The 57,671-nt window shown below is 61.3% G+C and carries 48 protein-coding genes and 1 tRNA gene (1 of these 49 running past the window's edge); 22 read left to right on the top strand and 27 right to left on the bottom strand.

Going from position 1 to position 57,671, the window contains the following annotated elements; genetic code table 11:
* Positions 1 to 98: 98 nt before the first annotated feature.
* The 6 genes from FHW92_RS08585 to FHW92_RS08560 are packed head-to-tail and all read right to left on the bottom strand — an operon-like array spanning position 99 to position 5,774.
* Complete coding sequence (locus tag FHW92_RS08585) at positions 99 to 341, bottom strand: hypothetical protein (protein WP_168602157.1); 243 nt, start codon at positions 339 to 341, stop codon at positions 99 to 101.
* 35 nt (positions 342 to 376) lie between these two features.
* Entirely contained in the window at positions 377 to 937 is a 561-nt protein-coding gene (locus tag FHW92_RS08580; protein ID WP_168602817.1) for a nitroreductase, read from the bottom strand.
* Between the two features lie 4 nt (positions 938 to 941).
* Positions 942 to 3,329 carry a phosphoenolpyruvate synthase gene (gene ppsA / locus FHW92_RS08575; protein WP_246870006.1) on the bottom strand — a complete coding sequence of 796 codons (2,388 nt, stop codon included), beginning with the start codon at positions 3,327 to 3,329 and terminating at the stop codon, positions 942 to 944.
* Positions 3,326 to 4,018, bottom strand: coding sequence for a phosphoribosyltransferase family protein (locus tag FHW92_RS08570; protein ID WP_168602816.1), 693 nt, complete (start codon positions 4,016 to 4,018; stop codon positions 3,326 to 3,328). Before FHW92_RS08570 ends, ppsA begins: the two co-directional genes overlap by 4 nt.
* Positions 4,015 to 4,656, bottom strand: coding sequence for an alpha/beta hydrolase (locus FHW92_RS08565; protein ID WP_168602815.1), 642 nt, complete (start codon positions 4,654 to 4,656; stop codon positions 4,015 to 4,017). Before FHW92_RS08565 ends, FHW92_RS08570 begins: the two co-directional genes overlap by 4 nt.
* Positions 4,653 to 5,774: an erythromycin esterase family protein gene (locus tag FHW92_RS08560; protein WP_246870005.1), complete on the bottom strand. Its 1,122-nt coding sequence runs from the start codon at positions 5,772 to 5,774 to the stop codon at positions 4,653 to 4,655. The genes FHW92_RS08565 and FHW92_RS08560 overlap by 4 nt, the downstream gene beginning before the upstream one ends.
* On the opposite strand from FHW92_RS08560, the gene FHW92_RS25695 reads away from it, so the two are divergent.
* From FHW92_RS25695 to FHW92_RS08545, 4 genes are all read left to right on the top strand, one after another.
* Positions 5,760 to 6,008, top strand: a complete 249-nt coding sequence (locus FHW92_RS25695) for a hypothetical protein (protein ID WP_246870004.1) — start codon at positions 5,760 to 5,762, stop codon at positions 6,006 to 6,008. The genes FHW92_RS08560 and FHW92_RS25695 overlap by 15 nt on opposite strands.
* 171 nt (positions 6,009 to 6,179) lie before the next feature.
* Positions 6,180 to 6,626, top strand: a complete 447-nt coding sequence (locus tag FHW92_RS08555; RefSeq protein WP_168602813.1) for a hypothetical protein — start codon at positions 6,180 to 6,182, stop codon at positions 6,624 to 6,626.
* A 154-nt stretch (positions 6,627 to 6,780) separates the two neighbouring features.
* A complete protein-coding gene (locus tag FHW92_RS08550; RefSeq protein WP_210428401.1) occupies positions 6,781 to 7,182 on the top strand; it encodes a CBS domain-containing protein in 402 nt (133 codons plus the stop codon).
* 388 nt (positions 7,183 to 7,570) lie between these two features.
* Positions 7,571 to 8,023, top strand: a complete 453-nt coding sequence (locus tag FHW92_RS08545) for a host attachment family protein (RefSeq protein ID WP_168602811.1) — start codon at positions 7,571 to 7,573, stop codon at positions 8,021 to 8,023.
* A gap of 380 nt (positions 8,024 to 8,403) precedes the next feature.
* Here FHW92_RS08545 and FHW92_RS08540 read toward each other — a convergent pair whose 3' ends face one another.
* From FHW92_RS08540 to FHW92_RS08510, 7 genes are all read right to left on the bottom strand, one after another.
* Positions 8,404 to 9,060 (bottom strand): helix-turn-helix domain-containing protein, encoded by a 657-nt coding sequence (locus FHW92_RS08540; RefSeq protein ID WP_168602810.1) that lies wholly within the window; start codon positions 9,058 to 9,060, stop codon positions 8,404 to 8,406.
* A gap of 160 nt (positions 9,061 to 9,220) precedes the next feature.
* Positions 9,221 to 9,880, bottom strand: coding sequence for a response regulator (locus FHW92_RS08535; RefSeq protein WP_168602809.1), 660 nt, complete (start codon positions 9,878 to 9,880; stop codon positions 9,221 to 9,223).
* Positions 9,873 to 11,792, bottom strand: a complete 1,920-nt coding sequence (locus FHW92_RS08530; RefSeq protein ID WP_168602808.1) for a PAS domain S-box protein — start codon at positions 11,790 to 11,792, stop codon at positions 9,873 to 9,875. The genes FHW92_RS08535 and FHW92_RS08530 overlap by 8 nt, the downstream gene beginning before the upstream one ends.
* A 244-nt stretch (positions 11,793 to 12,036) precedes the next feature.
* Positions 12,037 to 20,244 (bottom strand): glucoamylase family protein, encoded by an 8,208-nt coding sequence (locus FHW92_RS08525; RefSeq protein ID WP_168602807.1) that lies wholly within the window; start codon positions 20,242 to 20,244, stop codon positions 12,037 to 12,039.
* Between the two features lie 143 nt (positions 20,245 to 20,387).
* Positions 20,388 to 21,143: a universal stress protein gene (locus FHW92_RS08520; protein WP_168602806.1), complete on the bottom strand. Its 756-nt coding sequence runs from the start codon at positions 21,141 to 21,143 to the stop codon at positions 20,388 to 20,390.
* Between the two features lie 48 nt (positions 21,144 to 21,191).
* Entirely contained in the window at positions 21,192 to 21,467 is a 276-nt protein-coding gene (locus FHW92_RS08515; protein ID WP_168602805.1) for a hypothetical protein, read from the bottom strand.
* 247 nt (positions 21,468 to 21,714) lie between these two features.
* On the bottom strand, positions 21,715 to 22,209 hold the full coding sequence (locus FHW92_RS08510; RefSeq protein ID WP_168602804.1) for an Hsp20/alpha crystallin family protein: 495 nt from the start codon (positions 22,207 to 22,209) through the stop codon (positions 21,715 to 21,717).
* Positions 22,210 to 22,379: 170 nt separating this feature from the next.
* On the opposite strand from FHW92_RS08510, the gene FHW92_RS08505 reads away from it, so the two are divergent.
* Entirely contained in the window at positions 22,380 to 23,375 is a 996-nt protein-coding gene (locus FHW92_RS08505) for a zinc-dependent alcohol dehydrogenase family protein (RefSeq protein ID WP_349237657.1), read from the top strand.
* A 79-nt stretch (positions 23,376 to 23,454) separates the two neighbouring features.
* Complete coding sequence (locus FHW92_RS08500; protein WP_168602803.1) at positions 23,455 to 24,261, top strand: universal stress protein; 807 nt, start codon at positions 23,455 to 23,457, stop codon at positions 24,259 to 24,261.
* A gap of 183 nt (positions 24,262 to 24,444) precedes the next feature.
* Here the strand turns inward: FHW92_RS08500 and FHW92_RS08495 are convergent, their stop codons facing one another.
* Positions 24,445 to 25,095 carry a BON domain-containing protein gene (locus FHW92_RS08495; protein ID WP_168602802.1) on the bottom strand — a complete coding sequence of 217 codons (651 nt, stop codon included), beginning with the start codon at positions 25,093 to 25,095 and terminating at the stop codon, positions 24,445 to 24,447.
* A 378-nt stretch (positions 25,096 to 25,473) separates the two neighbouring features.
* Entirely contained in the window at positions 25,474 to 26,610 is a 1,137-nt protein-coding gene (locus FHW92_RS08490) for a serine hydrolase domain-containing protein (protein WP_168602801.1), read from the bottom strand.
* 73 nt (positions 26,611 to 26,683) lie between these two features.
* Here FHW92_RS08490 and FHW92_RS08485 point away from each other — a divergent pair, with 73 nt between their 5' ends.
* Positions 26,684 to 27,169 carry a MarR family transcriptional regulator gene (locus FHW92_RS08485; RefSeq protein WP_168602800.1) on the top strand — a complete coding sequence of 162 codons (486 nt, stop codon included), beginning with the start codon at positions 26,684 to 26,686 and terminating at the stop codon, positions 27,167 to 27,169.
* A 128-nt stretch (positions 27,170 to 27,297) separates the two neighbouring features.
* On the opposite strand, the gene FHW92_RS26040 is transcribed toward FHW92_RS08485, so the two are convergent.
* The 3 genes from FHW92_RS26040 to FHW92_RS08475 form a co-directional block, all read right to left on the bottom strand.
* Positions 27,298 to 27,429 carry a hypothetical protein gene (locus FHW92_RS26040; RefSeq protein ID WP_282599700.1) on the bottom strand — a complete coding sequence of 44 codons (132 nt, stop codon included), beginning with the start codon at positions 27,427 to 27,429 and terminating at the stop codon, positions 27,298 to 27,300.
* Positions 27,430 to 27,549: 120 nt separating this feature from the next.
* On the bottom strand, positions 27,550 to 27,759 hold the full coding sequence (locus FHW92_RS08480) for a hypothetical protein (protein WP_310013322.1): 210 nt from the start codon (positions 27,757 to 27,759) through the stop codon (positions 27,550 to 27,552).
* 8 nt (positions 27,760 to 27,767) lie between these two features.
* Entirely contained in the window at positions 27,768 to 27,953 is a 186-nt protein-coding gene (locus FHW92_RS08475; RefSeq protein WP_168602798.1) for a hypothetical protein, read from the bottom strand.
* Positions 27,954 to 28,273: 320 nt separating this feature from the next.
* Between FHW92_RS08475 and FHW92_RS08470 the strand changes: the two genes are divergently transcribed.
* A complete protein-coding gene (locus FHW92_RS08470; protein WP_168602797.1) occupies positions 28,274 to 28,642 on the top strand; it encodes a YegP family protein in 369 nt (122 codons plus the stop codon).
* Between the two features lie 316 nt (positions 28,643 to 28,958).
* Here FHW92_RS08470 and FHW92_RS08465 read toward each other — a convergent pair whose 3' ends face one another.
* Both FHW92_RS08465 and FHW92_RS08460 read right to left on the bottom strand, forming a co-directional pair.
* Complete coding sequence (locus FHW92_RS08465; protein WP_168602796.1) at positions 28,959 to 30,641, bottom strand: alpha/beta fold hydrolase; 1,683 nt, start codon at positions 30,639 to 30,641, stop codon at positions 28,959 to 28,961.
* Entirely contained in the window at positions 30,641 to 32,815 is a 2,175-nt protein-coding gene (locus FHW92_RS08460) for a TonB-dependent receptor (RefSeq protein ID WP_168602795.1), read from the bottom strand. The genes FHW92_RS08465 and FHW92_RS08460 overlap by 1 nt, the downstream gene beginning before the upstream one ends.
* A gap of 188 nt (positions 32,816 to 33,003) precedes the next feature.
* On the opposite strand from FHW92_RS08460, the gene FHW92_RS08455 reads away from it, so the two are divergent.
* The gene (locus FHW92_RS08455; RefSeq protein WP_168602794.1) at positions 33,004 to 34,191 is read left to right on the top strand and encodes a hypothetical protein; all 1,188 of its coding nucleotides are present in this window, start codon (positions 33,004 to 33,006) and stop codon (positions 34,189 to 34,191) included.
* A 139-nt stretch (positions 34,192 to 34,330) separates the two neighbouring features.
* Here FHW92_RS08455 and FHW92_RS08450 read toward each other — a convergent pair whose 3' ends face one another.
* On the bottom strand, positions 34,331 to 35,269 hold the full coding sequence (locus tag FHW92_RS08450) for a LysR family transcriptional regulator (protein ID WP_168602793.1): 939 nt from the start codon (positions 35,267 to 35,269) through the stop codon (positions 34,331 to 34,333).
* A gap of 149 nt (positions 35,270 to 35,418) precedes the next feature.
* Here FHW92_RS08450 and FHW92_RS08445 point away from each other — a divergent pair, with 149 nt between their 5' ends.
* Genes FHW92_RS08445 through FHW92_RS08420 form a run of 6 tightly spaced genes read left to right on the top strand, consistent with a single transcriptional unit; the run spans position 35,419 to position 42,130 of the window.
* Positions 35,419 to 37,629 (top strand): TonB-dependent receptor, encoded by a 2,211-nt coding sequence (locus tag FHW92_RS08445; protein ID WP_168602792.1) that lies wholly within the window; start codon positions 35,419 to 35,421, stop codon positions 37,627 to 37,629.
* An 11-nt stretch (positions 37,630 to 37,640) separates the two neighbouring features.
* The gene (locus FHW92_RS08440; RefSeq protein ID WP_168602791.1) at positions 37,641 to 38,558 is read left to right on the top strand and encodes a DUF6282 family protein; all 918 of its coding nucleotides are present in this window, start codon (positions 37,641 to 37,643) and stop codon (positions 38,556 to 38,558) included.
* Complete coding sequence (locus tag FHW92_RS08435) at positions 38,558 to 39,301, top strand: aldolase/citrate lyase family protein (protein WP_168602790.1); 744 nt, start codon at positions 38,558 to 38,560, stop codon at positions 39,299 to 39,301. Before FHW92_RS08440 ends, FHW92_RS08435 begins: the two co-directional genes overlap by 1 nt.
* Entirely contained in the window at positions 39,298 to 40,134 is an 837-nt protein-coding gene (locus FHW92_RS08430) for a hypothetical protein (protein ID WP_168602789.1), read from the top strand. The genes FHW92_RS08435 and FHW92_RS08430 overlap by 4 nt, the downstream gene beginning before the upstream one ends.
* Positions 40,131 to 41,450: an MFS transporter gene (locus FHW92_RS08425; RefSeq protein WP_168602788.1), complete on the top strand. Its 1,320-nt coding sequence runs from the start codon at positions 40,131 to 40,133 to the stop codon at positions 41,448 to 41,450. Before FHW92_RS08430 ends, FHW92_RS08425 begins: the two co-directional genes overlap by 4 nt.
* A gap of 11 nt (positions 41,451 to 41,461) precedes the next feature.
* Positions 41,462 to 42,130: an NAD(P)H-dependent oxidoreductase gene (locus FHW92_RS08420; RefSeq protein WP_168602787.1), complete on the top strand. Its 669-nt coding sequence runs from the start codon at positions 41,462 to 41,464 to the stop codon at positions 42,128 to 42,130.
* Between the two features lie 21 nt (positions 42,131 to 42,151).
* Here the strand turns inward: FHW92_RS08420 and FHW92_RS08415 are convergent, their stop codons facing one another.
* Positions 42,152 to 42,904: an aspartate/glutamate racemase family protein gene (locus FHW92_RS08415; RefSeq protein ID WP_168602786.1), complete on the bottom strand. Its 753-nt coding sequence runs from the start codon at positions 42,902 to 42,904 to the stop codon at positions 42,152 to 42,154.
* Positions 42,867 to 43,793 carry a helix-turn-helix domain-containing GNAT family N-acetyltransferase gene (locus FHW92_RS08410; protein WP_168602785.1) on the bottom strand — a complete coding sequence of 309 codons (927 nt, stop codon included), beginning with the start codon at positions 43,791 to 43,793 and terminating at the stop codon, positions 42,867 to 42,869. Before FHW92_RS08410 ends, FHW92_RS08415 begins: the two co-directional genes overlap by 38 nt.
* 274 nt (positions 43,794 to 44,067) lie before the next feature.
* On the opposite strand from FHW92_RS08410, the gene FHW92_RS08405 reads away from it, so the two are divergent.
* Genes FHW92_RS08405 through eat form a run of 3 tightly spaced genes read left to right on the top strand, consistent with a single transcriptional unit; the run spans position 44,068 to position 47,632 of the window.
* Positions 44,068 to 45,462 (top strand): ethanolamine ammonia-lyase subunit EutB, encoded by a 1,395-nt coding sequence (locus FHW92_RS08405; protein WP_168602784.1) that lies wholly within the window; start codon positions 44,068 to 44,070, stop codon positions 45,460 to 45,462.
* On the top strand, positions 45,459 to 46,268 hold the full coding sequence (gene eutC / locus FHW92_RS08400; protein ID WP_168602783.1) for an ethanolamine ammonia-lyase subunit EutC: 810 nt from the start codon (positions 45,459 to 45,461) through the stop codon (positions 46,266 to 46,268). The genes FHW92_RS08405 and eutC overlap by 4 nt, the downstream gene beginning before the upstream one ends.
* Positions 46,265 to 47,632: an ethanolamine permease gene (eat, locus tag FHW92_RS08395; protein WP_168602782.1), complete on the top strand. Its 1,368-nt coding sequence runs from the start codon at positions 46,265 to 46,267 to the stop codon at positions 47,630 to 47,632. Before eutC ends, eat begins: the two co-directional genes overlap by 4 nt.
* A 4-nt stretch (positions 47,633 to 47,636) precedes the next feature.
* Here the strand turns inward: eat and FHW92_RS08390 are convergent, their stop codons facing one another.
* Both FHW92_RS08390 and FHW92_RS08385 read right to left on the bottom strand, forming a co-directional pair.
* Positions 47,637 to 49,883, bottom strand: a complete 2,247-nt coding sequence (locus tag FHW92_RS08390; protein ID WP_168602781.1) for an EAL domain-containing protein — start codon at positions 49,881 to 49,883, stop codon at positions 47,637 to 47,639.
* 180 nt (positions 49,884 to 50,063) lie between these two features.
* Positions 50,064 to 50,972: a GGDEF domain-containing protein gene (locus FHW92_RS08385; protein ID WP_246870003.1), complete on the bottom strand. Its 909-nt coding sequence runs from the start codon at positions 50,970 to 50,972 to the stop codon at positions 50,064 to 50,066.
* Positions 50,973 to 51,440: 468 nt separating this feature from the next.
* Between FHW92_RS08385 and FHW92_RS08380 the strand changes: the two genes are divergently transcribed.
* Positions 51,441 to 52,952, top strand: coding sequence for an acetyl-CoA hydrolase/transferase family protein (locus tag FHW92_RS08380; protein ID WP_168602779.1), 1,512 nt, complete (start codon positions 51,441 to 51,443; stop codon positions 52,950 to 52,952).
* A 253-nt stretch (positions 52,953 to 53,205) separates the two neighbouring features.
* Here FHW92_RS08380 and FHW92_RS08375 read toward each other — a convergent pair whose 3' ends face one another.
* Complete coding sequence (locus FHW92_RS08375) at positions 53,206 to 53,673, bottom strand: Lrp/AsnC family transcriptional regulator (RefSeq protein ID WP_168602778.1); 468 nt, start codon at positions 53,671 to 53,673, stop codon at positions 53,206 to 53,208.
* 309 nt (positions 53,674 to 53,982) lie between these two features.
* Between FHW92_RS08375 and FHW92_RS08370 the strand changes: the two genes are divergently transcribed.
* From FHW92_RS08370 to FHW92_RS08360, 3 genes are all read left to right on the top strand, one after another.
* Complete coding sequence (locus FHW92_RS08370; RefSeq protein ID WP_168602777.1) at positions 53,983 to 55,704, top strand: HAMP domain-containing histidine kinase; 1,722 nt, start codon at positions 53,983 to 53,985, stop codon at positions 55,702 to 55,704.
* A 104-nt stretch (positions 55,705 to 55,808) separates the two neighbouring features.
* Entirely contained in the window at positions 55,809 to 56,735 is a 927-nt protein-coding gene (locus FHW92_RS08365) for a polysaccharide deacetylase family protein (protein ID WP_349237656.1), read from the top strand.
* A 66-nt stretch (positions 56,736 to 56,801) separates the two neighbouring features.
* Positions 56,802 to 56,877, top strand: a tRNA-Ile gene (locus tag FHW92_RS08360).
* Positions 56,878 to 56,941: 64 nt separating this feature from the next.
* On the opposite strand, the gene FHW92_RS08355 is transcribed toward FHW92_RS08360, so the two are convergent.
* Positions 56,942 to 57,671, bottom strand: the 3' portion of a protein-coding gene (locus FHW92_RS08355) for a tyrosine-type recombinase/integrase (RefSeq protein WP_168602775.1). 251 nt of this gene lie beyond the right edge of the window; 730 of the gene's 981 nt are visible here — the last part of the coding sequence; its start codon lies beyond the right edge, outside the window; its stop codon occupies positions 56,942 to 56,944.

Here is a 57,671-nt window from a genome sequence, read left to right as displayed (position 1 = left end):
AAGCACAGCTTTGGTCCCATAAGAACTCGGGCCGTAGTCCTCGCCCGCCTCAGCCTCGTCCCAAGTCCGCATCTGTTCGAACCACAGGTCGAGACAGTTTATGACGGCCTGCCGCTCATGAAGGCCGCCAGTTTTGCCACAGTTTGCCGAGCGCTGTTGTTCAGGAAATCGACCATCGACAGGTTTTCACGATCGGGAAAATCTTCGTCGGGCATATCGGGAAGAATTTCAGGAGGCTCAAAAAAGGGATCCTCCGCTGGCGTGGGGACAACCGGTGCCTCCGGCGGCACTTGCGGAGGGATAACCTCGGGCAATGGAAAAAATTCGGGTTGAGTTGCCATGACTCATTCTCCGGGAATCTTGCGTAACGGGTGGCTCAGTCGCGCCAAAGCAGCTCGGGCTTTTGACGCGGCGGGGCAGGCTCACCCCCGCTTGGACGACCGACAATGATGGGGGCCACCGGCCGCCAAGTGGCTGGCAGCCCCAATGCCGCCCTGCCCTCATCCGTTTCAAGCCAGCTCTGGGCAAAGCCGATCCAGCATGTACCCAATCCTTTGCCATAGGCCGCCAACATCAAATTCTGCGCGGCCAATATGCAGTCGATCTGTGACCACGGACTGTCTTTTGTCGAACAGATCAGGATCAGCGCCGGGGCATGATAGAATATATGGAAATCGGGGTTCTCAAGCATTTCCTCGAAACGATGCAGCGCCAGACCGGGCGAAGGATTACGCAGCATCAGCGCTTTTGCCTCATCGGCTATGCGGTCAAGCAAGGCCGGATTGCGCAGAATGCAAAATCCCCAGGGCTGACCGTCCATCGCGCTGGGCGCCTGAATGGCGGCATCGATCACCGCCTCCAGCACCGCCGGGTCAATGGCTTCATGAGTGTAGGCCCGCGTTGCGCGGCGGCCGTAAATGGCTTGTTCCAGATCCATGGATTTATCCTCCTGCCGCTTCCGCCTGGGCGATACTTTTGATGGCCCTGGCAAAACTGTCGGGGTTGAGAGAGATGGAGTCGATGCCTCGATGGACCAGGAATTCTGCAAAATCAGGATGATCGCTTGGCCCCTGCCCGCATATTCCGATCTTGACGCCGGCCGCATGGGCCTTGGCGATGACATCGCCAATCATGATTTTGACGGCTTCCTCACGCTCGTCGAACAGGGTCGCCAAAAATTCGGAATCCCGGTCAACGCCCAGCACAAGCTGCGTCAGATCGTTGGAGCCTATCGAAAAACCATCGAACCTTTTGGCAAACTCCTGCGCCAAAACCACGTTGGAGGGGATTTCGCACATCATATAGATCTGCAACGCATGCTCGCCGCGCCGAAGGCCGTTTTGGGCCATGATGGCCAACACGCGATCGGCTTCTGCCGGGGTGCGGCAAAATGGCACCATGATGATGACATTGGCAAAGCCCATCACCTCGCGCACCCGCTTTAACGCCTGACATTCCAGCGAAAAGCCTTCCCGGTACCGCTCGTCATAATATCGCGATGCCCCCCTGAAGCCGAGCATCGGATTCTCCTCATGCGGCTCGAAGCCGCTCCCGCCGATCAGATGGGCATATTCATTGGTCTTGAAATCGCTGAGGCGGACAATCGCGGGGTGCGGGTAATAGGGCGCGGCCAGACGCGCGATACCGCGCGAGAGCAGATCGACGAAATAGTCCGCGCCGTCGGCATGGTCCCTGGTCAGGTTGGCAATCTTGCGCCTGTCCGCCTCGGCAACCCTTTCAGGATGCAGCAGGGCCATGGGATGGGCCTTGATCAGCGTATTGATGATGAACTCCATCCGCGCCAGCCCCACCCCCTTGGCCGGCAGTCGCCACCATTGGAAAGCCGAGGCCGGCTCGGCGATATTGACCATCACCTGCGTGCGTGTGGCAGGAAAGCTGCCCGGATCGATCTCCTCGCTTTCGTAGTCCAGCAGGCCGTCATAGACAAAACCCTGCTCCCCCCCAGCGCAGGAAAGCGTTATCGGCTGTCCTTCGCGCAGCAGCGCCGTGGCATGACCGGTTCCGATCACGGCAGGCACGCCCAGTTCGCGGCTGACAATGGCGGCATGGCTGGTGCTGCCGCCATGATCGGTCACAATACCGCCCGCCCGCCGCATCAGCGGGACCCAGTCCGGATCGGTGTTGCCCGTCACCAGAATGGCGCCGTCGGGAAAGCGCGCCATATCGCCCGCATTGCGCAGGACGCAGGCCTTGCCCGAGGCGATGGCGCCCCCGACCGCCGCCCCGGAAAGGATGGGCTGCGCCTTTGCCTTGAGGCGATAGGTGCGGAAAGCGGCGCTGCTGCGCCCCGACTGCACCGTTTCAGGCCGCGCCTGAACCAGATAAATCAGACCGGTTTGCCCATCCTTGGCCCATTCCAGATCCATCGGGCGGCCATAGTGCTTTTCGACGAGCACGGCCCAGCGGCCAAGTTCGACAATTTCCGCATCATCGAGCACAAATTTGCCGCGTTGAGAAAGGCGGGTCGCGACGATCCGTGTGCTTTTGCCGCCGCCATCGGCATAGATCATCCTGACAGCTTTCTCGCCGCAGGTCTTTTCAATGATCGGACAGGTGCCCGGTGTGGCCAGAAGGGGCTTGAACACAACATATTTATCGGGATCAACAGAGCCCTGAACCACCGTTTCACCAAGACCCCACGCGGCGCTGATAACGGCGACATGGGGAAAGCCGGTTTCGGTATCGATGGTAAAGATCACTCCTGATCCCGCCAGATCGGACCTCACCATCTGCTGGATTCCGATCGAGAGAGCCACCGAGAAATGGTCAAACCCCTTGGCTTCGCGATAGCTGATCGCGCGATCGGTAAAGAGCGAGGCAAAGCAGTTCAGGCAAGCCTCCAGCAGGGCCCGGTGTCCCCGGATATTTAGAAAGGTTTCCTGCTGTCCGGCAAAGCTGGCATCGGGAAGATCCTCCGCGGTTGCGCTGCTGCGCACAGCCACGGCCGGATTTTTCACCTTGGCCCGTTCCTCCAGCTGATCGTAGGCGGCACGGATATCGCGAGCGAAATTGTCCGGCAGATGAGCGCTCAGAATAAGATCCCGGATCTCGGCCCCCGCTTGCTCGAGCGGTATCCGACCGGCCTGATAGAGCCTGATCCGCTCCTGCATAGGGGTCTCGATGGCATTTTCGGCGATGAAGTCGCGATAGGCGGCGGCGGTTGTGGCAAATCCTGCCGGGACGCGAACGCCACTTTCGCCCAATTTGCACACCATCTCACCGAGCGAGGCATTTTTTCCACCGACGCAACCGACATCTCCCATGCCGATCTGCTCAAACCACAGAATGCTGGGCATCGTGCAAGTCATTTCCCACCTCCCCGAGCCTGATCCGCATGAGGGCTTGCCTGACGCCAGCGGCGTGCCTCTTCCAAAAGGGCAATGACCTCGGCGTCCTGGGTCTGGGTGAAATCGCCGTAATGCACGCCCACCGAATAGAACGGGTCGGGCGAAGCAAGGCACACCACCTGATCGCAGAGTTTGCGCAAACTCAGAAGCGTATCAGGCGGCGCCAAAGGCACAGCCAGCACGATGCCACGTGGCCCCACCTTTGCCAAAGCTTTCAGGGCAGCGCGCGCAGTGCCGCCAGTGGCAATTCCGTCATCGACCACCACGACCATCCGCCCTTTCAGCGATACAGGAGGGCCTGTGCGATAGGCAGCACGTCTGCGGTCAATTTCATCCAGTTGGCGACCGATTTCGTGATCGATATAGGCCTTGTCCGCACCGGCCATCCGCGCCGCCAATTCGTCGATCACCACTTGAGGTGAAGCGCCGTCGACGAGGGCGCCAATGCCATATTCCTTGTTGCCCGGTGCGCCGATTTTGCGGACCAGCAATATGTCAAGCCGCGCGCCCAGGGCCTTGGCCACCTCAAACCCCAAAGGCACCCCGCCGCGCGGCAATGCCAGCACAACAGGGTCCTCCAGCCCCAGCGCCTTAACCTCACGAGCCAGAAGCACGCCCGCCGCGCGGCGATCCCTGAACAGCACAGTCATGGCCTGACTCCGAGATGATGCAGAAACCAGTCGCGCGCCAAATCGACGACCTGATCAAGCGTTCCGGGTTCCTCGAACAGATGGCCCGCCCCCGGAATGATCATCAGTTTGCGGCCGCAGGTCATGGCCTCATAAGCCTGTTCGTTAAGCTCGATCACCACCCGGTCCAGCGCGCCGACCAACAGCAGTGTGGGAGCCCTTACACGCGCAAGGGCATCGACCCCGGCAAGATCGGGCCGCCCGCCGCGCGAAACGACGGCGGCAATGCGCGCGTCCCCTGCGGCTGCGCGCAGCGCCGCTCCGCCGCCTGTGCTCGCACCGAAATAGCAGGGCCGCAAACCAGCCGTCGCGGCATGTCCCGCCGCCCAATCCACCGCACAGCGCAGGCGCGAAGCCAGCAAGCCGATGTCAAAGACGTTACGGCGGTCGGCTTCCTCCGGCCCCGTCAACAAATCGAGGAGCAGCGTCGCCAGCCCCACTTCACGCAATCGGTCGGCAACATGGTTGTTGCGCGGACTGAGCCTGCCGCTGCCACTGCCATGGGCGAAAATGGCGAGACCATGCGGCCGGGGAGGCACGCCCAGAATGGCAGCCAGCGGCGGAAAGCCCGGCATCGATATGGCGATCGGCACTGTCATAGCCCGAAAGGCCAGGTTTCCGGCGCGCCTTTCGGGCGCTCATGTCCAAGGGGCGTGACGGCACGGGTTTCCTCGAACCAGACATAAGCGTCGAACTGATCGGCAAGAACCGCTTCGAAATAGTGGCTCAAAAGCTCCGACTGCGGCCGATAGACAACGCCTACGGCCCGTTCGAGGAGGGGCTGTGACAACGCCTCCGCCAAGGCCTGACGTTTGCTGCCCCGCCAGTCGGTCAAGCTGCGGGCGTAGCCTGTATGGCGGAACGCCTCTTCCCAGCTGTGCTGCCGCGCTGGACGAAGCTCCATCACCTTCATGTCGCCTCCCCAGTCGGAGGCTGCGGCAACTGTTCCGCGATCTGTGCCGAAACCTATCAGCACGGCCTCATCGCCATAAGCCGCGCGCACCAGTTCGCCGATGTTGAATTCGCCACGCCACCCCATTGCGGTCGCCGATGCATTGCCGATGTGCGAATTATGCGCCCAGACCACGGCACGGGCATCGCAGCGAAAGGCCATGAGACGCTGGAGCGTATCGAACATATGCCGATCGCGCAGGTTCCAGCTGGCCACCGCCCCGCGATACATCGCGCGATAATAGCTCTCTGCGGCCCGCACTATCCGTGCGTTCTGTTCAGCATCGAAATAGGCTTCGCCATCATCGGCGATCAGTTGAATGCGCTTTCGCAGCAGCTCGCCCAACTGGGCAACAACATCCTCTTCGCAACCGGCCATGCGTCCGTGCTCGACCGCCTGCCCGTAATGCTGGGGCGCGCCGCGCCATGCCATCAGCGATCCGTAATTGCGCCGCGCTTCGGCGGCGGCGGCGGGATCATGGTTTTCGAGATAGGCGATCACGGCGTGGATGGATTCGCCCAGACTGTAGACATCGAGCCCCCGCACCGCCGTGCGCGCCGCTTCGGCAAGGGGCGCATTGTGTCCGCGCAGCCAATCAGCGAAGGCCAGAACCTCCTGATTGCGCCACATCCATGTCGGAAAGCGCAGAAATGCCTCGCCTGCCCGCAGGCGCGGAGCATTGTGGCGGACATATCCGTCGATGCGCGCGATATCGGGCCAGTCGCCTTCCACAAGGACAAGATTGAAACCATGGGCTTCGATCAAACGCCGCGTAATCGCGGCGCGCGCGGCATAAAACTCATGGGTTCCATGGGTCGCCTCGCCAAGCAGGACGATTCTCGCATCCCCAAACCTGTCAAATGCATCGGCAAAATCGGCAGCTTCGACCGCAGGCAAAATCTCGCCCGCCTCGCGCAGTCGACCGGCAAGGGCGGCGGCCTGCGGTGCCGGCGCCTTGTCCCTATCGAGCTCTCGCCGCTGTCCGATCATCGCTTCTGATCCGGAACATTGGTCATCGGGGTCTTGGGCAAATTCACCGGGACCGCAGGCCCCGCTGGTTCGGGCGCCCATTCGGTTGATCTGGGTGCGGGCCTGGCCTGCTGCTCCTGTTTGGGCTTGCTGGGCGGTGCCACGTACCAGATGGTCAACACCAGAACGAGAAGCAGGACCATGATCGCCGAGAGCCACCTTTTGGCGGGCGATGGTCCCGAAACAGGGTCTTTCATGGTTTGGGCCTCCCTATTCGACAGGCGCAAAGAACGGCGTCCACTCCGATTGCATCTCGGCCAGCAGATCATCCTCATAGCGACGGCAGGCCTGCTTTCTGGCGCCAATGCGCTGCATGCTGTCGATCAGAGCGTCGGCTGCAAGCTGCGCCATGCGATCCAGCTTCGCGCCGATTTTCGCGTCCAGATGCTGTTCGATCTTGCGCTTGAGAAGCGCATGTTTCGCGCATTTGGCCAGATGAAACATCTTTGCCGCCATGTCGTCGTGGCCGTCGATATGGCAATCGCATTGATGGCAATGGCCCTGGCCATGCGCCTCGGGATGCTCATGTCCTTCCATCATCGTGCTTCTCCGTTCAGGTCTGCCCAGCGCAAAGCGGCGGCGGTCTGATGAGAATAGGCACCGGAATTTTTCGCCGATGCTGGGAATTGTACGGAGGCCGCGAACCGTCGGCAGGCTTGACAGGACGCAAGTCGAGGCACGCGCGATCGGTGCAACCTGAGCCGGCCAATGAAGGAGGCCTCCCATGAAAGTCTCAGAAGCCATGCATCGCGATGCCAATTGGATCGCTCCGGATGCCTTATTGCCGGATATCGCCGAGCGCATGCGGCAGGATGATGTCGGCGCCTTGCCGGTGGGCGAAAATGACCGGTTGATCGGGATAGTCACGGACCGCGACATCGTCCTGCGCGGGTTCGACCGGCGCTCAGATCCGCTTCAGCTCACCGCGCGCGACGTCATGACCAAGCCGATCATCTATTGCCATGCCAATGAAGAATTGGAAGACGCGGTGACGGTCATGGAAAGCAGATGCATCCGGCGTATGCCTGTCATCCACGCCGATCACCGGATGGTGGGAATGCTCAGCCTGGGTGACGTTGCGGCCAAGGCCACGCCCTCCATTTTGGCCGAGGCACTTCGCGCCGTTACCGCCCATCATACTTGATGGCCATCAACTCGCGAAAATCCGGTCATGCGATCAAGTAAAGGCCAGACGGCGAGTCGGAAGGCAGCGGTTCAACAGGGAAAGCTAGATCCTTACGAACAGCCAGCCTCACCGACAACGACCTCGATGGCTAGGCCCGTGGCGACCATTGTCTGACACTGTCCGCAAGGCAGCTAGCACAGTGATGGTTTCGCCGCGGGCTGACCGTCGTTTCCCGCAAGGAAAAACCGGGCTCGAACCGCGAGCAGGCAATGCAGATCGCACGACAGATCGCACAGGATGCCCGGAGGACAAGTGTTGATGCGGGCCGCAGACAAGGCCGCAGGGAGAGCGGGACGGGATCACGGCGAGGTTTTGCTGCACACCCAACCAATTGGGAGACCACCACATGAAACTGCCTCATGATGTCATCATTCTGCTCGCCGATGGCGCGCGCATGCTCCTGCTCAAAAATTGCGGGACCCAACTGGAGCCCGATTTGCGCGTGATCGGACATCGCCAGTTCGAAAACCCTCCCAACCGGGATCTGCTTGCCGATGCGCCGGGCGTCGGCTTTTCTCGATCCTATCCGGGGCACGACACCGTGGCGCGTGCAGATCCGCATCAGGCCAATGAGGACGCATTCCTTGCCGCTTGCGCAGAAGCGCTCGCCGGGGCAGCAGAGGACAGCAGCGGCCTTGTCGTTGCGGCCCCGCCGCGCGCGCTTGGCGTGCTGCGCCGCCACTATGATGAGCGGATTCGTGTCCGGCTGATCGCCGAAATCGACAAGGATCTGGTCAAGCATTCGCTCGACGACATCACGCGCCTGCTAAGCGGCTATCAGGCAGCCGTCGGCGAGTAGGGGCGCCATTGTCGCCAACATAGAGACCATCCCAATTAACGGGATCCTCTGCATTCGCGGAAAACGCCGGAGTATCCACCGTGATGGACAAAGCAGATGCGGAAATTATTATTTTAAACATGCAATTCCCTCCTTGCACTTACATATGCAACCGGGACTTTGCACCATCCTTAGCAGGCATTTATTCGCAATCATTCGCCTAGGTTAATCACGTATTTCGGATAAATTTACAAAATCCTCCACCTTCATCAAAGAATTTCTTAAAAGCAGGAATGAAGACAATCCTATCGGGTTGAACCGGATTCCGCAGAAGCACGATTGACGGCGGATGGTCGCTCGTACAGGGCGCGATGCCAAAGCGCATGGGGCAACCCCATCGGCTAGACAAATGCCGTACCGGACTGCCGGATTCCTCCATTCGCAAAGACCTCGAGACGGTCGCGATCAATAATGTTGATCTGATCGCGCCGCGGCATGCTGATGATGCTTTGCTCACGCAACCGGCGCAAGGCGCGGCAAATCGATTCCGGCGTTGTGGCAAGATAGGCCGCCATATCGACCTGCGGCAGGGGCAGAAAGAGACTGCCGTCGGACGTCATGGGAAGCCGGTCGACAATCGAGGTCAACAATGCGCAGAGCCTGACAAGAACCCCATTGCAGCCCAGGATCATGCCGCGACGAAAAATGGGGTCCTGTTCGGCGCAAATAGAGGGCAGCAGCCTTCCATCCTCACGGTAACTGCGGATCAGCGCCTCATGCCACCATCGGCGTGAATGACGGACATAGAGCAGATCGGTCACGGCCTCGGCGGTAAAACGGTAAGACTCGGTTACCGGCAGTCCAATCTGGTCACCGGCAAAAAAGAAGGCGGTAACCTGCCGGTATCCCTCGACCGACATGCTTATGCCCCGTGCGACCCCGGCGCGCAGTTCATAGACATGCTCGCAAGGATCGCCCTCCAGGAAAAGCATTTCTCCCGATTTTGCCGGCATGGCGATTTCATAACGCCGCGGCTCCAATTTCACAAAATTGTTCATGGCGATTCTGACACCTCAGCTTGACTGAACCAGTCAGACTAGACAGGGCGCGGCAATACGGCATTGGGTTATATACATAGCGCCAAGACAGAGATCTGAGGTCGTCCCCGCTCGCGCGAGCTTCTCGGCGGCCGCAAGCAACGCAAAAAGCCTGTTCGGATCAGGCTGTTCGGGAACGGATGCGATGGGTCTGTTTCCAGTGTTTTTCCCGCCCCAAACCGGCCGCAAACGCAATGCGCAGGGCATCGGCAAAATTTGTGACAACCAGCTTTTCCATAATATTGGCGCGATAGACCTCGACTGTTCGCGAACTGATGCCAAGATCAAAGGCAATCGTTTTGTTGGGATATCCGCAAGCCAGCCCGTCGAGCACCTCACGCTCGCGCTCTGTCAATTTTGCGGTTTGTCCCCTTGCCCATTGCGCCCGTTCAAACAGCGCCGTGCGATCGTCGATCTGCCGAAAGCCCAGTTCAATCGACTGTATGAGCCTTTCGCGATCGAACGGCTTCTCCAGAAAGTCGATGGCGCCCCCTCTCATCGCCTGAACGGCCAGTGTGATATCTCCATGGCCGGTCAAAACGATGACGGGGAAATTCAGTCCGCGCCCCGCCATGCGTTCCAGGACCGTCAGACCGTCAAGACCGGGCATTCGGATGTCCATCAGCACGCAGGCCGCAACGGAATTGTCGGCGCAATCGAGAAATCTTTCTCCATCCATCCAGCGTTCGACACGATAACCCGATGTCCGCAAAAGAAAATCGAGAGAGCGACGCACCGAATCCTCATCATCAACAATATGAACCAGCCCCTGTTTATGCATCGCCTGTCTCCGCGATCGGTAAGGTCATGTAAAAAGCAGCGCCTCCCCCGTCGGCCTTTTCGTACCAAAGCCGTCCGCCATGGGCCTCCACGATGGTGCGGCTGATGGCCAGCCCGATGCCCATTCCGGTCGCCTTGCTGGTGACAAAGGGTTCGAACAGATCGGCCTCCAGGTCGGGGGCAATTCCCGGCCCGTTATCGATCATTGCAATATGGACCATGTCGCCCATCACCTGCCCGCTGATGACGATGCGGCCGGAGTCATCGACAGCCTCCAATGCATTGCGCAGCAGATTGAGAAGCACTTGCTGGATCTGTACCCGATCCACCAGAACGCAGGGCAACGAGGCGGGCACATCTATATCGCACAGGACACCGCGGGCCTTGCTGCCGACCGCGCCCAGTGCGCTTGCCTGCGACACCAGATCCTGGGGATGGACAATCACGCGCTCCAGATCCCCGCGCGCCACAAATTCACGCAGTCGGCGGACGATCGCGCCTGCCCGCAATGCCTCGCGCGCAGCCTCATCCATCGCGCTGCGGGCTGACGAGATCGTTTCGTCTTCATAAGAAGCAAGCAGAACCGCCGTCGATTGGACATAATTGGCGATGGCGGTCAAAGGCTGATTCAATTCATGGGCCAATGCCGTGGCCATGGTTCCGATCGCGGACACGCGCGAAATATGAATCAATTCCGACTGCAGCTCCTGCAGTTTCGCCTCCGCCTCGCGCCTGGCCGTCAGATCGCGGAGAAAACCTGTAAAAATGCGGCTGCCTTGCGAGATAGCCTCGCCTATATAAAGCTCGTGAGGAAAGAGTGTGCCGTCCTTACGCCGTCCGGTCACACAGCGCACATTGCCGACGATATGGCGTTGTCCTGTGGCCAGATAACGCTTCAGATATTCGTCATGGCGCTGCGCATCCGGTTCGTCCATCAATATTGAGACGTTTTTGCCGATCACCTCCTCGGGCTTGTATCCAAATAAATTCTGGGCGGCCAGACTGAATGACTGAATAATCCCATTCTCGTTGATCGTTACCATCGCGTCGGGAACTGTGTTGAGAATGGCGCGCAACTGGGTCTCACTACCCTCTATGCGCCTCAACTGATCGTATTCTTTTGTAATATCCCGAACAACGCAGCTATATCCGACGAAACAGCCGCCGGCATCATCAATCCTGCTGATGTTAATTTCGCCAAAAAACGAAGTTCCGTCCTTTTTCTTGCGCCAGCTGCGCTCTACGACCGGCCCGGATACCAGCGCCATTTGCAGCCATGCCCGGACCTGCTGCTCCTCGCCCAATCGGTTCTTGAAGAAAAAGCTGATGTGCCTGCCCAGCGTCTCGGCTTCGCTCCAACCATAGAGCCGCTCGGCGCCCTTGTTCCAGAGCACCACCTTTCCATCCGGATCGAACATGGAAATGGCATATTGCCGGGCGCTGTCAATCAACAGGTTAAGCTCTGTCTGCAGCGTCATGGCCTTCTGGCGTATGCGAACCAAATCGTTGACCAGCCGGGTGAACAGAATGGCGCCGGCGACTTCTCCCGTCGGTCCATGCCAGGGCACCATGTCCCATTCGACCCAATCAATTGAGCCGTCCAGCCGCGTGAACACTTCGGCATCGCCGCAAAGACTCTCACCGCCCAGAACGCGACGATGAATTGCTCGCAGGCGGTCATCGATCTCGGGAAAGATTTCATAATGGGATTTTCCGACAATACATTGATCCTGGATGCCGTAATCCTCCAACCAGCGACGGCTGCAGGCCAGGTAGCGCATTTCGCAGTCGAATATGGCAACGGCTATGGGAAGATGGGTCAAAAAGAGATCTTCAATATCTCCGCTCTGCAGCAATTTCGCCATCCCGTCCCCCATGCGTCCAGCACACCCCCATTTTTGCAGCAGATGCATCGGGCGCGATCCTCAACACCGCGAAATCACGCCGCCGCCAGTGGTAAAGCTGCACCTCTTCCGGCCTCCTTCAACCGAGTGCGATCCAATTGACGGATCATTTATTTTCGCAGATTCGCCATCTCATCTATGCGTGATTATACCTAATGTGCAGGCTGATATTGAACCGCCACAGCCATGTAATTTCTGATATTTCGCCATTAATTGAAGGTAATGCGGAAGTTTTCAGATAGAGCGTCAAGGCTTATGAGGCGACGATAACAAGGACAACCTTGCGCCGTGCCCCCTGTCCGGGAAACGGAATTGTCGAACCCGAATAAGCCTCACCATCCACGCTCAGGCCAGTTTCCCCGCCCCGTTCGACAGTCACTTCGATGATACCCTGCCCGCGCAATGTTGCGGTAAAGCCGGGCCAGTGCGGCGGGAGACAGGGAACCAGCCTCAGTTCACCCTTTTCAAGCCTGAGCCCAAGGATAAATTCGCTGGCAAGACGCCAGCTCCATGCGGCCGCGCCTGTGTACCAGCTCCAGCCTCCACGCCCCAGGTGTTCCTCGCCGCCGCTGATATCTCCGGCCACAACATAGGGTTCAATCGCATAGTGCTGGGCCGTTTGGGGCGTAGAACTGTGTTTGACGGGATTGATGCGGTCAAACACCGTTTTGGCCCGCGCGCCATCGCCCAACATCGCGGCGGCAATGCCCAGCCATGCCGCTGCATGGCTGTATTGCCCCCCATTTTCGCGGATCCCCGGAGGATAGGCCTTGATATAACCGGGATCGCGCGCCGTTGCGTCAAAGGGGGGATGCAGCAGGCGAACAATGTCATCCTCAGGACGCACCAGTTCTTTAAAGGCGCTTTCGAGAGCCTGCCTTGCCCGAAGAGGATCACCGCCGCCGGCGATCACCGCCCACGACTGGGCGAGGGAATCGATGCGGCATTCATCGTTGGATTGCGCGCCCCAGTTTCGACCCTGATCATCAATCGCCCGGATATACCATTGGCCATCCCAACCATGGCGATCAATGGCATCGGTCAGCATCCGGGCGCGCGGAAGCCAAATTTCGGCAAAGTCTTTGCGGTCCCCCTCGCTTCCAAGTTCAGCGAAATCACGGATGGTGGCCGCCATAAACCAGCCCAGCCAGACGCTCTCGCCCTTGCCCGCGCTGCCCACCCGGTTCATCCCGTCATTCCAGTCGCCGTCGCCGATCAATGGCAAACCGTGGTCGCCCAGACGCCAGGCACGCCCAAAGGCGCGCAGGCAATGTTCATGCACCGTCGCTTTTTCCCCTTCAGGAAACTGCGCGAAACGATCATGCTCCTGTCTGCTCAGTTCAGGTGCCTCCAGGAAGGGCACTTCTTCGTCCAGCAACAAAGCATCACCGGTAGCCCGGACATATTGGGCCACCGCATGGGGAAGCCAGAGCAGGTCGTCCGAACAGAGCGTCCGCACCCCTCTTCCGGCCGGCGGATGCCACCAGTGCAAGACATTTCCCTGCGAAAACTGGTGGGCGGCGGCCTGCAGGATCTGCCGCCGCGCGAGGTCCGGATCCGCCCAGAGCAGGCCCAGCACGTCCTGCAACTGATCGCGAAAACCGAAAGCGCCGGATGCCTGATAATATCCGGCACGGCCGAAAAGACGCGAGGACATCGTCTGATAGGGAAGCCAGCGGTTGACCATGAGGTCAAACGCGGGATCGGACGTCTCGACCTTGATCGCGCAACGGCGGCCCCATGCCTGCGCCAGACGGGCCTCACCGCCATCGATCTGGGCAACGGTTTGCCAGCGCCCGATAATATCGGCCACCTGCTCCTCATTCGCCCCCTCGCCCAGCATGAAGACGATTTCGCAGACCCCATTGGCGGGAATATCCATGTGGAGCTGGAGCGCGGCGATGGCATCGTCTCCGGCATTGTCAGAACGATTGCCCAAATCCCAGTTTTGCAAACCGACCGGGCATTGCCAATCGGCCGGGGCACCAAGAAAAGCGCGGCGCGACGTTGTCAGACTGTGCGGAGGAGCATTGGCGGCAAGGAAGGCAATACGACCGGAGAAATCGCTATGCCAATGATTGACAGCGAGAATGGCGCGCAGTTCCGGACGATAGACGCTTTGGCGAAGCATTGCAGGCTCACCCGCGATCGCCCCCAACAGCCAATCGGCAAAGCATGTGGCCGTAACGCGGCGGGCGATCCCCGTGCAGTCGGTCAATTTGAGACGGAAGATTTTGACCGGGTCGTCGGCGGCCACAAAACAGGACAAATCCTGGACAAGCCCCATGCCCTGTCGGTGCCATTGCGTTTGCCCCAGATGGTGTTCCACCCGGCAGGCCCCGCCTCGTCCGGCTGGCAGCGGCGTCACGGACCAGACCTGCCCGGTTTCTTCATCCCTCAGGTAAAGCGCTTCGCCCTGCCGATCGCATAGGGGGTCATTATGCCACTGCGTCAGCCGGTTTTCTCCGCTGTTGCCGGCAAAAGTAAAACCAGGTCCAGCCTCGGTAACGATGCTGCCAAAATCCGCATTGGCAAGGACATTGACCCAGGGCGCGGGCGTGGCATGCATGGGATCAAGGTCAATGCGGTAATCCCCACCGGCGGTGAAACCGCCCAGACCATTGCCGAATTGGAGCGCAACGATCTCCTCCGGTTGCGCCAGGGGTTGAAATTCCACCTTGCGCCCAGCCGGAACGAAGAGAGGACCGATTTCGTCCTCGCCCTCACGCGGCGGCATCTTCCATGCCCCGCCCGTGCCGTGCACACACAGAGTGGCAGCATGCTGCAGGGTGCGCAGGCGCCTCGCCTCGATATATTCGCGAGCCAGAATATGCACACCCGAGCGCGCGCCGAGCAGATCATCGCTTCCGGCCTGGCGCACCGCTTCGATGATCCGGTCGCGCAAAGGCTCAAAGTAGCCCGAAATGCCCGAGTGCAGGAGCACCAGATCCACTTCAAAACCGCGCCATCGCCAGAAGCGCTGGGCAGCGAGGACAAAGCGCAGCTCTTCGGCGGCAAAGTCTTCATCCAGTTCCGCAAGCAGCAAAGGACAATCGCCCGAAATACCCAGCGCCCAAAGATCGTCCCGGTATCCCAGGTCCGACGGCGCATGGCGCGGAGCGAGATTGCCGGCAAGCTGGGCAAACATCGCTTGCGTCTCGGCAAGGCGATCCGGCCTCAGGCCCAGTGTATGGAGATCGCGAGCAGATCGGGCGGCCGCCTCCTGTTCCGCCCAATCCAATGCGCCAAGCGAGCCGTAACGACGCGACAAATCCAGCGCTTCCTCGCGCGATGATGCAACCGTGGTCACAATCGCCAATTCGGTCTCGCCATGGGCGGGCAATTCGATGTCCAGGTCGAAAACCGCCGCCGGATCGAGCGGAAACCTGCCGCGTGCACCGACCTCACCGGAATTGTAGGGACAGTCTCGGGAATTGGCCAACCGCTGCCGCGACTTTGCTCGTGATACTTCCCATCCTCGCAAAGACACCCGGTCATCGGACATCACAAGGCGCTGGACCAGCACAGGAGACGGGTTTCTCGGAGAACGGGGACGCAGGGCAAACAGCAAGGCATTCATTTCCGCATGGGCTTCCGCCTCGACGAACAGGCGCGCGAAAACGGGGTGGCGCTGCCATTCGGCAATGGGGGCCAGAGCGATCTCGGCATCGCTGATCAACCCGATCCGCCGCGTTTTGCCGGTCGTGTTGACCATGCGCAGCCGTCGGATCTCGACATCCTCGGAAGGCGCCACCAGCACGTCCAGAACAGTAACAATGCCTTCCGCCTCATTTCGGAATTCGACCTTATGCGCATTATAGATGGTATGGTGCGCGCCCCGGCCCAATGGCATTTTCGCGGCCGACCATACCGCACCGCTTTCCCGGTCCCGAAAATAGAAGAAATGGCCGACGTCCTGATCCACAGAAGCGGGACGGGTCAATGCCATGGCATTCCAGCGCAGATCGCCATCGCCGCTTCCCCCGAGGCGCAGGGAAAGGCGGCCATTGCCAAGCAGATGGCGGCCCTGCTCGGGGCGGACCACCATTTCCCACGGCTGGGGCCGCGCCATCTCCGAGCCGACCGAAAGTGTTTGGGCCATGCGGTCCAGCCGTTCGAGTTCGGGCGGCAACTCCCATGGTATGCGCTCATTCAGCAAAAGATCGACGGTTTGCACTCTGGGATCGGCATGAAAGAGCGAAACAAAGAGATTATTGCACAAGGCATTGCCGATTGCCGCAAGCATCATGCCCTGGTGATGGGCCATGAAGGACTGCACCGCAGCGGGCTTTCCAGCCTCCGGACAGCGCGCTGCGGTAAAATCGAGCGCCTCGTAAAAGCCAAAAGGGCCAATGGCGCCCAATGCCTTGAGGCGCTGTAGATTGGCAACCGCAGCTTCAGGGTCCGCCGCCAGGGCCAAAGCCGTGGCATAGGGCGCAATGACAAGATCTTCATTAAGGCCGCGACGCAGCCCCAGTTCGGGCACACCAAAGGCGCGATAGCGCAAAATGCCGTCCGCCCCCGCCGAAGCGAAGCCCGATTCCGAAATGCCCCAAGGCACCTCCATGCGCGCGCCATAATTCCGCTGGCTCAGGACCGCGCTGCGCTCACTCTCACCAAGCAGCGTTTCGGGATCGCTGCGCAGGAAAAGAGCCGGCATCAGATATTCAAACATCGACCCGTTCCACGAAACCAGCGCCAGCGCACCGGGATGTTTCACGATCGGTCTGCCCAGATGGAACCAGTGCTCGGGCGGGACATCCTGCTTGGCGATGGCGAAATAGCTCGCCAATCGCGCCTCGCTGGCCAGAAGATCGTAATAATGCGGATCAATCCGCTGGGCACTGACGTCGTAACCGATATGGAAGAGCTTGCGGCGCGTGTCATAGAGCGGGCCAAAGTCCATCTCATAGGCCAGAGCAGCGGCCCGGTCGGCGCTGCGCTTCAACGCGCGGCTCAATTTGCGCCACCGAACCAGAGCCCGCCGCGTGACCTTGCCCAGTTCCGCCTTCCAAATCCGCACCGGATCGGATTCGTGCTGTTGGGCAAACATGCCCTCCAGCATTTTGGCTGCATTCCTCAGCCGGGCAATGTCGTTCAGACGCGCATAGGGTGACAGGCCTTCGATGATCTGTCTTGCGCTCGCCTCCGCTTCCGGGGGCGCATGGGCGAGCAGCCGCAGCCATGGCAAGTAAGTGTCAAGATCGCGCCGGCAGGCGGCCAGGTGGTGCTCGCTGCGCTCCATCCAGATCTGCAATTGCCGCAATCTTTCGCCTGAATGCAGGGTCACTTCCTTGCTTGAGCGCACAAGTTCGGCCCGCAATTGCGCCAGCTGCTCCAGACCTTGCTCCACAAGCGCGGGCCAACGGGTCGGCTCGTTGCGCGCAACGCGTATCTGCGCAATGAACGAGAGCAAGGCGCTGTCATCATGGCCGCCGTGTTCCAGCTGTTCACACAGCAGGCCCAGGCAATCCTCCAGCCCGTCCCAGCGGGCCGTTGAAAAGACCGGCTCATCAGCCGCCAGATGGCATCCCCGCGCGAGCACAACCATGCTGACGGCCAGATTGCCGCTGTCGACTGTGGACACATAGCGCGGTTCGAGAGGAGCCAGCGAAGTGGTGTCGTACCAGTTGAGAAAATGGCCATGCCACCGCTCAAGCCGACCAAGAGATGCAAACATCGCTTCGGACCGGGTGTGCAACTCTTCTGTGCTGATATGCCCAAGGCGCCAGGCGCAGAGCATGGACAGCGCCATCATGCCGATGTTCGTGGGCGAAGTGCGATGAGCGGTGGCCTGGATCGGCTCCATCTGATGATTGTCGGGAGGGAGCCAATTATCCTCGGGGCGGGCAAAGGTTTCGAAAAACAGCCAGCTGCGCCTTGCCGTGCGGCGGAGGAAAATCCGTGCCTGCTCATCCAGCCGCGACATGGCGTGTGAACGTGGCGTACCGGTGACCACGGCAATTTCCGGCGCGATCAGCCACAGGCAAAGGAGGGGAGCGGCCGCGACAAATCCATGCCCGTCAACCATAAAGGCCAAAAACAGCCCCAGCGCAAAGATGGTCGAAGCAGAGCCTATCCGCCATTGCCCCGCGCGATGGGTGGATTTTGCCATTCTGCGCTCGACATCGGCTGCACTGGTCCATTCCAGCATATGTCTGCGGCGCCCCATGCGCCACATGGTGACCGCAATGGCATGGAGAGCGGTTGCCGCATCGGAAGGCAGGCAAACGATCTGCAGCAGCCAGCGCGCCAGATGCTCTCCCGTCTGACGAAAAGTGCTGATCATCACCCCTCGGCGGCGACCGCGGGCCAGCCCGGTCACCAAATCCGTGAAGAGCCAGGCGCCCGGAACCAGCAGAGCCAGAATGGTCCAGCCCAAAGGACTGCCCGGCAGCAGGAACCACCCGCCGATCATCAGCAACAGGACACTGACAGGCACCAGACTGCGCCGCATGTTGTCCCAGATCCGCAAGCGATCAAACAGCGTCAGCCTGTTCCGAAGGCGCCTCTGTCCCGGCCCGGGCACCTTGAGCAAAAGCCAGGGGAGCAATTGCCAGTCACCGCGCACCCAGCGATGCCAACGACGCACATATTCGCCGTAGCTCGATGGAAAACTCTCATAGACGATGATGTCGCTCACCAGCGCCGAACGACCGTGCAGCCCTTCCCACAAATCGTGGCTCAGCAGGTAATTTTCAGGAATGCGTCCTTCAAGACTGCGGGCAAAACCGGGGACGTCATATATGCCCTTGCCCACGAAATTGCCCGTACCGACAAGGTCCTGATACACATCGCTGACGGCTCGGGAATAGATATCGATCGCGGTATCGCCGCCAAACAGTCTGGCGAAAAGGCTGTCCGAACCATGCGGGGCGATCTCGACCCTAGGCTGCATCACGGTATAGCCGGAAACCACCCTGCCCAAACCGTCAAAAATCGGCCGGTTCAGCGGATGGGCCAAAGCTCCGGCCATCCGTGCCACGCAGCCGGGCGGCAACCTTGTATCGACATCGGCCGTCACGACAAACCGTGCTCCGACGAGCAGATCGACCGGGCCTGCGGTCAAGGGGAAGGCGCGGCTGTCTCCGGTCTGCAGGAAATGGTTGAATTCCTCCAGCTTTCCGCGCTTTCGCTCCCAAGCCATCCAGCATCCCTGCGCAGGGTTATATCGGCGGTTTCGGTGTAAAAGGCAGAAACCGGCCGTGGCATCGCCCGCGCCATAATTGCGGTTCAGCCTGTCGATCCCCTGCTGGAGCGCCGCCTCAATCGCTTCATCGCCCGGTCTGCGTTCGAGGGCCGCATCGGATGGGTCCGAGAGCATGACAAACCCCTTTGCCTCGGGATTGGCCAAACAATGCGCCTCGAGACGAGCCAGCAATCCTGCCACCTGCCCCGCATCGCCTATGATGACAGGCATAACAACCAGCGTCGGCCATGCAGGCGCAATGCCGCGTGAGAAATCAAGCTTGGGCAGACGTCTGGGCGCCACCACGCTTGTGACCAGCCAATTGACCAGCGTGACACTCAGAACCGTTGCCGGGAGGACAGAGAAGGCCAGGCCAAGCACCCATTGCCACAGCGATGCCCGGTTGAACGCGAGATAGGCGGAAGGGAGAACCAGCCCGACCAGCCCGCATAAGAGCAGCGCCACGAAATAGGCCGCGCCGGGATTTTCGCGCAAAAAAGCCCACAGCCGACCGGCCAGCGACCGGCCCGCGCCAAGCTGCTTGGCAAACTCCGGCCTGCCTGCTCCAATCAGCCAGTAGCCCACATGGGAATGGGGCAGTTCGCTGCTTTCACCGGCACGCAGAATGGCGCTTTCGGCAACCGCAACCTCCCCTGCCCCGCAATGCTCGGCGATCCGCTCTACCGAGCGCCGATAGGCATCGCGCGTCTCGAAATCCATGCTCGTATAGCTGCCTGCAGGATCTCGCTCCAGCGTGCGCTCAACATGGCTGATCGCATCGAACACGTCGGACCAGGCGATATTGGAGACAATGCCCAGATTGGCGATTGAGCGCGCAACCCATTCCACCGGCTGGTAAAAACCGAGATACTCCCTGCAACTCGCGCTGACGATAATGGGTTCGGGCACCGAAGGGAACGCCCGCGCAAAGCCTGCCATCAACAGTTCAAGACAGGCGATCCGCAAGGTTGCAGGCAAAGCCCAGATCTCCGCGATATCAAGCGGGTCGTGCTGTTGATAGCCTTCAAGATAGGCCAACACGCTTTCACGGCTGATCTGGAAATGCGTGGCATAGAGCAGGTCATGCGCAATGGTGAGAACCCGCGGATCACCCTGCATCCTCCCGGTGGCAATGGTCCGCAGCTTGCAATAGAAACCGGAGGGCAAATCTTCGGCGATCTGCAATACCGCCCGCTGCACCTGATAGCCATTGTCGAGAAGCCATTCAGCCGCCGAGGAATTGGACGGTTCGGCGCTTGCCGCCGCCGCCATGGCAGTTTTCAGCCAATCGCTGATACGTTCTATGCGCGCCCAGGCTTCAACCGATCGCGGCGGTCCGGGACGGCATGCCAAAGCGTGCGCCTTGCCGGTCTCCCATGCATGACAGGCGACTGGATCTTCTGATGCGGGGTCCATCAGGCAGTGTGGGGCGCGATGGGGCTCCGCGGCCCATGGGCGCCCAATTGTGAATGCACGTTGGCGCGGCCGGCGATCGGTCGAGGCGGGCGGACGAGCATCACCGGACAATCCAGATGATCGAGCAGATAGCTGGCCGTTCCCCCGATCGACAGATCGCTGCAATGCCTGCCGCCTTGCCCTTTGGCCGAAATCACGACCAGGTCAGGCGCCAATTCGCCAAGCACCCTGAGCAAGGTGCTGCGCGTATCGCCCTTGGTGCAAAGGATGCTCGCGGCCAGTCCTTGATCGATCAGGCGGCGCCGGGTGGATTCCATAAATCCGCAGGCCGCCTGTTCATTGCGCTGGTCAAGACGCTTGCGCGGTTCGATGTCGCCGGTCGCCAGTGGTCCGAATTCAGTGAGCGCGCCGTCGGGCACGACATGAACCAGCAGCAGTTCCGCCTGCGATTTCCGGGCCAGCCGGACGGCCTCGGCAAGGGCCGCTTCGGCATAATTGGAACCATCGACAGGCACCGCAATGCGCCGCATCATGACTTCACGCGGCGTATAGCCGGAGGGCACCAGCAAGACCGAACCAAGCTGGGAGTCGGCAATCAGCTTGGCCACCTGCCCGGTGGTTTCGCGATATTCGTCGGCGTGGGGAGAACCGATCACGGTCAGGGCGCCCGCCTCGCAGGCCCGATGGCCCAGCGCATTGAGCCAGTCACCCTCGCTGAGCTCCACCGAAACAGCCTGGGGCAACTGCGGCAACATATCTCGCCAACGCGCAAGTTCCCTGCGCGCTTCCTGCCTGCGCATGGTCTAGGCAAGAGGATCGGGAATGGCCGACAGATCGGATGCTTCGGGCATGGCATGAAACAGGATCAACGGCCTTACGCTGGACCTGGCAAAATCAGCGGCAGCCAGCACGACGTCGCGCGAATGGCGCGAACCGTCGACAAATGCGATCACCGGACTTTCTGCGGACGCCTTGAGAATGAAGTCATGCGGATTGGACGAGACTGCCATGATTAACGGCCCTTGGGCTGAAAGAGGGGATGCGGGGATTGCCCGAAAGACCGGCAAAGGCTCACGCATGGTTGCGGACCAAAACTTCGGCAAATGGGCTGATCGGCGTTATCCGCAATGTTACGGGTAAGGCTTGCAAAACCGGACGAGGCGTCATTATTGATAATTTAATTCAATTATTTAATTGAATTTCGCGGACAAGCATTGCGACCGGACCGGCCGATTGTCACGACAGGATGAAAAGGCAGGCACACTGTTGGCAGGCGGCAAAGACGATCAAAATGCGCCTTGCCGCCCCGCCCGCCGATGGCCGGATCTAGCCGATTGCGATCTTGCGCAGTCGCTGATCCGCATCCTTGTCCTTTTTCATTTCGAGTTTGAGGACCCCGTCCTTCATCCTGGCTTCAATCGAGGCCGGATCCACGTCGCGCGGCAAAGTGAAGCGGCGGCGAAACGCGCCGTAACTGCGCTCGCTGATGATATAGCCGGCTTCCTTTGTCTCGGTTTCCGCCTTTTTCTCGCCGGATATCGTCAGAACATCATTGTCGAGTTCGATCGAAATATCCTTCTCCGGCACCCCCGGCATCTCGACGGAAAGCAGATAGCCGCCGTCCTTTTCGACCATTTCGGTAACCGGCATGGTATCGAGCGAGATGTTCGGGAATGTGAGAAGTCCGTGCATGGTCCTGCCAAAGGGAAGGTCATCGAACAATCGGTCGATCTCGCCGCGCAACCAGTTGATCGGGCCGCCGGATTTCACTTCAACAGCCTGCTTTGTGCCCAGGACGGGAACACTCGTCTGCTCGTTCATGATGCACTCCTGGAATTGGTGGTGGGACAGCCGGCCCTCGGATCCTGCGCCGGACCGGGCTGATCCAAGGGCTACGCCGTGGCCGCGGGCTGCCATATCGGGTATGATACGGATGGCCGCACAACAGGTGGGCAGGCCACCTTTACCGGCAGGCTTTTGGGAGGCGCCCTATGTCGACATCAACCATGCGTGCCATGCAGCTTGATAAGCCGGGCCAGCCGCTCAGGCCTGCAACCCGTCCAATCCCCGAACCGGGGCCGGGAGAAGTCCTTGTCGCCATATCCGCATGCGGCGTGTGCCGCACCGACCTGCACGTGGTGGATGGGGACATTCGCAACGGGCTGCCCATTGTACCGGGGCACGAGATCGTCGGCAAAATTGCGAAGATCGGCGCCGACGTGTCCTCCTTCGCAATCGGAGAGCGGGTAGGAATACCATGGCTCGGCCAGACTTGCGGCACATGCCGCTATTGCGCCAGCCATCGTGAAAATCTCTGCGATGCTCCGCTCTTTACCGGGTTTTCGCGTGATGGCGGCTTTGCCAGCCATTGTGTTACCGATGCGAACTACTGCTTTCGCCTTCCCGACAGCTTCGATGATATCCATGCCGCTCCTTTGCTGTGCGCGGGGCTTATCGGATATCGAGCCTACAAAATGGCCGGCGAGGCGCCCGTCCTTGGCCTTTACGGCTTTGGCGCGGCGGCCCATATTCTGGCCCAGCTCGCCGTTTGGGAAAGGCGCAAGGTATTCGCCTTCACCCGTGACGGGGATATTGCCGGACAGGCCTTTGCGCGAAGTCTGGGCTGCGCATGGGCCGGAGGTTCGAACGAAGCTCCCCCCGAACCGATGGATGCCGCCATCATCTTTGCCCCGGTTGGTGCGCTGGTGCCCGCCGCCCTGCGACATATACGCAAGGGCGGCCGGGTGGTCTGTGCGGGCATCCATATGTCCGACATACCTTCCTTCGCCTATAACGACCTCTGGGGAGAGCGGGCCATCCTGTCCGTTGCCAATCTCACAAGAGCGGATGGCACCGAATTTCTGGCCCTGGCCGAACAGGCCCGGATCCGCACAAAAGTGACGTCCATGCCCTTTCTTGAGGCCAATGCAGCCTTGAACCGGCTCCGCGCGGGCGAGGTCGAGGGAGCATTTGTGCTGGTTCCCTGACCGCTCATATCGGTATCTTTCCCAATGGTGGGCTTGCCCGGCGCGGATAGTTTTGCATCTCGCTTTCGGAGTGCAATCTATGAAAAACATCCTTGTGCTTGTTCATGATGACGAAGGTCAGGAGGCCCGCCTTCAGGTCGCGCTTGATATGGTCAGAGCGCTCGAGGGACACCTTGTCTGCCTCGATGTCGAACTGCTTCCAATGGTGGCAGCCGATTCCCACAGCAGCATGGCGGCCACCCAGCTGGTGTGCGAAGAGCATGACCGCTCCGCCGCCAATCGTACCCGCATCACCGAATATCTCGCGCGCGAAGGTGTTTCATGGGATTGGCACAGAGTGATCGGGATGCCCGATACAGCCATCGAGGATGCGGTCGGACAGGCGGACATCCTTGTCCTGTCCAGCAATCTGGACAAATACGATCCAGTGGAACTGCGCCATCTGGTCAACCGGATTGTAACCGGAATAAGGCGGCCTATCGTCGCGGTGCCCACAGGCTGCAAGAGTCTCGATCTGAAAGGAACCGCCCTTGTCGCATGGGATGGTTCGCGCGAGGCCGATCAGGCCCTGCATGACGCCGTGCCGCTGCTGAGCCTTGCGGGCGAGGTCATCATGATGGATGCCAATGAACCCAATGGCCCTTTTGCCGCTGAATCAGCCGCCGTTTATCTGTCCCGTCACGGCATTCATCCCGTTGTCGAAACCGTCCAGATCGAAAGCGGCCATACAATCTATGCCGCAATCCTCACCAAAGCGCGTTCAGCCAATGCCGCCTATATCGTGATGGGCGCCTATGGGCACTCACCCACCCTTGAGGCATTTTTTGGCGGTGTCACTCGCTCGATACTGGCGAAGAGCGATCGGCCCGTTGTTCTGGCCCATTGAAAACCGTCATTGGCGAAGGGCTGACGGCAAAGGACAGATCAGCCCCGTCCATCCTGCCGACAGCAAGGCAAACAACCGTCACGCACAATAGACCGCCCGGGCGTCCGCAATCGCAATTGAAGCAGCCCGGGCGAACCTGGAATGATTGGCCGCATGGAATGGCTCTGCGCCTCCTTGCAGGCATCACAGCACGATGATGTGATCTTCCACTTGTGTGACGCCGGGGGCTGCCCATGCCGCCTGTTCGGCAACGCGCCGCTCATAGGGTGCGCGAACCTTGCCGCTAAGCGTCACTTTCCCGCCATCGAGCGTAATGGTGACAGCTGCCGCATCCAGATCGGCCTGCCGCTCAAAGGCATCTTGGATTCGCTTGCGCACTTCCGGCGAAGATACATGGGATGCGACAAGTATGTTATTGGAAACGCCGGTGACCCCGCTGATCCGTGCGGCGACCTGACTGGCTTCATCACGCTGATAATGCCAATCCACTGTCCCGGTCAGCGTTACCCATCCATGCTCGACCGTCACATGGATCCGATCCTCAGGGATGAGGACAGCCCAATGCATGATATCGACAATGCGCTTGGCAATTTCATGATCGGCCGTCTTGGGGTCGGTTTTGAAGCGTACCTGCAATTCCTGAGCGATCGCCTTGACGCCGCTGACCCGCCGCGCAGCCCGTTCGGCCGCAAGTTTCTCGGCATAGCTCTTCACATAACCGCTCAACGTGACCACGCCATCAACCACAGCAACCCCAATGTCTGCCTGGTCGATGCTCGGTTCCCATTCGAGTTCAGCGACGACATCGCCTTGCAACTGGACATCCGTTTTCATGGCATTACAACTCCTAAACATCTGTAAATCATGATATTATGTCGACAGAAATTTGCCCCCTGAAAGGTTTGATCGGAACAATCTGGCCACCGGGCCCCGACACAAGTATTCGCAATGTTACGGAGCGGTCATGGCGCGCGGAGCTTTCGGAGCACTTGCCCCACGCCGGACAATGTGGCTGCTGTCACCAGACAGTGGTGCAGAGGCGGTCTTGCCGGACACTGCGCAACCTTGCGCGCCTATGCCGGGAATGTGACCGCAAAGCGCGATTGGGCGCCAGCGAGCCCAGCATAGCAAGACCCAGCGCCATGATCCAGCATACCGGCGCCGGAAAGGCATCGCCGGTATGCTGCGGATATGCGGGCGTTCGCTATCTCGTCAGGCGAGCATCCGGGTGGCGATCGCCCTGAGCGCGGCGCGGCTTTCGCGGGTGGCCGACAGATTGCTCAGGATGACGATGGCGGTCCGTCGCGCGGGGTCCAGATAGGCCATGGTGAACACCCCGGGATCTCCGCCCCAGTGGTTTATGTGAGGAACCCCGTCGAGCAGCGATTGCTGCCAGCCGAGGCCCTGTCCGGTCAGCCAGTCCGGCAGACCGGGCGGCTTCTGCATCCTGAGCATCTCCGCCATGCCCGTCTCACTCAACAGCCGCGCATTCCGGATGGCGCCGCCATTCGCGGCTGCGGCCATCAGCAATGTGAGATCGCTGACCGACGCGCGGATCATCCCCGTCGACCAGTCGGGGAAGCCCACCGGCTCAACCGGCGTGACCGCTCCATCGATGAGATCATAAGGGGTGGCGCGCAGCCCCGCCGCCGTTCCCGAAATGGTCCAGGAGATATGACCGAGCCCGAGCGGCCGGAACAGACGTTCACGCGTCAGGTCCCGCATGTCCTGCCCGGCGATCCGTCCGACGAGATAGCCAAGCAACGCATAGCCGATGTTACTGTAGTCCCACTGAACTCCCGGAAATTGCTTCAGGTTGCCCCCACGCGCGTAACGCCCTCCGGCGGCGAGATAGTCGCGCAGCAGCGTGCCGATCTCCATCGGCGAATCGACACCGCGTTGCCGAAAGTCGATCTCGTAATAATGCTCATCGGAAATGCCCGACATATGCGTCAACAAATGCCGAAAGGTGATCGCCAACGCCCCCTCTCCGAGGATCGCGAAGTCCAGATGGCGCGCGATGGGATCGTCGAGCGCGATCTTGCCCTCGTCGACCATCAGCATCACGGTCTGCGCGGTGATCACCTTGGTGATCGAAGCGATATGAAACATGGTATCGCTCGTCGTCGGCCGATGCCGCCGCAGATCGGCATAGCCATAGGCGCGCGTGAAGGACACCGCGCCGTCCCGCGCAAGGCCCAGAGCGAGGCCGGGTATGCGCGCCGCTGCCATCTGATCGGCCACGAAAGCGTCGAAATTCTCAGCCGCACGCCCCGGCGAAGGAAGAAGCGCCCCGACAAGCCCAGCAGCCGCTTTACCAAGGAAACCGCGCCGCGAGCCATGCATCATCGTCTATTCCCATTCCATGATCTTCCGCTATATAGGTAGGCGCCTACGCAAATGTCAATGACGAGGAGGAGCGATGAAGGATTACGTGGCGCAGATGCAGGGTGCGGCGCTTGGTGCGCGATTGCGGCGCCTCAGCGCGGCGATCGATGCCGACGCGACCCGCATCTATGCGAGTATGGGATTGAGGTTCGAGCAACGCTGGTTCGGCGTGATCAACCAGCTTTCGCTGAACGGATCGATGTCGGTGAGCGAACTGGCCGCAGCACTGGGCATCAGCCACGCATCGGTCAGCGAGACCCGGCAGTCGCTCGAAAAAGCGGGCCTTGTGCTGTCAAAACCGGACCGGCATGACTCGCGCCGTCGAACCTTGGCCTTGTCGCCATCGGGAGAAGCGCTCGTTGAACGGCTCCGGCCGCTGTGGAGCGCTTTCGACGAGGTCGCGCGCGAACTTGACGCCGAAGCGGGTGAGGTGATCCAGGCTTTAGCGCGTCTGGAGCAGGCGCTGGCGCGGCAATCGCTTCATGACCGCATCGCCGCCCGGATCGGCTCTTGCGGCTAAAGCTGGAATGCTGGCCAAAGATCGGTTCTCAGGAGCCCGTCGCCGCGAGCAGGCGGCCACGCCTTGGGCTGGTGGCATCATCGCGGATAGGATTGGCCTATCGACCGTGACTGTGTCGAGGCGTCCGCCTATATCCCATCAATCTGCGCACCTTTGCGCCTGCCGACCCTATCGATCCGAACCGTCACCGCTTCGCTCGATGCAACCTTGCAGGTCTTTTCCGGGCATCCGGATTCCACCTTTTCCATCAGCAGCGGCATGGTTCATTTTCCATATCGACGCCCTTCCCGCCGATCCGCCTTACCCGAAAGCGCCGATGTCCGCGGCCCGGCCAACAGGTCCATCTGCCGACCGGGCCATAATCCGGATGCTTTGCCGGATCAGTATCGCCGCGCGTGATAGAAAGGAAAGCGCTTCACCAGCCCTTCGATCAGATGTCCTTTTGACCGGCGGCGCATCTCTTCGGCCCCTTCGCTGGTCACGCAGACCAGATGGGTGCCTCCTGCGGGCAGGGTTTCGATATCGCTGATCCGAACGCCTGCCTGTTCACACATGGCTGCGACCTGCGCTTCGGGCAGACCGATGTTCATCGCGCGGCTCATTGGCCGCACTCGGCCTGCCAGGACCGTGCAGCCCAAGCCCCCAGATCCTCCTGAAAGGCCATGATGCTGCGGGCGACACCTGCCGCCTTTGCCTCATATTTCAGGCCGATTGCCTCATCGGAGGCGGAATTTGCCCGCATGAGCAAAAGCTGGTGTCGAAAATAAAGCTGGTTGAGATCCATGACGAGGCTCCCTTGCGTAAGCGGGAGCACATTTGTCTCTCAGTCGCGGATGCCTACGAGAGAAGTTCCGCAATACCTCGCATATAGCTGTTATCCAGAAAAATGTAAGATGGAATAAGTTTTGTATGATTGAAAAGAATGCGTCTTATTGCTGAAATCCTGTGCGATAAGACGAGAAAATTTTACGATTGCACGCAAAAAATTAAAAATGCCATCCCGATCAGGCCATGGTATATTGATCCATCACGCGATTTCCGGCCGCAAGCTCCCCTGTGACAGAGAGACATATGTGCTCCCGCTTGCCAAGCAGGAGGACCACGATGTCCAACCTCCCCGACCATGCCCTTTCCGGTCTGCGATGCCGTTTTGGCGTTCAGGAAGCTCACATCTACATGGATTTCAGCGACGGCCATGCCGATCTTCGCGGCACGCCGCCATGGCGCTCCATTCCTCTCTGGGTGTCCAATGATCGCGCAGAAGCCTATTTTGAAATCTATCAGGCCGTTCCCTCGCCCGGAGTTTCCGCAACGGACGGGGGCGAGCAATGGCAATGGCGCCTGTGCGCGCCGGGCGGTCATGTTCGCGCATCGGGCGGGCCTTATGAAAGGGCTGAGGAATGCGTGGATGCCGTCAAGGCCCTGCGCCAATCCGCCGGCACAGCCAGAATCAGGCATTTGGGAACCGAGTGATTGCAGTCCAAAAGTGGCGACAACCATCCAAGCGTTTCTCAAAGGCCGTCTGCGGGTTGTTCAATGAAACGGCCCTGCCCCGGTTATGGCACCGCGCGGGCGGGCAAGTGGCATCTTGGCGCATTGTCCGATTATGGGCCGCGTGCGGGGGCCGCGCAGCCACCGGACCGGAAGGCTTATCCTGAATTGGGCGGCGTTCCCTCACGCCGCCCCCATCGGTCAGTTCACAATCGGCATGACGGATCGCTGGCATTGCCAAGGTCAAGCGCTTAGCCTCCCAATGGCCCTGTCATGGCCGTGCCCGGCGCCCGCGGCATCACACGCCGATCGGCTGGGTGGCGGTAAACAGCCACGTTACGAACAGGCCTGATACCAGCGCCCCCGTCAGCACCGATCCCGTCCAGCGTCGCGATGCCGTGCCAAAACCCGCGACAGTAATGAATACCGGGATAAAGCCAATGGCCGTGATGGTGCGCAAACCTTCGCCGGCGATCAACAGATGTCCGGTCAGCCAAAGCGTGCCGTATTGCACCAGCAGGAACAGCGCAAAGCCCCCGCCCAGCAGGGCGCAGGCCCGGAAAAAAGCCATGGCCGCACGCCCTTGATCCAGCGGCCAAAGCGTGTCCAGCGCGCGTAATGTCGCCCATGTGAACAGGGTGAAACAGGGAAGATAGACCACAAAATCGCGCAGGCGTGCCAGCGTCAAAGGCCGGATGGTGATGAACCACCAGGCCGGATTGACATGGACAAGCCGGTCAGCCAGCAGGATGGGCCCATAGGCGGCGCAAACCGCCAGAACCGCAACGAGAACCGCTTTGCCCGGCCGGACGCCGACAGCAGGTTCAGCGGTGGGGCGCACCATGATCCAGCCCAGCCCGGCACAGACCAGAGCCCACAGCGCATATTGGTTGGTAAAGGTTTGGCGCAACAGTCCGTTCTGGCCGATGGTCACCTCTTCAAGCGCCGAGAGGGGAATAAACAACACAGCAGGCAGCAGGGCGAACAACGCCATTCTGCCCGCATGCGCCCGGCGCGGCAACGTATCGGGCTGCGCCTGCGCAGACATGCGCCCCGGCAAAAGCAGCGCCATCACGCCTAGCATCAACACCGGCGCCGCCACCAATGCCAGCGCGCCGCCCAACTCGCGCCAAGGCCAGATCTGGTCATCCACCGGCAACGCCTTTGCCCCCTGCAGCGTGCGCGCAAACCAGGAAAGCGCAGGCGTGATGCCGGCGGAGGATTCATGCAGCCACGCATGCACCACAGGCGGTGTCAGCAGCATACGGGCATTGCCCTTGGACATATCTCCATAAAGTCTGCCCGGTTCGACCGGCGCGGCTGAGCCGAATGTCCGTCGCAGCTTGAGATTGGTGCCCGTTGCGCTTGGCGCGCCCGGCCCCCACATGAAGCCGCCAAATTCATCATACCGGCCGTAAACCACCAGCAGATTGCGGGGAAAAGTCGTCGATCCTTCCGGTGCGAACGGCGCGCCCACACTGGACCCTTCCAGCACCAGCGCGCGATAGCCATCGGGAAAGGCCGCCGCCGCCGACAGCACGGCCCAGCCGCCCATGCTGTGCCCCTCCAGCCCAATGTTGTCCTTGTCGACAAAGGGCAGCGAGCGCAGATAGGCCAAAGCGTCGGGGCCGCCAAAACCATCGGCAAAGGTTGCCGGATCGCTGCTGCCATGCCCGCGCTGGTCCGGCGCCAGCACCACATAGCCGCGCCGTGCATATTCGGTGGCAAAATTGCCCTGCATTTCGGCGCTGTTGAGATAGCCGTGGAAGGCCAGAATGCCCGGTGCCGGTCGTTTGGCATCCGCCGCCGCCGGACGAAACAGCAAGGCGCGCATGTGGGCGCCCGAGCGCCCCGTAAAGGTAACCGCCTCTACCCGCACATCGGGGCCGCCCTGAACCCGCGCCGCCAGCCATAAGCCGCCGAGCAGGACAATAAAGGCGACCAGAACGACACCAACCGCCGTTTTACGCTGCCCCATCATCACAGCTTGACCCCCAGCCTTACGCCAAATTCGCGCGGGGCATTGTAGAACTCGTTCAGGGTCGATTGGCCGGTGACGAAAAATTCCTTCGTCAGGTTGGTGCCATAAACTTCCGCTTTCCACCGGCCCCAGTTCAGGGTGATATTGGCATTGACCAGATGCCGGGCGTTGATCAGATCATATTGCGGAAGATAGGTGACGTAGGCCCATTGCGAACCGACATAGCTGTAATTGACCCGCGGCACGAGCGTGCGCCCTTCGCCAAGCCGGAAAGTGTAATCCAGCCCTGCGTTCCACGTCCATTTTGGCGAGAGCAGGTTAGGTCCGGCGTTGGACGTCATAATCTGATAGGCAAAGCAATTGGTGGTGATCGTGGCGGTGCAGGCAGGCAATTGCGCATTGGCCGCGCCCGGCTGCCATTTGTTGATCACCGAAACGCTGCTCAATTGCGAGTCAACATAGGAGACCCCGGCATCCAGGCCAAAGCCCGCGAGTTTGGCCTGAATTTGCCCCTCAAAGCCCTTGATGGTGGCATTGGCGAGGTTGACCACGCCGTTCTGGCCTGACAGGGGGCTGATCACGTCCATCTGGAAATTATTGTATTTGTTATAGAAAACCCCAAGCTGGGTGCGCACGCGCCGGTCAAGGAAGCTCGACTTCCAGCCTGCCTCGAAATCCCACACGGTTTCGGGGTTGAACGATCCGCCCGGCGGATTGATGCCGCCCGGCTTGTAGCCGCGCGCGGCAAAGACATAAAACAGGTTGTTCCCGTCAGGCTTGTAATTCAACGCCAGCTTGCCGGTTATGCGACCGTCACCCTCTGTGCCGGTCTGCGGGATGGTGAGAAAGGCAGCGGGGGGAGTGCCGCCCAGATAGACCGCGCCGGTGCCATCGACATGGTAATGTGAATAGCGTGTGCCTGCCTGCACTTCCAATTTATCGGTGATGCGATAGTTGGCCTGCGCAAAGACGCCCAGCGTGGTCTTGTCATTCATCGGATTGACCACAATGGGGAATGGCGCCGTCCCGTTGTAGTGCAGCAGGACGTCAATCTTGTTGTGCTGATAGTACCCGCCCAGAATATAGTTGAAGGCCTTGCTGTCGGGCGAAATGATGTTGATCTCCTGCGAGATCTGACGCTCGCGCACATACTGATCTTCGGTCTGCGAGCCGAAGGGGCCGGGCGCCTGCGCCTGATTGGCCCCGTCCACATCATAGACATTCCAGATCCGCTTGTTCTGATACCCGCTGAGCGAGCGGATCACGAGGCCGCCCGGGGTTTGATATTTCAACTCCAGCGCCGTGTTGAAGGCGCGCTCGAAATTGGCGGTCGGGGTGTCGTAATTGAGGGTGTAGCGCGAAGATTGGCGCCCGGCGGAAAAGGCGGTGCCCGCGATCGGCTGATAGGCATAGCCGCCGGTGGATTTCTCGCTCAATTCCGCCTTCCAATAGGCTGAAAATCCGCCCGATTTATACAGGGTCGAGAGCCGCTCATCATGCTCCTTCAGACTGTCGGGCCGGTTCTTGTAGAGGCCAAGATCGGTATAGTAGGAATCGCGCCAGTGATGGTTTGTGGCAAAGCGCAAGGCGAAGTTGTCGCTGACCGGCACATTGAGCGCCCCATTGAGCCGGACATTGTTGTAGCTGCCATATTCGGCCGTGGCATCGCCGCCCAGTTTGCCCAATTCAGGGCGTTTTGTATTGATGAAGATGGCCCCACCGGTCGAATTCGACCCCACCAGTGTACCCTGCGGCCCGCGCAGCACCTCAATGCTCTGGATGTCATAAAGGTCGAAGCTTTGCGTGATCGGCGGCTGGAACAGGCCATCGACATAGCTGGCAACGCCATTGGCCACCTGGGGTGAACCGCTGGCAAGGCCGATGCCGCGAATGTTGATCGACTCCGTCAGACCCGCCTTGACGATGGAGAGGCCCGGCGCGATATTTTGCAGATCGCGCTGCACGACGACCGCCTTTTCCGCCATCTGGTCGCCCGAGAGGGCTGTCAGCGCAATGGCCACCTTTTGCGAGCTTTCCGTGCGCCTTTGGGCGGTCACCACGATCTCCCCAGGGGTCGCGGCGGCGGGCTTTGCATTGTCACCTGTCTGTTGCGCCATGACCGGCGTTGCCGCCAGCGTTGCGGCCAGCGCCGCCATCGAAATCGTTGCCCTCATGATCCATCTCTCCGATGTGGGGTCCGCCTTATGTTGCGCCCCTTTCCATGCGGAGTTCCTGCAACTTTCGATAATCGGAAAATAGCGGCCTATTTCTCGACGTCAGGCGGTGTTAGAACATAGCAATCGGCGGCGCAGCGATCGGCGTGCCGAAAGAACAAAACAAGCCATGAACGAGGATGCCGGATATGAGCAGGCCCGCCAGCGCCTTGAGCGCAGATGATACGCCGGAGAGCCTGCGCGCGCGGCAGTTGTTCGGTTGTGTGGTCACTGGAGGCAGACTGGCCGCTACCGGGCCTTCGGTGGTGGCTGACAAGGTCGAGCAATGGCTTTGGTCGAGCGGCGCCCCGAACAAGGCGCTGACAGAGGCGGACCTGTGCGAAACCTTTGCCATTGGCCGCCGCATGGCGCGGCAAACGGCGCGGGTACTGCAACAGCGCGGGGTGATGGCGCCCCATCGCGGCGGCAAGGGCGCCGGCGGGCTGCGACCGACCGCGCCCACTGCCGAAGAGGCCGCGCGGTCGCTTGTGCTTGCGGCGCATGGCGCCGTCACACCCCGCGCGATCCATGAAGCACGCGATCTGCTGCGGCCTCTTCTGAGCGACAGGCAGGGTGCCCTGTCTGGATGGCTGAACAGCACGATGGCCCAGATCGACAGAGCGCAATCGGCCGGACCCGCGGCGGATGTTTTTACGCCAATCTTTGGCTGCGGTCGGAAATCCCAGGTGATCGCAGACCGCTTGCTGGGTGAACTGGCCGCTGCGCCTGATCGCGGCAAGGCGACGCATCTGGGGTCGCTGGACGCCATCGCGGAACGCTATGACACTCGGCTCGAGATCGTGATCGAGGCCGTGCGAATGCTCGAAGACCACCAGAAGGTCGTGCTGCAGCGCGGTCGGGGCGGTGGAGTTGTCGGCAGCGATGGCTCCGTCTCGCAAGCGGCGCGGATGACCAATGCCTTCCTTTCCGCCCATGGTGTGTCATTTGATGCATGCCGCGAAATGCTTGAACAGATCAATATCGGGATGATTGATCTGGCCTGCCAACGGATTGGCGAACGCGGCGGTGAACGCGTGGAGCGCGCCCTCGGCGCGATGGCGCAGGCGCGCGATGCCACAGAGGTTGGGTTGGCATGGTATCCTTTCCAGCGCGAAATCGCCCTGATGGCTGACAGTCCTGTGCTGCACCTTTTGGCCCAATGCCTTGCCGGAACACTGCTGCTGCGCCGCCTTTCCAGCGCCGATCTGCCGGATCCTCAAGCGCGCGAACTGTTCGATGCGAGCCGCTCCATCTCTCTCAATCTTAAGCAGGGCAGAACCGGCCAAAGCGCGCGGGAACACCGCCGGTGCCAGACCGCATTGGGGGTTTGCTGGTAGCGCAGTCTGTTTGACGCACGACGCCCCGCCAATGCCCAAGTCGGGCAAGCGTTTTTGGCGCGGCATCAGGCCGGTTGAAAAAGAACAGGGGTTATTCCGCCGTCAGCAGACCTTGATGACCGAGGCAACTTCGATCCGTTCATGAATTATAGATGGCCTGACGCGCCATCGGAATCTGCGCCTTCAAATGGTCCATGAAGATACGGACCCGATAGGGGAGATCCTGACCACTGTGCAGCACCCAGATGCTGGATTTGTCGCCCGATGGTTCGACGCATTGATAATCGTCCAGCAACCGGACAAGGCGCCCGCAGGCAAGATTGCGCCGCACGGTGATCGTGGGCAAACGCGCGATGCCCGCCCCTTCGACGGCGAACATTTCGATCGAAAAGGCATTGTCGGTGCGTATCCGCGCCAGAATGGGCTGGTGGAGCAACTGCCCTTCGCGCTCAAAGGACCAGCGCGTTTCATCATGCCCCTGATGGACGATGCATTGATGGACAGCCAGGTCCTCCAGTTTTTTGGGCGTGCCATATTCGGCAAGATATTCCGGTGATGCGCAAACGATACGGTCAAATTCGGTCAGGCGCACGGCCACATTGCGGCTGTCAGGCAAGGTGCCGTAGCGGATGACGATGTCGAACCCGTCGGTGGCCGGATTGACCAGATCGTCGGTGGTCACGATTTCCAGATTGATGCGCGGATAGGCGCGCGAAAAGCTGGAAAACACCGGCGGCAAATAGGTGTTCATGCCGAAATGGGGCGCGGCAAGGCGTATCCGCCCCGAAGGCGCACCCGTGATCGCGGCCAGATCGTCGGCCGTTTCCTCCAGCGCAATCAAAGACGTCTGCGCCCAGTCCAGCGCCAGCGCCCCCGCCTCGGTCAGGCTCAGGCTGCGCGTGGTGCGCTTGAACAGGCGCGCATTGAGCGCCTTTTCAAGCGTCAGCAATTTGCGCGTGGCGGTGGAGGCCGAAATGCCCAATCCGCGCGCGGCGGCCGCGATACTGCCCGAACGGGCCACCCGTTCGAACAGTTCAAGCGCGTCATACTGAATATCGGACAACTGGCCTGGGCGCATCGGGCATCGCTCCTATTATTGCAGAACGTGCAATACAGCCAAGCGCAGCGCCCCGATAGTCGCAAAGTGATTCCGCCGCTAGGAACCGGATGAGCGCAATGCATAAAATCACGCAGGCGCATCGAAAACGCGCATCTTGGGAGAGACGCATGAGGCATTCCGGCGAAACCAGCCTTTCCGTGCTGGCGATTACTCTTACACTTTCAGCACTAATGCCATCGGCCGCCCAGGCTCAGGACAGCGCCGTTCCTCCCGGCGAGATCATCGTTACCGCCCAAAAACGGTCGGAAAGCGTGCAGCGCACCCCGGTGGCCATCGATGTGGTCTCCACCGCCACGGTCCAGAACGCCAATATCACCACGATGACCGGCCTGTCGCGCATCGTGCCTGCTGTCCAGATCGTGCAGGCAGCGGGCGCCACGCCGCTTTATTTCATGCGCGGCGTCGGCTCGCTCAGCGGCACCTCGCTCAACGATCCGGCGGTCTCGCTGTCCTATGACGGTGTGCCCCTGTTCCGCCAGTATCAGGGCAATGGCCAGTTCTATGACCTCGCTCGCGTCGAGGTGCTGCGCGGCCCGCAAGGCACGCTGTATGGCCGCAACGCCACAGGCGGCGTCATCAGCTTTGTCCCCACCGCGCCCAAACTGGGCGATACATCGGGCAGCCTTGGCGTGACAGTGGGCAATTACAACGAGATCGACACGCGCGGCACGCTCAATGTTGCATTGGGCGACAAGGCGGCCCTGCGCGCCTCATTCCAGACGGCCCAGCATGACGGCTATCTCAACGATGGCGAACAGGACGACAAGGCGCGCTCGGCCCGCCTTCAGTTCTATGCCGAACCTCATGCCGGACTGCGCATCAAGGTGGCGGCCGATTACAGCTATCAGGGGCAATTGGGCGGCGGCTATGCGCTGGTCGATCAGTCCTTCTTCAACGGCTATGCAGCGGGCACCCAGAAGATCACCGCCGAGGACCGCGTCGGCTATCTTTCGCCACGCGGGCAGCTCTATTTCGCCGCGCGCAATCGCGGGCGGCCTTATCAGACGCCAAATCTGCATTTTAACAACAACTTCTATGGCCTGCACGCGGTGGTCGATGTGGATACGCCGATCGGCACGCTGACTGTGCAACCGGCATGGCGCCATGCTGATCTGGACTATTATGCCGTCAACGCCTTTGCTCTCAACATTGCCGAACATGACGACCAATATTCGCTCGAAACCCGCCTCACCTCAAAGGCTGGCGGGCGGCTGACCTGGATTCTTGGCGCATTTTTGGCCAAAGATGATGTGGACGCGGGCTATATTTACGACAATTTCAACCAGACCGGCTCGATTGCCCATTACCGCCAGATTTCCAAAAGCGCAGCGGTCTTTGCCGATGCCACGCTGCGCCTGACCGACCGCCTGCGCCTGCTGGGCGGCATCCGATATACCCATGACACCAAGGAGGCCAATGGCGGCCAGACCGATCTGGTGGGCGGGTCGCAAATCCCGCTGGCGGGCAACCGTTCATGGGATGCAACGAACTGGCGCGCGGGTTTTCAATTCGATGTCGCGCCGCGCATCATGGTCTATGGCACCGCGGCCACGGGTTTCCACGCGGGCGGCTTCTATTTCAGCCATGTCGTGCTGCCCACCGACAGCAACTCGGTTGAGCCGGAACGGATCACCGCCTTCACCCTTGGCGCCAAAACCCGCCTGCTCGACAACAAGCTGACGCTCAACCTCGAGGCATTCCACTGGGGCCTGACCGGCCAGCAGGTCAGCCTGTTCACCCTCGACAGTCAGGGCGCGACGATCTTTCCCACCTATAATGCGGGCAAATCCACCAGCAAAGGCGTTCAGGTCGATCTGCAGTATCAGCCGACCCGCCTGACCAGTCTGGGCGCGCAGGTGGAATATCTCGACGCGGTGTTCAACAGCCTGACCTATGTGCAATCGCTGCCGGTCCAGCCCGGATTCCTGTGCCAGACCAGCGGTGCGGCGCCCCAGTTGCGCGTGGATTGCAGCGGCCAGCGCCCGCCGCAGGCCCCGCAATGGTCGCTCAACCTGACCGCCGATCAGACGGTGGAATTGCCGTCGGGCGCGGCCATCACCTTTGGCTGGCGTGCCCATTTCCAAAGCTCCACCATCACCGGTTTCAACTATCTGCCCGACGACATCCAAAAGGCCGTCTGGCAGCACGATCTGACCGCCACCTACAAGCCCGAAGGCGGGGCGTGGGATCTGGGCGTCTATGTCAACAATCTGACCGATGCGGTGATCAAGAGCAACGCCACCCATGCCGCCAATGTGCAGGCCTATCAATTGCGTCCGCCCCGCACCTTCGGCGCGCGTTTCAACCTGCATTTCTGAGGATAGACCCCATGAACGACAAGACGGAACTCGACGCGCGGATTGATGCGCTGCTGGTGGGCGCGATCGACCTGCATTGCCACAGCGGCCCCTCGGTCATGCCGCGTGAGATCGACCATATCGAGGCGCTGCGCGAGGCATCGCAGGCCCAATTGCGCGCGGTGCTGTTCAAGGACCACTATTATTCGGTCACCCCGGTCGTGCGGCTGCTGGAAAAGCATTACGCTGATCTTGGCATCACCATGCTGTCGGGCGTCCCGCTGAACAACACGACGGGCGGGCTCAACCGTTATGCGGTCGAACACGGGCTGCAACTGGGGGCCAATATCGTGTGGATGCCGACCTTTTCGGCGGGCAATCACATCCGCCACGACCATCGCCACCGCTCGCTGCCCACCACGCAGGAGATGCTGCAACCGCAAATGCTGACCGTGGTCGACGATATGGGGCGGATCAAGGATGAGATAAAATTCATCCTCGACCAGATTGCAGCGGCCGATGCGGTCTTGTCGGCGGGCCATCTTCACATCAGCGAAATCTGGCCGCTGTTCGAGGAAGCCAAGGCGCGAGGGGTCAACCGACGGCTGGTGCAGCATCCCACTTTCGTGATCGACGCCAATCTGCGCGATATCGGCGAGTTGGTGGCCGACGGGGCCTTTATCGAACACAGCATCTGCATGTTCGTCGAGGATTCCCGCTTCCGCTTCTTCGATCCCGAAACGCTGGACGGGCTGATCAAGGCGGGCACGGTGGAACAGACCATCCTTGGCTCGGATCTGGGCCAGATCAACAACCCCTCGCCCGTCGAAGGCTTCCGCTCGGTCATCCGCATCTGCATCGATCTGGGCTATGACGACAGCCAGATCCGCGCGATGATCAGCGGCAATGCGGCAAGATTGATGGGTCTGGACAAGGCGGCGACCGCCTGATGCTGGTGGGAACTTTCATCAAGACGCCGGCGGTGCAGGTGGTCGAACTGCTGGGGCTGGCGGGGCTGGACTTTGGCGTGGTCGATGCCGAGCATGGGCCATTTGACCGGAGCGCCGCCGATCTGATGATGGTGGCCGGGCGTGCGGCGGGGCTGGACTTGTTCGTGCGCACCACCGACCGATCGGCCACCAGCGTGCTGTGGGCGCTCGACATTGGCGCGGCCGGGCTGGTGGTGCCGCATGTGGACAGCGCACAACATGCCGCCGAACTGGTGCAGGCGGCGCGTTTTGCCGGAGGCGCACGCGGATTTTCCAATTCGCCGCGCTTTGGCCGCTATGGCGCCTCCACTATCGAGGAAGCCTTGGCGCTGGGCGACCGCGCCCGCATCTATGCCCAGATCGAAAGCGCGCAGGCCGTGGCCGAGGCAGAAGCGATCATCGCCACGCCGGGGCTGGACGGGGTGGTGGTGGGCCGGGCCGATCTGGCGCTGTCCATGGGCCTGACCCGGCCCGATGCCCCGGAGGTTATGGAGGCCACACGTGATGTGCTGGCCATCGCACGCGCCCATGGCAAGGCCGCCATCGTCGTGGTGGGGGGCGCCGCAGAGGCAACCACCTTCCTCGCCATGGGCGCCAGCCACATCATTGTGGGTTCCGACCAATCCTTCCTGCGCGCCTCGGCATTGGCCGCCGCCTCGGACATCCGCGCCCTTTGCCCCCACCATCAGGAGCAGCAAGCATGAGCTTTGCCCAAACCCGCCCGGCAAGCCGGTTCGACCTGTCCCACACCGCCCCGCAAGCACCCGGCGAATGGATCATGCGTGGCGCCAATTTCGTGGTGGCCTATGCCAACCTGCCCGCCGGAGCCATGCTCGAACGTGACAATCCCGATGAGAGCATCGTCTATTTCCCCGATGGCATGGCGCGCATTACAGCAGGCGACGATGTGGTGGAATGCGGCGCGGCGGCCACTGTGGTTATCCTGCCCCCCGGCCCCGGCCTGATCGAGATGACCGGCGCAGGCCGCGTGCTGCGCCTCTTTTCCAGCGCGGCGCAGGATCTGGCCGCGATGGCCGCCAACGCCGTCTTCTATGCCGATGGCGCGCCCGAAGTTGCCCCCATGCGGCCATGGCCCGCGCCCTACGACGGTTACAGATTGCGCCATTACCGCGTCGAGGATTACCGTGACCGACCGATGCGCATGTTTCGCAGCGCCACTCTGATGATCAATATTTTCGATTTCGACGGCCCGCGCGACATCATGGCGCTCAGCCCGCATTCCCATGTCGATTTCGAACAAGGCTCGTTTGCGATGAGCGGGGAATGGGTACATTCCTTGCGCTATCCATGGTCCAAGCAACTGCCCGACTGGCGCGAGGACGAACATCTCGCCATCGGCAGCCCATCGCTGCTGGTCATTCCCGCCACAGTCATCCACACCAGCCGCTCGACGGCGCAGGGGGGCAATCAACTGGTCGATATATTCTCGCCCCCCCGGCGCGATTTCTGCGATCTGGGCTATGTCTGCAACGGGGCGGAATATCCCGTTGCCGAAACGGAGGGGGACAAGGAATGAAGCATCAGCCCGAAGAGGCAGTCGATACATCGCGCGCCTATCGACGCTCGGCGCTGCTGCTGCTCACGCTGGTCTATATTTTCAATTTCGTGGACCGACAGGTTCTCAACATTCTGGCCGAGGCGATCAAGCATGATCTGGCGCTCAGCGATACACAGCTTGGCATTGTCACCGGCCTTGCCTTTGCGCTGTTCTATTCGCTGCTGGGCATCCCCATCGCCCGCTTTGCCGAGCGCGCCGACCGGCCTCGCCTGATCGCCATCGCGCTTTCGGTGTGGAGCCTCTTCACGCTGTTGTGCGGGGCGGCGGGGTCATTTGCGCAAATGCTGATATGCCGCCTTGGCGTAGGCATTGGCGAAGCGGGCGGGGTTCCCCCTTCGCATTCGCTAATCGCCGAATTTTCGCCCAAGACGCGGCGGGCGGTGGCGCTGGCGATCTTCTCGACCGGGCTGCCGCTGGGCTCATTCATCGGGCTTGGATTTGGCGGGATTCTGGGGGATACGCTGGGCTGGCGCTGGACCTTTGTGGTGGCAGGGGCGCCGGGCCTGCTGATCGCGTTGGTGGTCATGCTGGTGCTGAAAGAGCCGCGCCGGACCTTTCCCCTGCTGACCAGCGCCGCCCCGACGGAACCGTTGCGCGCTTCGCTGGCCTCCTTTCTCTCGACATCCACCTATCGCTGGACCGTGGCCGGCGGCGCATTACAGGCCGTCGTGCTCTATGGCACGGGCGCCTTTCTCGCGCCGTTCTTCCTGCGTGCGCATGGTCCTGAACTGGCCGCTCTGGCCGCTGGGCTGGGGTTAAAGGCGAACGGCTTTCTGGGCCTTGCCTTTGGCGTCACGGTCGGGCTGGCTGGCGCGGTAGGCACATTTTTGGGCGGGTGGCTGGGCGACCGTTTTCATGGCGCCTCGCTCAAAAGCTATGTCACGGTGCCCGCTCTGGCCGGGTGGCTTTCGATCCCGGCCTTTCTGGTGGTGTTTTGCGCGCATGATCTTGCCACCGCCTTTCTGGCGCTCGGTTTCGCCAATGCGATGATCAACGCCTATTTCGGCCCGATGCACGCCACCTGTCAGGGCGTGGCGGGGGCCAGTCGGCGCGCCACTGTGTCCGCTGTCACTCTGGTGATCGTCAATCTGGTGGGTCTTGGGCTTGGCCCGCCGCTGGTGGGCATGATCAGCGACCATGCCCGTAACGCGATGGCGATGGAGAGCAAGGATGCGCTCCGACTGGCGCTGGTGGCGATCAGCGCGGTGTCGCTGCCGGCCGGTCTGGCCTTCTGGAGGGCGCGGGCCTCGATAGACGCCGACACAGTCAGTTAAGGAAAATAATCATGAACATTCTGGCGGTCTATTGCCACCCAGAGCCGCAATCCTTCACCCATGCCATGCTGGATGTGGCGCAAAGGACCGCGGCGCAAAGCGGCCACACGATGGACGTGATCGACCTCTATGCCCGCCCCCCGGCCCCGCCCGCCGGACGCGGGGATTTTTCCGCCCTCTCCGATCCGGCTCTTTTCCACTATCAGACCGAGCAGCGCATCGCCTGCGAACAGGGCACGTTCAGCGCCGACATCGCGCAGGATCAGGCGCTGGTGGCAAAGGCAGACCTGCTGCTGCTGCTGTTTCCCCTGTGGTGGGGCGGCCCGCCCGCCCTGCTCAAAAGCTGGTTTGAAAAGGTGATGGCCTATGGCTTTGCCTATGTTGACGGCGCGCGGTTTGAGACGGCGCTGTTCGCGGGCAAACTTGCGCTCTGTGCGATAACCACCGGCGGGACGGCGGCGCGCTTTTCCGAGGATGGCACCTATGGCTCCATCGAAAAGGTGCTGTGGCCGCTGCACCATTGTCAGTTGCGCTATCTGGGCTACGCCGTCGAGGCGCCCTTTGTGGCCTATGCCGCGCCCCGCGTCACACCCGAAGACCGCGCAGCAATGTTGCGCGAACTGGAAAGCCGCCTGAACGAGGTTTGCGGCAGCGACGCTGTAAAGGGCTTGCAGGGTTGACCCGAAGGCGGGGCTACATCGTCATCCCTGCATGGCGGCCCGCGCTATGGCTTCGACGTGAATCAATGCGCTATCGAGCACCGGAAAGGAGAGGTCGGCGTTGCTGAAGGCGATAGACAGATCAGTGCCGCCCAGCACCACCGCATCGGCATTCTGCTCCTCGTGAAGCTTTCTGGCAGCCTCGTGGAAATAGGCACATTGCTCAGGGGTGGCATGGCCGGATGCGGCAAGTGTGACATAGGCTGTATGGACCGTATCAAGGTCATCGCCCGTTGGAACAACAACCTCCACCGAGTTCACCCCATAAAGCTTTGACTGCATCACGGCGCGGGTTCCCAATACACCGACCCGGCGGACACCATAGCTGGCCAAATAGCTGTTCAGGGCAGGAACGGCGCTCAACAAAGGAAGGGATGATACTTTTTCGAGTTCGGCCATACAGAAATGGCCGCCCATGGATGTCACGGCCGCCACATCGCAGCCACCGGCCCGCAGTTGATCGACATAGCCCGCAAAAATGGCGGCCTGTTCGACAGCACGGTCGGCTTCGAGATTGGAGATCATCTCGCGCGCATCGGCATGGACAATGGTAAGCGCAAGCCTGCGATTGGCCGCAGCATAGGCGCGCACAAGCGCCCGATAATAGACCTCTGTGGCGGCAGGCCCAACGCCGCCGATCAAACCAATATGCATGTCGCCTCCAGATTGTGCCTGTCCATAGCGGATCCGCCGAAAATCAGAGATCGAGCGACCAGATCTGGCCGACCAGATCATGGCCAAAGGAATGGTGCTGCTCTTCATTGATCAGCACAAATCCGGCCCGCTCATAAATGCTGCGCGCCGCGGCGAGCACGCTGTTGGTCCATAATGTAAGCCGCGTGTAGCCAAGTTGCCGCGCACGTTCGATGCAGGTCGAAACAAGCAGCTTTCCCGTGCCTGTGCCGCGCGCGGCGGGTTCCACATAGAGCAGGCGAAGCCTGGCCACGCCCGGTTCGTCGGTATGAACCAGGAAAATCGACCCCACCATTTCGCCTCCTGTCTCGGCAATCCAGGCGGCATCCTGGGCCGGATCGAAATGATCGTGAAAATCGGCAAGGATGCGCGCGACAAGAGCCTCGTACCCCCGATCCCAGCCATATTCGTCGGCATAGAGAATGGCCTGCCGGGCCGTGACCATGCCCAGATCGCCCGGCTCAAGGCCCCGCAACCTCAGGGCTGGAGCCTCGACCTTTGCCTCCAGAGCCTGAGCCATGGTGGTGGTGGCCGCGATCAGGCGCCGGCGTTGTGTTTCGGGCAACTGGTGAAGCAATGCGCCAACCGCCGCCTGCGTGCTGCCATTCAAATCCGCCGCCGCCCTCCGGCCTTCCGGCGTCAGGATCAGCAACTGCTGGCGGCCATGGGCCGGATTGCTGCGCGTTTCCAGCAAATCGCGGTGTGCAAACCGCTTGAGCGTGCGGCTGATCTGGGCGCGATCCATATTCAGGGTGCGCGCAATTTCGGCCGCGGTCGGCTCATGACGATGGGCCAGTTCATAGAGCACGCGCGCTTCGCTCAGCGTAAAGGGACTGCCGTCCAGATGGACGTCAAGCAACCCAAGCCAGTTGGTATAAAGCCTGTTGAAGTGGCGCAGGGCGGCGACATCGCCTGTCAATTGGTCCAGCATGGGCTTTACCATAGAAGGAATGTTGCCTGAGTCAACAATGTGAGAGTTGGCGCATGGATAGCAACGATATATCCGCCCAATTTCGGACTGCGCGCGCATGCAGGGGCCGGCCGTCCGCCCCCCAATGGCCTGCCCTCCCTCCCGACGGGCGTGAATTACGCAGCGACCCGCAAGATTTTCGGCCTTAATATGCCCCAAGGACAAGGGAATGGTCGGCCAACGCGCCGTACCCCCGGCCATCGGTCCGAGACATGCAGCAGGAGGGCGATACAGATTGCGGTATCGGGGCGACTTCAGGGGCGGACGCTATATATTCAGCGATCTGAAAGAGGTGCTGGCCAAGGCCTCTCCCGCGCGCTCGGGCGATGATCTTGCCGGTCTTTCGGCCGACAGCGAGGCGCAGCGCGTTGTTGCCCGGGCGGTGCTGGCCGATGTTCCGCTCACCCGCTTTCTGGAAGAACCACTGATCCCCTATGAGGTTGACGAGGTCACCCGCCTAATCTGCGACAGCCATGATGGCGCGGCCTTCGCCCCGCTCGCCCATCTGACGGTGGGGGGCCTGCGCGACTGGTTGCTCGACGGCGCCACCGATGAGGCCATGCTGAGCGCAGCCGCCCCCGGATTGACGCCCGAAATGGTGGCCGCCGTCTCCAAGCTGATGCGCAATCAGGATCTGATCGCCGTGGCGCGCAAGACAAGAGTGGTAACCTCCTTTCGCAACACGATCGGCCTTGCCGGGCGGCTTTCCACCCGTCTGCAGCCCAACCATCCCAGCGATGATCCGCAAGGCATCGCCGCCGCGATCTTTGATGGGCTGCTTTATGGTGTGGGGGATGCGGTGATCGGCATCAATCCGGCAACGGACAATGTACCCGGCGCGCTGGCTCTGCTTCACATGCTCGACGAATTGCGCGAGCTTTACGCTATTCCAACCCAGAGCTGCGTGCTCACCCATGTCACCAATTCGCTCGAACTGATGCGGCGGGGTGCGCCGGTTGATCTGGTGTTTCAATCGATCGCGGGAAGCGAGGCGGCAAACCGGGGGTTTGGCGTCGATCTTTCCTTGCTGGCGGAGGCGCGTGATGCGGCGCTGGCGCAAGAGCGCGGAACGGTCGGGCAGAACGTCATGTATTTCGAAACCGGCCAGGGCGCCGCGCTTTCGGCCGACGCACATCACGGCCTTGACCAGCAGACGATGGAGGCGCGCGCCTATGGCGTCGCTCGGGCTTTCTCGCCCCTGCTGGTGAACACCGTGGTGGGCTTTATCGGCCCGGAATATCTCTATGACGGCAAGCAGATCATACGCGCCGGGCTGGAAGACCATTTCTGCGGCAAGCTGCTTGGCGTGCCGATGGGCTGCGACATCTGCTATACCAACCATGCCGAGGCCGATCAGGACGACATGGACAATCTGATGGTGCTGCTGGGCGTGGCGGGCTGCAACTTCCTGATCTGCGTTCCGGGCAGCGATGATGTCATGCTCTCCTACCAAAGCCTCTCCTATCACGACGCGCTCTATCTGCGCGGCACACTCGGCCTGCGCGCCGCCCCCGAATTCGAGGTCTGGCTGGAGAAGATGGGGGTGCTGGATGGTGACGGCTCGATCCGCGCGCTGGCCGATCCGGCGCGGCTGACGCGGCTGATTGAGCATCGAGGGCCGTTGGCATGAAGCGGACGCCGGATGACCCTTCGGGGCCGACAACCGCCGATCTTTGGGACCGGCTGCGCTGCACCACGCCTGCGCGCATCGGCCTTGGGCGGGTCGGCCATGCTCTGCCCCTTGGCGAAGTTCTCGATTTCCAGCTTGCCCATGCGCGCGCGCGCGATGCCGTTCATGGCGTGCTTGATCGCGATGCCTTGGGCCAGGCGCTGGCACCTCTGCCGATTGTCATGGTCGAGAGCGCGGCGGCGGACCGCGCCATATATCTGCGGCGCCCCGATCTTGGGCGGCAATTGTCGCCCGCCTCGGCCCGGATGTTGGCCGAACTGGCGCCGCAGGATGACCCCTGGGATGTGCTTTTCGTGCTCGGCGATGGCCTGTCACCCGGCGCGGTTGAGACACGCGGCCCCGCTCTGGTCAAGGCAGCAATAGGCGAACTGGCGGGTCTTTCCATCGGCCCGGTGATCCTTGCCCATCAGGCCCGCGTCGCGCTGGGCGATCCGGTGGGCGAGGCCTTGCGCGCGCGGATCTGCGTGATGATCGTGGGCGAGCGTCCCGGCCTGAGCGTGGCCGACAGTCTGGGCATCTATCTTACCCTTGCTCCGCGCAGCGGGCGGCGCGACAGCGAGCGCAACTGCATCTCGAACATCCACGATGCGGGCGGGCTGTCTTGCGAGGAGGCTGCCCGCAAGCTGGGCTGGCTGGTGCGCGAGGCGCTGCGGCGCGGCCTCAGCGGGGTTGGCCTCAAGGAAGAAGCATCCCTTGCCTCCCCAACCGTTGCAGACCTTCCGCCATCATCAAGGCCAACTCCATGACCGCAAAGCCCATCATCCATCTTGAACAACGTCTGGGCACGTTCCGGCTTTGGGGCATTGCGGTCGGACTGGTGATCTCCGGCGAATATTTCGGCTGGAGCTATGGCTGGGCCAGCGCGGGAACGCTGGGTTTTCTCATCGCCACGCTCGCCGTCGCGGCCATGTATGTCGCGTTCATCTTTTCCTTCACGGAACTGACGACGGCCATTCCCCATGCGGGCGGTCCCTTTGCCTATGCCCTGCGCGCCTTCGGGCCGACAGGCGGCGCCGTCGCGGGCTTTGCCACGCTGATCGAATTCCTTTTCGCGCCCCCGGCGATCGCGCTGGCCATCGGCGCCTATCTCAATGTCCAGTTCCCCGAACTGTCGCCGCGCACCACGGCGTTGGGGGCCTATCTGCTGTTCATGGCGCTCAACATCATCGGGGTTCATGTCGCGGCCAGTTTCGAACTGGTGATGACCCTGCTGGCGGTGGGTGAGCTATTGGTGTTCATGGCGGTCGTGTGGCCCGCCTTCAGCCTGTCGCATTTTCTGGCCCATGGCTGGGCGGGGCGCGACCATTTCTCGCTGGCGGCTCTCGGGGGCATTTTTGCCGCGCTGCCCTTCGCGATCTGGTTCTTTCTGGCGATAGAAGGCGTGGCCATGGCGGCCGAAGAGGCGAAAGATCCGCGCCGCACCATCCCGCGCGCCTATATCGCGGGCATTCTGACGCTGGTGGCGCTGGCCTTCGGTGTCATGCTGCTGGCGGGCGGGTCGGGCGATTGGGACGGCCTTGCCAATCTGAATGATCCGTTGCCGCGGGCGATGAAGCGCGCGGTGGGGGGATCGAGCGGATGGCTGCATATGCTGGTCTGGCTGGGGCTGTTCGGTCTGATCGCTTCGTTCCATGGGATCATCATGGGCTATGCCCGCCAGATTTTCGCGCTGGGCCGCGCGGGCTTCCTGCCGCATGTTTTCGCCCGGCTCCATCCGCGCTTCAAAACGCCCCATATCGCGACATTGGCAGGCGGCGCGGTGGGCATTGCCACAATCTACAGCGACAATCTCATTTCCATCGCCGGGCAACCCCTCACCGCCAGTATCGTCACCCTGTCAGCCTTTGGCGCGTTGCTGATGTATATGGTCTCGATGGCGGCACTGTTTCGCCTGCGCCGCAGCGATCCTGCCCTGCCGCGCCCATACCGTGCTCCGGCCTATCCCTTCGCGCCCGCCTTTGCGCTGGGCATGGCCGGGCTGGCTCTGCTGACGATGGTTTACAACAACAGGGAGCTTGCCGGGATCTTCGCCGCGCTGATGGCTGTCATGGTGGGCGGCTCCGCGATATTCCGGCGCCGGTCCCTGCCCCGAACCGAGGATGCGGCTTGATGGCTCACTTTGGCAGGACCCGCGCCTGCCCCTCGCCCGATGCCGTCAGAATCGGCACCGGATGGCCAGGCCCCAGCGACGTGCGCGCTTCGATCATCTGACCCAAAGCCTCCGCGCTGACCGGGCGCGAGAAGAGGAAGCCCTGGAAATGGTCGCAGCCGCATTCCAGCAGCCTAGCGCGCTGGCCTTCGGTTTCCACGCCCTCGGCAATGACGTCCAGATCGAGCGCCTGCGCCAGTTGGATGATCGCCTGAATCAGGCGGATGGCATCCTCATCCTCGTCGTCCAGATTGCGGACAAAGGCGCGGTCGATCTTGATCCGGTCCACCGCAAAGCGTTGCAGCGAGGACAGGCTGGAATAGCCCGTACCGAAATCGTCGAGCGCGATGGCAAAGCCTTCCTGTTTGAGCGTCGCGATATTGTCGCGCGTGGCCGCGTCATCGCCCAGCAGCACCGTCTCGGTGATCTCGAATTCATACTGGCGCGGGTCGATCGCATGTTGGGCCACAAGGCGGCTGATCATCGCCATGAAATTGGGCGAGCGCAATTGCAGCGCGGAAACATTGATCGCCACCGGTACGCCATGCCAATTGCGCGTTTCGGCAAAGACGCGCCCCACCGTAAAGGCCCCCAATTGCGCGATCAGCCCGCTTTCCTCGGCCAGCACCACAAAGGCGTTGGGCGGGATCAGGCCCTTTTCCGGGTGGTTCCAGCGCACCAGCGCCTCGACCCCGCGCATGCGGCCCTGAGCATCCACCTGCGGCTGATAGACCATATGCAGCATCTCTTCGTTCAGAGCCTCGCGCAGGTCCATTTCCAATTGGCGCCGGATACGCAGCGCCGCATCCATTTCCGGCTCGAAGAAAGTGGCCCGATTGCGACCCTTTTCCTTGGAACAATAGAGCGCCAGATCGGCCTGACGCAGCACCTCGCTGGCCGAAATATCGGGGTCATTGATGATGGTGATGCCGATGGAGCAGCCGATTTCCACCACCTGACCATCAATATCAAACGGCCGGTCAAAGGCATTGATGATCCGTTCGGCCAGGTGCGCCGCGCCCGGCGCGCCCGAATGCGGTTGCAGGATCACGAATTCATCGCCGCCCAGCCGCGCCACCGTATCGGTATCGCGCAGGAGATTGACCAGCCTGCGCCCCGCCGCGCGGATCAGCGTATCGCCCGCCGGATGGCCCAGCGTGTCGTTAACCTCCTTGAACCGGTCAAGATCGAGGCACAGCACCGCCACATCCATCCCCGAGCGCCGCGCCAGCGAACGCAACTGATTGAGCCGCTCGAACATCAGCGCGCGATTGGGCAATTGGGTCAGCGTATCGTGAAAGGCCAGATGGCGCGCTCGCGCCTCGGACAGGATCAGGCCGCGCGCATAGCGGTGCGTCTGGCGCGCAAGGCTGATACCCAGCAGCAGCAGCAGCAGCAGCATCGCTGCCATCGGCCACATCAGCCGGACCAGAAGGTCGCTGCCCGGATTGCGGCGATCCCAAGCCAGACCGGCAACCACCTTGCCGCTCAGGTCCTGAAGCGGGAGGACAGCGGTATTGTCATCCGCGCGCAGATCAGTGGTCACGCGGAAATTGTTGACCAGCTTGCCCACGCCAAAGATCGAGAGGACCGAGCGATCCACCGGCGCCATCGTGATCACCACCGCCCCGCCCAGAGCGCCGGCATGGGAACGCACCAGCGTCGAGGTCATGATATAGAGCTGGTTTTCCGCAAACAGGATATTGGTGAACTGGATCGGCTGGGGCAAGGCATCGACCTTGCTTGGCGGGATCGAGGCCTCGGCGGCCCGCGTCCGGCCCAGAAGGCCCGCCATCGCGCTGGCATAGGCCCCGCTGATCATGCCCGGATCGACCCGGCGCCCATCCACGGCAAAAAACAGCGGCCGGTCGCGCCCGTCCACCACGATCAGCCGGGTGATATTGTTGCGATCAAGAAAATAGCGCGCCAGATTGCTTTCCGCCCATGCCGGATCAAACGCTCCGGTCAGATGGCGCAGCGCATCTTCTGTTTCCAGCCGCGGCTGGACCATGGCGGCAAAGCTGGTCAGGCGATTGCGGTAACCACGTTCGGCGGTCTGCATCTGCATCGATAGCGCGACATCGTCGAATTGGTTGACCATGACAGTCACGACAAGTGTCAAAACCGCCAGAACCCCGACGGCAAGCGCAATGACAGGGCCATAGACACCGGCGCCGGCCCTCTCGGCGCGAGGGGTCTTGGGGTTCATCATGTTCAGCGTCAGCCTTCCGTTGCTGTTGATTTACAAAAACATGCTGGCATTCGGTTGTGCTGATTGCGAATAAATAAATGTACTTGAGAATTTAACTCAGGACCTCCTCCGCAATTGCGCCTAGGTGCTGTTATGGGCTGTTTTAGAGCTGATGCGGCGCCCGATCATGGGCGCCGCGTTTCATGCCACGCAGATCTGGTTCCTCCCCGCCCGTTTGGCGCGATAAAGCGCCGCATCGGCGGCCTCCAGCGCGGCGCGGGCATTGGGAAAGGCAAACACATTGGCCACCCCGCCCGAGATGGTGATCTGCCCGATGGGCTGGTCGCTCTTGCGGTTGACGAAATTGCGCCGGGCCAGTTTCTCGCGCGCCTCGTCCAGCAATTGATAGACCTGTGCGGGGGTCTTGTCGCGAAACAGCATGACGAATTCCTCACCGCCATGGCGCGCCACATGGCATTTGTCGTCCGACAGGCGCTGGAGCGTCTGGGCGATGGCCTGAATCACGCGGTCGCCCGCCTCGTGGCCATGGGTGTCGTTGATGCGCTTGAAATGGTCGATGTCGCAAAAGGCCAGACAGAGCGGCTCGATCCGTACCTGCGCCTCGCGATACTCGTTCTCCAGCACCGCTTCAAAGGCGCGTCGGTTGGGCAGGCCCGTCAGGTGATCGACATGGGCGTCGCGCTGGGCGCGGTCCAGGCTTTTGCGCAGGGCGGTTGCTTCCTGCTCGCTGCGCCGCATGCTTTCTTCCAACAGTTGCGTGCGCTCGATCATCGCGCGGGTCAATTCAGCCAGGCTGGAGACGAATTCGCCGCTATCGGCGCCGGGCAAGACGCTGGCCACCTGTTCAAGGGCGGCGTTATAGGACCCTGAGTCGCTGCGCGCGCGGGCAGCGGTGCTGGTGAACACCTCCAGCCGGGTGCTTAATCGGTGAAGCATCTGCTGCGCATTCTCGCGCAGCGCGCCGTCCTCATCCTTCTCAGTGACCTGATCCAGCCAGGCCTGAGTGATGATCCGGTTTTCCTCGCGCATGACGCTGAATTTTCGCGCAAGGCGCGGCGATGACCCCGAATAGGCGGCATGAACCGCCAACAGGTTCTCCGGCGTTACTTCCAATTTATTATCAACGAAGAATTCTTTAATACGATCAATCAATTGTTCCCTGCGCACGTCGTTCAAGGGCGTAGCGTCAGGGTTTTGCGACATATTATCAAATTCAGCGGAGGAGGCCAAAGCCAACTTGAACAAGCGCAAGGCTGAATCCTTTATGAGTAACGTTTGCACTGATGCCGGATTAGAATCAAGCTTCCTTCAAATGCGCCCTGTTACCCGCTACAAGATTCCCGTAATTGCCAGAAGGCTTCCTTAACTATACGCCCTCCCCCTAGGGGTTTACCGCTTGTACCAAGGACCCAAGACATTGGTCGTATTGGCTCCCGACTCGCTTGCAAAGAGCCGGATCGGGGCGCATGCGCGGGACCGCCCCGACAATCCCCGGCCCATAGGCCCCGGAACCTATCCCATTGTCAGGCCAACACAAACGCAGGAGAAGCCCTCGCCATGTCTGCGCGCATTGCCCATCAGACGCTCAAATCCCGCATCACCAGCGCCGAACAGGCCGCCGCCCTTATTAACCCGGGCGATACGGTAGGCATGAGCGGATTTACCGGTTCCGGTTATCCCAAGGCGGTGCCTCTGGCGCTGGCCTCGCGGATCGAGGATGCCCATCGCGCGGGCGATCCGTTTCAGGTGCGCGTGTGGACCGGCGCCTCGACCGGGCCGGAACTGGATGCGGCGCTGGCCAAGGCCAATGGCATCGAATTCCGCCTGCCCTATAATTCCGACCCCATCGCCCGCGAAAAGATCAACAGCGGCCAGATGGACTATTTCGACATGCACCTCAGCCAAGTGGCGCCGATGGCGTGGCAGGGCTTCCTTGGCCCGCTCGATGTCGCGCTGGTCGAGGTGACGGCCATCAACGCCGACGGCAGTCTCGTGCCTTCCTCCTCGGTGGGCAACAACAAGACCTGGCTCGACCGCGCAGACCGCATCATCCTTGAGGTGAACCGCTGGCAGGCCGAAGAACTGGAGGGGATGCACGACATCTATTACGGCACCCGCCTGCCCCCGCATCGCGTGCCGATCCCTCTGACGCGCCCGGATGACCGCATCGGCCAGCCCACGCTGCAATGCGACCCCGACAAGATCGTGGCCATTGTCGAAACCGACGCGCCCGACCGCAACCTGCCCTTTGACGCGCCGGGCGAAACGGCGCTGCGCATCGCGGGCCATCTGCTTGATTTTCTTGCCAATGAAGTCAAGCAAGGGCGGATGCCGGAAAACCTGCTGCCGCTGCAATCGGGCGTGGGCAATATCGCCAATGCGGTGCTCTCGGGTCTGGTCAACAGCCCGTTTGAAAACCTCACCTCCTATACCGAGGTGATTCAGGACGGCATGATCGACCTGCTCGACGCGGGCAAGCTGCGCATGGCCTCGGCCACATCCTTCTCGCTCAGCCCCGAGGCGGCGCAGCGGATGAACAGCAACATGGCGGCCTATCGGGAAAAGATGATCCTGCGCCCGCAGGAAATCAGCAACCACCCTGAGCTGATCCGCCGCCTTGGCTGTATCGCCATGAACGGCCTGATCGAGGCCGACATCTATGGCAACGTGAACTCCACCCACGTGATGGGCAGCCGCATCCAGAACGGCATCGGCGGCAGCGGCGATTTTGCCCGCAACGCCTATGTCTCGATCTTCATGACGCCCAGCACCGCCAAGGGCGGCAAGATCAGCGCCATCGTGCCGCAGGTCGCCCATGTGGACCATATCGCGCAGGACGTGCAGGTGGTCGTGACCGAACAGGGTCTTGCGGACCTGCGCGGCCTTTCGCCCAAGCAGCGCGCGCTGGCCATCATCCAGGACTGCGCCCACCCCGATTTCCGCCCGATGCTGGCCGATTATTATGATCGCGCGCTCAAGGGGTCTTATGGGCTGCATGCGCCCTCGCTGCCCGGCGAAGCGTTGAGCTGGCATCAGCGGTTTATTGAGACGGGGACGATGAAGGTTTAAGGGAGCGTTTAAGATGCCTCCGGCGGGCAAAGGGTCGAGACCCTTTGCAATCCCCATAATGTCTTTGTCGCGTTACGGCTCAGCTCTGGGTTTTGGACGCGGCGTTGAAAATTAAAAAGCCTGCGGCGCCTTTCATAGCGCCGCAGGCTTTTTAATTTTAGACCCGGCACAAGGCAGCCATTTTACGCCACCCCCATAATGGGATTGCAAAGGGTCGAGACCCTTTGCCCGCCGGAGGCATAAAACCCCCGCCTCAATCCTCCAACGGCACCCCCGGCAAATGCTTCGAAGTGCGAATCGTCAGCGACGTTTTCACGCTGGCCACATTGGGCGCGGGCGTCAGCTTGCTGGTCAGGAATTCCTGAAAGCTTTGCAGATCGCGGCTGACGATTTTCAGGATGAAGTCGATTTCGCCATTGAGCATATGGCATTCACGCACTTCAGGCAGCCCGCGCACATGGTCCTCGAACCCGCGCAAGGCTTCTTCGGCCTGGCTTTTGAGCGAGACCATGGCAAAGACGGTGATCGAGAAGCCCAGCTTGGCCCCATCGAGTTCGGCGTGATAGCCGCGAATAACGCCTTCTTCTTCGAGCGCGCGCACGCGTCGCAGGCAAGGCGGCGCGGTCAGCCCGACGCGTTGGGCCAATTCGACATTGGTAACGCGGCCCTCGTCCTGCAATTCGGCCAGCAAGCGCCGGTCGATCTGATCAAGATTGGCCATAAGCCCGGAAATTCCCCAATTGCGGCCCGCAGATTGCGGCGGAAAGACCCTTCCTGTCGGCAGGGTCGCCAAAGATGAAAGAATCAGCCCATCTGTTGCGGGCCGTGCTAATATTATTATCTATGGCCGCAATCGTCCCACATTGCAACGCCACCAAGCTACGTGCTTTCGCTCGGCGGCAGGTGTGATAGGATACAGAATAAAGTTGTACACAGGTTCCGCTGCCGATCCTAACCTCTCGCTAGGATTTAACACCGTATTGGCTTGGAAAGGCCATCTGAAACACCATAACTGCTGATACAAAAAACCATGCGCTATGACGACCGCCTTGCCACCGCCCTTCGCCTGACGCCAGTCGGGCAAGGCGTCGCGCGCATTCAGTTCCGGCAATTGCTGGACCTGCTGGGCACGCTGCCGGCCGAGGAACAGGGCGAAATGGTCGATTTGGCCTATCTGCGGCTTGGCGAATTGGGCGGGCGGATTCCGGCGGCGGACCGCGCAGCGATTCTGCGCCAGCCCGGCCTGCGGCTGCGCGCGCCCCGGCTGGTGGCCGCGCTGGCAGGGGCAGAGCCTGTGGTGTCTTTGTCCGCGCTCCACGCCGCGCAATTGAGCGATGAACAATGGGTGGACCTGATCCCCGCGTTGCCGCTGGCCTCGCGCGGGACGCTGGGGATGCGGCGTGATCTGGGGCCGGGCGCGCGGGCGCTGCTGGCGCGGCTGGGCATTGGCGATCCAGCGTTGAGCAGCACGCCCGCACCAAAGGAACCTGAGCCCAAGGCACCCGAGCCCGTGGCTCAAACGCCCGCGCCGCCTGCGCCCGAAGCGCCGGTCAGAACCCCGCGCGCATCGGCCTATCAGGCTTCCTCGCCGCTGGCCGAGGACACAATCGGCGCGCTGGTGCGGCGAATCGAAGCCTTTCGTCAGGCCCGCGAGAACAACATGGCCGCCGAGGCCGCACGTCCCGCTCCGTCCAAGAAGGCCAAGCCGGGCCAGCCGATCCAGTCCTTCGATTTCGCCAGCGACGGCGAAGGCCGTATCGTCTGGGCCGAAGCGCGGGTCGCGCCGATGGTGGTGGGCTATGGGCTGGGCGGCAATGGGCCGGGGGCCAATGCGGTGCGCCTGCACCAACCCTTCCGCGCGGTGATGATCACGCTGGCCGGGGCGCCGGCGATTGCGGGCGAATGGCAGGTGGATGCCGTGCCGCGCTTCGATCCGCTGGGCGGGCGCTATATTGGTCATCTGGGGCGCTTTCGGCGGCCTGCGGCAGTTGCGGCCTCCCCAGCCCCGACCGTTCCCGCTCAGGACAGCGAGACCGACCGCCTGCGCCAGTTGCTTCATGAGTTGCGCACGCCGGTGAATGCGATTCAGGGCTTTGCCGAGGTGATCCAGCAGCAATTGTTCGGCCCGACGCCGCATGAATATCGTGCGCTGGCCGCCGTTGTTGCGGCTGACAGCGCGCTGATGCTGGCCGGGTTTGAAGAACTCGATCGCTATGCCAGGCTTGAAAGCGGCAGTCTGGCGCTGGCCAGAGGCGAATGCGATCTGGCCGCCGCGCTCGATGTGCTGGTTTCGCGGCTGGCGAGTGACGAGCGCGGGCCTGCCTTGCGGCTCGAAGGACATGAGCGCCCCTGCCCCGTCGCCTTGGACGGGACCGAGGCGGAGCGGCTTTGCTGGCGCCTGCTGGCCACGCTGGCGGGCAATGGCAAGGCGGGCGAAGCGCTGCCGATCCGGATGGCGCATCGCGGGGATGCGGTGTTGGCCTGCTTTACCCTGCCGGCGACTTTGGCTGGGTTGAATGATGAGGAACTGTTTCACGGCGCTGCGCCCGCCACGCATCAACCCGGCGCGGGCATGTTCGGCACCGGTTTCGCCCTGCGCCTCGCCGCCGCCGAGGCACGGGCCGCAGGCGGCAGCATCATGCGCGAACACGAGCAACTTTTGCTTACATTACCGGGCTTGACCCTGCCGATCGTTAACCTTAGCCAAGTGCCTGAAAACAGGTCGGAGGCATGTGAAACGCCGGTGGCTTGATTTTTTCGCGCGGCAGGGGGCCCGATTTGTCATTTCACCAGATTACCGACCAGCCCGCGCCGGAAGCTTTTGTGCATTTCCGCCAAGGGGTTGGACAGCGCTTCGTGGTCACCATCGATACCGAGGAGGAATTCGATTGGACCAAGCCGCTGACCCGCACTCGCCATCGCGTTGATACGGTCTCGCGCCTGCGCAAGTTTCAGCAGTTTTGCGAAGGTTTCGGCATCGTTCCGATCTATTTGATTGACTATCCGGTGGCCACCTCCGCTCTTGCCGCAGAATTGCTGCGCGACGCGGTGATCTCCGGGAGAGCGGAAGTCGGCGTCCAGCTGCATCCTTGGGTTAACCCACCTTATGAAGAGGAGGTTAACCAGTACAATAGCTTTTCGGGCAATCTGCCCTTCGCGCTGGAGCGGGCGAAGTTCCTGAAGCTGCATACCACGATTGCCGAGAATTTTGGGGCGGCGCCGATGATCTATCGCGCCGGACGCTATGGTATCGGGCCCAACACCGCCGATGTGCTGCATGAGGCCGGGGTGGCCATTGACACGTCGGTGCGCTCGCGGTTTGATTACAGCGGTTGGGGCGGCCCCAATTTTCGCGATCTGCCGCTGCGGCCCTATTGGGTGGGCGAACCGGGGCGCCTGATGGAAATGCCGTTGACCACGGTGTTCTCGGGGCTTTTGCGGCGTCATGGGCAATGGCTATATCCGAAACTGTCGCGCTTTGACCGGCTGCGCGGCGCTATGGCGCGCTTTGGCCTGCTGGAGCGTATCCCCCTGACGCCCGAAGGGGTCACGGTGGGCGAGGCGCTGCGCGCAGTCAATATTGCGGTGGACGAAGATCTGCCGGTCATCGTCCTGTCCTTTCACAGCCCCTCGCTCTGCCCCGGCCACACCCCCTATGTGCGGACCGAGGCCGATCTGGACGAGATGTACGAATGGTGGCGCCAAGTGTTTGAATTGCTGATCGCGCGCGGCGTCAAACCGACCAGCGTGCGCGAGGTGATGGAAAGCACTCTGTTCGATTGAAGCCCTTGCCTGTTGCGCATGGCGCGGCTAACGCGAGGCGGCGCATGTTGCGCAAAGCATGGCTTGGGGCCTGTAGCTCAATGGTTAGAGCTGGCCGCTCATAACGGCTAGGTTGCGGGTTCGAGTCCTGCCGGGCCCACCATGTGTATTGAAATAAAAGGATATTTTTGCTGATTTGTCTAACCTAGGGGGGGTGGTTAGACAAATCACTGTTCCTTGTCGGTAGAATACCGGTCATCGATCGCGCGGATGGCGCCATCGGCGAGGCCTTCCTGTTCGGCCGCCTCGGTATAGACGCGCAGCATTTGCGTGTCCTTCCAGCCGCCTACCGCTTTCATCTGTTCGTCGCTCAGCTTGGTTTCAGCCATGCGTCTGGCAATGGCTTTGCGCAGGCCATGTGCTGTGCAATGAGGCAATCCCGCTTCGTCACACCATTCGCGCATCTTGTTGCCAAAACCATCCCGGCTGAATGGCTGTCCTGATCCTGTAACCAGATAGGAAGTTATGCCTACCGAGTTCATTGCCGAAATGGCGCGGCGCAGATCGCGCGCCACCGGCAACCATAGATCAGCACCCGTCTTGCCGGTGGTGTAATTGACCTTGCCGTTGACAATGTGCTTCGGGCCGAACAGGCGCGCATCTCCACGCCGTTGCCCGGTCCACAGGATGATTTCCAGCGCAAGTCGGGCACGGGTGCCGATGGCATGCTTGGCCTGATATTGGGCAATTTCCTCTTCCGTCCAGGTGTGGAAGCCTTTCAATTTGGTTTTTCCCACCTTGTCGGCCTCGTCCACCGGATTGGCTTCGATCCATTTCAACTTTCGCGCATAGGCGAACAAGCGGCGGATTTCCTTGCGTAGCTTTACCGCGGCTACTTCGCCGCCAAAGGTGCGCCCGCGTTCGTCCTTTCGCTTTTCCGTGCGCGCCATCAGGATG

This window comes from Novosphingobium sp. SG707 (assembly GCF_012275515.1).
Lineage (GTDB): Bacteria > Pseudomonadota > Alphaproteobacteria > Sphingomonadales > Sphingomonadaceae > Novosphingobium.
This window is presented reverse-complemented; position numbering and strand designations above follow the sequence as displayed.

Coding starts and splice junctions, on each gene's coding strand:
- FHW92_RS08585 (WP_168602157.1), bottom strand. CDS start 341: ATGGCAACTCAACCCGAATTTTTTCCATTGCCCGAGGTTATCCCTCCG.
- FHW92_RS08580 (WP_168602817.1), bottom strand. CDS start 937: ATGGATCTGGAACAAGCCATTTACGGCCGCCGCGCAACGCGGGCCTAC.
- ppsA (WP_246870006.1), bottom strand. CDS start 3,329: ATGACTTGCACGATGCCCAGCATTCTGTGGTTTGAGCAGATCGGCATG.
- FHW92_RS08570 (WP_168602816.1), bottom strand. CDS start 4,018: ATGACTGTGCTGTTCAGGGATCGCCGCGCGGCGGGCGTGCTTCTGGCT.
- FHW92_RS08565 (WP_168602815.1), bottom strand. CDS start 4,656: ATGACAGTGCCGATCGCCATATCGATGCCGGGCTTTCCGCCGCTGGCT.
- FHW92_RS25695 (WP_246870004.1), top strand. CDS start 5,760: ATGGGCTTCGATCAAACGCCGCGTAATCGCGGCGCGCGCGGCATAAAA.
- FHW92_RS08555 (WP_168602813.1), top strand. CDS start 6,180: ATGATCGCCGAGAGCCACCTTTTGGCGGGCGATGGTCCCGAAACAGGG.
- FHW92_RS08550 (WP_210428401.1), top strand. CDS start 6,781: ATGCATCGCGATGCCAATTGGATCGCTCCGGATGCCTTATTGCCGGAT.
- FHW92_RS08545 (WP_168602811.1), top strand. CDS start 7,571: ATGAAACTGCCTCATGATGTCATCATTCTGCTCGCCGATGGCGCGCGC.
- FHW92_RS08540 (WP_168602810.1), bottom strand. CDS start 9,060: ATGAACAATTTTGTGAAATTGGAGCCGCGGCGTTATGAAATCGCCATG.
- FHW92_RS08535 (WP_168602809.1), bottom strand. CDS start 9,880: ATGCATAAACAGGGGCTGGTTCATATTGTTGATGATGAGGATTCGGTG.
- FHW92_RS08530 (WP_168602808.1), bottom strand. CDS start 11,792: ATGCATCTGCTGCAAAAATGGGGGTGTGCTGGACGCATGGGGGACGGG.
- FHW92_RS08525 (WP_168602807.1), bottom strand. CDS start 20,244: ATGGCGGCGGCGGCAAGCGCCGAACCGTCCAATTCCTCGGCGGCTGAA.
- FHW92_RS08520 (WP_168602806.1), bottom strand. CDS start 21,143: ATGTTGCCGCAGTTGCCCCAGGCTGTTTCGGTGGAGCTCAGCGAGGGT.
- FHW92_RS08515 (WP_168602805.1), bottom strand. CDS start 21,467: ATGCGTGAGCCTTTGCCGGTCTTTCGGGCAATCCCCGCATCCCCTCTT.
- FHW92_RS08510 (WP_168602804.1), bottom strand. CDS start 22,209: ATGAACGAGCAGACGAGTGTTCCCGTCCTGGGCACAAAGCAGGCTGTT.
- FHW92_RS08505 (WP_349237657.1), top strand. CDS start 22,380: ATGTCGACATCAACCATGCGTGCCATGCAGCTTGATAAGCCGGGCCAG.
- FHW92_RS08500 (WP_168602803.1), top strand. CDS start 23,455: ATGAAAAACATCCTTGTGCTTGTTCATGATGACGAAGGTCAGGAGGCC.
- FHW92_RS08495 (WP_168602802.1), bottom strand. CDS start 25,095: ATGAAAACGGATGTCCAGTTGCAAGGCGATGTCGTCGCTGAACTCGAA.
- FHW92_RS08490 (WP_168602801.1), bottom strand. CDS start 26,610: ATGATGCATGGCTCGCGGCGCGGTTTCCTTGGTAAAGCGGCTGCTGGG.
- FHW92_RS08485 (WP_168602800.1), top strand. CDS start 26,684: ATGAAGGATTACGTGGCGCAGATGCAGGGTGCGGCGCTTGGTGCGCGA.
- FHW92_RS26040 (WP_282599700.1), bottom strand. CDS start 27,429: ATGCCGCTGCTGATGGAAAAGGTGGAATCCGGATGCCCGGAAAAGACC.
- FHW92_RS08480 (WP_310013322.1), bottom strand. CDS start 27,759: ATGAACATCGGTCTGCCCGAAGCGCAGGTCGCAGCCATGTGTGAACAG.
- FHW92_RS08475 (WP_168602798.1), bottom strand. CDS start 27,953: ATGGATCTCAACCAGCTTTATTTTCGACACCAGCTTTTGCTCATGCGG.
- FHW92_RS08470 (WP_168602797.1), top strand. CDS start 28,274: ATGTCCAACCTCCCCGACCATGCCCTTTCCGGTCTGCGATGCCGTTTT.
- FHW92_RS08465 (WP_168602796.1), bottom strand. CDS start 30,641: ATGATGGGGCAGCGTAAAACGGCGGTTGGTGTCGTTCTGGTCGCCTTT.
- FHW92_RS08460 (WP_168602795.1), bottom strand. CDS start 32,815: ATGAGGGCAACGATTTCGATGGCGGCGCTGGCCGCAACGCTGGCGGCA.
- FHW92_RS08455 (WP_168602794.1), top strand. CDS start 33,004: ATGAGCAGGCCCGCCAGCGCCTTGAGCGCAGATGATACGCCGGAGAGC.
- FHW92_RS08450 (WP_168602793.1), bottom strand. CDS start 35,269: ATGCGCCCAGGCCAGTTGTCCGATATTCAGTATGACGCGCTTGAACTG.
- FHW92_RS08445 (WP_168602792.1), top strand. CDS start 35,419: ATGAGGCATTCCGGCGAAACCAGCCTTTCCGTGCTGGCGATTACTCTT.
- FHW92_RS08440 (WP_168602791.1), top strand. CDS start 37,641: ATGAACGACAAGACGGAACTCGACGCGCGGATTGATGCGCTGCTGGTG.
- FHW92_RS08435 (WP_168602790.1), top strand. CDS start 38,558: ATGCTGGTGGGAACTTTCATCAAGACGCCGGCGGTGCAGGTGGTCGAA.
- FHW92_RS08430 (WP_168602789.1), top strand. CDS start 39,298: ATGAGCTTTGCCCAAACCCGCCCGGCAAGCCGGTTCGACCTGTCCCAC.
- FHW92_RS08425 (WP_168602788.1), top strand. CDS start 40,131: ATGAAGCATCAGCCCGAAGAGGCAGTCGATACATCGCGCGCCTATCGA.
- FHW92_RS08420 (WP_168602787.1), top strand. CDS start 41,462: ATGAACATTCTGGCGGTCTATTGCCACCCAGAGCCGCAATCCTTCACC.
- FHW92_RS08415 (WP_168602786.1), bottom strand. CDS start 42,904: ATGATCTGGTCGGCCAGATCTGGTCGCTCGATCTCTGATTTTCGGCGG.
- FHW92_RS08410 (WP_168602785.1), bottom strand. CDS start 43,793: ATGCTGGACCAATTGACAGGCGATGTCGCCGCCCTGCGCCACTTCAAC.
- eutC (WP_168602783.1), top strand. CDS start 45,459: ATGAAGCGGACGCCGGATGACCCTTCGGGGCCGACAACCGCCGATCTT.
- eat (WP_168602782.1), top strand. CDS start 46,265: ATGACCGCAAAGCCCATCATCCATCTTGAACAACGTCTGGGCACGTTC.
- FHW92_RS08390 (WP_168602781.1), bottom strand. CDS start 49,883: ATGATGAACCCCAAGACCCCTCGCGCCGAGAGGGCCGGCGCCGGTGTC.
- FHW92_RS08380 (WP_168602779.1), top strand. CDS start 51,441: ATGTCTGCGCGCATTGCCCATCAGACGCTCAAATCCCGCATCACCAGC.
- FHW92_RS08375 (WP_168602778.1), bottom strand. CDS start 53,673: ATGGCCAATCTTGATCAGATCGACCGGCGCTTGCTGGCCGAATTGCAG.
- FHW92_RS08370 (WP_168602777.1), top strand. CDS start 53,983: ATGCGCTATGACGACCGCCTTGCCACCGCCCTTCGCCTGACGCCAGTC.